Annotated in this window: 48 protein-coding genes, 1 tRNA gene and 2 CRISPR repeat arrays (1 of these 51 cut by a window edge); of the genes, 36 read left to right on the forward strand and 13 right to left on the reverse strand. The window is 71.2% G+C overall.

Features of this window, described 5'->3' with window-relative positions:
- From AB0J53_RS11165 to AB0J53_RS11175, 3 genes are all read left to right on the forward strand, one after another.
- Positions 1-1,027 (forward strand): tetratricopeptide repeat protein (locus AB0J53_RS11165; protein ID WP_364171060.1); only part of this gene is annotated, 1,027 nt, incomplete at its 5' end.
- A gap of 41 nt (positions 1,028-1,068) precedes the next feature.
- Entirely contained in the window at positions 1,069-1,629 is a 561-nt protein-coding gene (locus AB0J53_RS11170) for a PadR family transcriptional regulator (protein ID WP_357582995.1), read from the forward strand.
- Positions 1,626-2,420 carry an SGNH/GDSL hydrolase family protein gene (locus AB0J53_RS11175; protein ID WP_219504166.1) on the forward strand — a complete coding sequence of 265 codons (795 nt, stop codon included), beginning with the start codon at positions 1,626-1,628 and terminating at the stop codon, positions 2,418-2,420. The genes AB0J53_RS11170 and AB0J53_RS11175 overlap by 4 nt, the downstream gene beginning before the upstream one ends.
- Here AB0J53_RS11175 and AB0J53_RS11180 read toward each other — a convergent pair.
- On the reverse strand, positions 2,395-3,390 hold the full coding sequence (locus tag AB0J53_RS11180) for a hypothetical protein (RefSeq protein ID WP_364171063.1): 996 nt from the start codon (positions 3,388-3,390) through the stop codon (positions 2,395-2,397). The genes AB0J53_RS11175 and AB0J53_RS11180 overlap by 26 nt on opposite strands.
- Positions 3,391-3,511: 121 nt before the next feature.
- Between AB0J53_RS11180 and AB0J53_RS11185 the strand changes: the two genes are divergently transcribed.
- Positions 3,512-4,540, forward strand: a complete 1,029-nt coding sequence (locus AB0J53_RS11185; protein ID WP_364171065.1) for a histidine kinase — start codon at positions 3,512-3,514, stop codon at positions 4,538-4,540.
- Positions 4,541-4,616: 76 nt separating this feature from the next.
- Positions 4,617-5,102, forward strand: a complete 486-nt coding sequence (locus tag AB0J53_RS11190; RefSeq protein ID WP_364171067.1) for a MarR family transcriptional regulator — start codon at positions 4,617-4,619, stop codon at positions 5,100-5,102.
- Here the strand turns inward: AB0J53_RS11190 and AB0J53_RS11195 are convergent.
- Positions 5,078-5,524 carry an Lrp/AsnC family transcriptional regulator gene (locus AB0J53_RS11195; RefSeq protein ID WP_219504158.1) on the reverse strand — a complete coding sequence of 149 codons (447 nt, stop codon included), beginning with the start codon at positions 5,522-5,524 and terminating at the stop codon, positions 5,078-5,080. The genes AB0J53_RS11190 and AB0J53_RS11195 overlap by 25 nt on opposite strands.
- Positions 5,525-5,630: 106 nt before the next feature.
- Between AB0J53_RS11195 and AB0J53_RS11200 the strand changes: the two genes are divergently transcribed.
- From AB0J53_RS11200 to AB0J53_RS11210, 3 genes are read left to right on the forward strand one after another with little or no spacing between them, the layout of a single operon-like run.
- Positions 5,631-6,407, forward strand: coding sequence for an LLM class flavin-dependent oxidoreductase (locus AB0J53_RS11200; protein ID WP_364171070.1), 777 nt, complete (start codon positions 5,631-5,633; stop codon positions 6,405-6,407).
- Positions 6,404-6,835, forward strand: coding sequence for a nucleoside deaminase (locus AB0J53_RS11205; protein ID WP_364171072.1), 432 nt, complete (start codon positions 6,404-6,406; stop codon positions 6,833-6,835). The genes AB0J53_RS11200 and AB0J53_RS11205 overlap by 4 nt, the downstream gene beginning before the upstream one ends.
- Before the next feature lie 36 nt (positions 6,836-6,871).
- The gene (locus tag AB0J53_RS11210; protein WP_364171074.1) at positions 6,872-7,486 is read left to right on the forward strand and encodes an NAD(P)H-dependent oxidoreductase; all 615 of its coding nucleotides are present in this window, start codon (positions 6,872-6,874) and stop codon (positions 7,484-7,486) included.
- Position 7,487: 1 nt separating this feature from the next.
- Here the strand turns inward: AB0J53_RS11210 and AB0J53_RS11215 are convergent, their stop codons facing one another.
- Positions 7,488-8,195, reverse strand: a complete 708-nt coding sequence (locus AB0J53_RS11215) for a sulfotransferase family protein (protein ID WP_364171076.1) — start codon at positions 8,193-8,195, stop codon at positions 7,488-7,490.
- Positions 8,196-8,574: 379 nt separating this feature from the next.
- Here AB0J53_RS11215 and AB0J53_RS11220 point away from each other — a divergent pair, with 379 nt between their 5' ends.
- Positions 8,575-10,668 (forward strand): hypothetical protein, encoded by a 2,094-nt coding sequence (locus tag AB0J53_RS11220; RefSeq protein WP_364171078.1) that lies wholly within the window; start codon positions 8,575-8,577, stop codon positions 10,666-10,668.
- Between the two features lie 84 nt (positions 10,669-10,752).
- Here the strand turns inward: AB0J53_RS11220 and AB0J53_RS11225 are convergent, their stop codons facing one another.
- Positions 10,753-12,627, reverse strand: coding sequence for a heavy metal translocating P-type ATPase (locus AB0J53_RS11225; RefSeq protein ID WP_364171975.1), 1,875 nt, complete (start codon positions 12,625-12,627; stop codon positions 10,753-10,755).
- A gap of 144 nt (positions 12,628-12,771) precedes the next feature.
- Between AB0J53_RS11225 and AB0J53_RS11230 the strand changes: the two genes are divergently transcribed.
- Entirely contained in the window at positions 12,772-13,122 is a 351-nt protein-coding gene (locus AB0J53_RS11230; protein ID WP_219504152.1) for a metalloregulator ArsR/SmtB family transcription factor, read from the forward strand.
- A 22-nt stretch (positions 13,123-13,144) separates the two neighbouring features.
- On the opposite strand, the gene AB0J53_RS11235 is transcribed toward AB0J53_RS11230, so the two are convergent.
- Genes AB0J53_RS11235 through AB0J53_RS11250 form a run of 4 tightly spaced genes read right to left on the reverse strand, consistent with a single transcriptional unit; the run spans position 13,145 to position 16,864 of the window.
- Positions 13,145-13,918: an ABC transporter ATP-binding protein gene (locus AB0J53_RS11235; protein ID WP_364171080.1), complete on the reverse strand. Its 774-nt coding sequence runs from the start codon at positions 13,916-13,918 to the stop codon at positions 13,145-13,147.
- Entirely contained in the window at positions 13,915-14,883 is a 969-nt protein-coding gene (locus AB0J53_RS11240) for an iron chelate uptake ABC transporter family permease subunit (protein WP_364171082.1), read from the reverse strand. Before AB0J53_RS11240 ends, AB0J53_RS11235 begins: the two co-directional genes overlap by 4 nt.
- A complete protein-coding gene (locus AB0J53_RS11245) occupies positions 14,880-15,860 on the reverse strand; it encodes an iron ABC transporter permease (protein ID WP_219504144.1) in 981 nt (326 codons plus the stop codon). Before AB0J53_RS11245 ends, AB0J53_RS11240 begins: the two co-directional genes overlap by 4 nt.
- Positions 15,857-16,864, reverse strand: coding sequence for an ABC transporter substrate-binding protein (locus tag AB0J53_RS11250; RefSeq protein WP_364171084.1), 1,008 nt, complete (start codon positions 16,862-16,864; stop codon positions 15,857-15,859). Before AB0J53_RS11250 ends, AB0J53_RS11245 begins: the two co-directional genes overlap by 4 nt.
- A gap of 116 nt (positions 16,865-16,980) precedes the next feature.
- Between AB0J53_RS11250 and AB0J53_RS11255 the strand changes: the two genes are divergently transcribed.
- The 3 genes from AB0J53_RS11255 (at position 16,981) to AB0J53_RS11265 (ending at position 23,495) form a co-directional block, all read left to right on the forward strand.
- Positions 16,981-18,609, forward strand: coding sequence for an ABC transporter ATP-binding protein (locus AB0J53_RS11255; protein ID WP_364171086.1), 1,629 nt, complete (start codon positions 16,981-16,983; stop codon positions 18,607-18,609).
- Positions 18,606-20,258 carry an ABC transporter ATP-binding protein gene (locus tag AB0J53_RS11260; RefSeq protein WP_364171088.1) on the forward strand — a complete coding sequence of 551 codons (1,653 nt, stop codon included), beginning with the start codon at positions 18,606-18,608 and terminating at the stop codon, positions 20,256-20,258. The genes AB0J53_RS11255 and AB0J53_RS11260 overlap by 4 nt, the downstream gene beginning before the upstream one ends.
- A 93-nt stretch (positions 20,259-20,351) precedes the next feature.
- On the forward strand, positions 20,352-23,495 hold the full coding sequence (locus AB0J53_RS11265) for a S8 family serine peptidase (RefSeq protein ID WP_364171090.1): 3,144 nt from the start codon (positions 20,352-20,354) through the stop codon (positions 23,493-23,495).
- Between the two features lie 19 nt (positions 23,496-23,514).
- Here the strand turns inward: AB0J53_RS11265 and AB0J53_RS11270 are convergent, their stop codons facing one another.
- Together AB0J53_RS11270 and AB0J53_RS11275 are read right to left on the reverse strand one after the other, a co-directional pair.
- A complete protein-coding gene (locus AB0J53_RS11270) occupies positions 23,515-24,384 on the reverse strand; it encodes a CU044_5270 family protein (protein WP_364171092.1) in 870 nt (289 codons plus the stop codon).
- A complete protein-coding gene (locus tag AB0J53_RS11275) occupies positions 24,371-24,940 on the reverse strand; it encodes an RNA polymerase sigma factor (protein WP_219504127.1) in 570 nt (189 codons plus the stop codon). Before AB0J53_RS11275 ends, AB0J53_RS11270 begins: the two co-directional genes overlap by 14 nt.
- Before the next feature lie 243 nt (positions 24,941-25,183).
- Between AB0J53_RS11275 and AB0J53_RS11280 the strand changes: the two genes are divergently transcribed.
- From AB0J53_RS11280 to AB0J53_RS11350, 15 genes are all read left to right on the forward strand, one after another.
- Positions 25,184-25,672, forward strand: a complete 489-nt coding sequence (locus AB0J53_RS11280; RefSeq protein ID WP_364171094.1) for a VOC family protein — start codon at positions 25,184-25,186, stop codon at positions 25,670-25,672.
- A gap of 338 nt (positions 25,673-26,010) precedes the next feature.
- Entirely contained in the window at positions 26,011-26,517 is a 507-nt protein-coding gene (locus tag AB0J53_RS11285; protein WP_364172000.1) for a hypothetical protein, read from the forward strand.
- A gap of 234 nt (positions 26,518-26,751) precedes the next feature.
- A complete protein-coding gene (locus AB0J53_RS11290; RefSeq protein WP_364171096.1) occupies positions 26,752-27,072 on the forward strand; it encodes a hypothetical protein in 321 nt (106 codons plus the stop codon).
- Positions 27,073-27,202: 130 nt separating this feature from the next.
- A CRISPR array of direct repeats spans positions 27,203-28,633; the repeat unit is 28 nt; unit sequence GGACCATCCCCGCAGGCGCGGGGCCGAC.
- Between the two features lie 199 nt (positions 28,634-28,832).
- Positions 28,833-31,724 (forward strand): CRISPR-associated helicase Cas3', encoded by a 2,892-nt coding sequence (gene cas3 / locus AB0J53_RS11295; RefSeq protein WP_364171099.1) that lies wholly within the window; start codon positions 28,833-28,835, stop codon positions 31,722-31,724.
- Between the two features lie 79 nt (positions 31,725-31,803).
- The gene (gene casA / locus AB0J53_RS11300) at positions 31,804-33,483 is read left to right on the forward strand and encodes a type I-E CRISPR-associated protein Cse1/CasA (RefSeq protein ID WP_364171101.1); all 1,680 of its coding nucleotides are present in this window, start codon (positions 31,804-31,806) and stop codon (positions 33,481-33,483) included.
- An 18-nt stretch (positions 33,484-33,501) separates the two neighbouring features.
- Positions 33,502-34,086, forward strand: a complete 585-nt coding sequence (gene casB, locus AB0J53_RS11305) for a type I-E CRISPR-associated protein Cse2/CasB (RefSeq protein WP_364171103.1) — start codon at positions 33,502-33,504, stop codon at positions 34,084-34,086.
- A 47-nt stretch (positions 34,087-34,133) separates the two neighbouring features.
- Positions 34,134-35,282, forward strand: coding sequence for a type I-E CRISPR-associated protein Cas7/Cse4/CasC (gene cas7e, locus AB0J53_RS11310; RefSeq protein WP_364171105.1), 1,149 nt, complete (start codon positions 34,134-34,136; stop codon positions 35,280-35,282).
- Positions 35,279-36,070 carry a type I-E CRISPR-associated protein Cas5/CasD gene (gene cas5e / locus AB0J53_RS11315; protein WP_364171107.1) on the forward strand — a complete coding sequence of 264 codons (792 nt, stop codon included), beginning with the start codon at positions 35,279-35,281 and terminating at the stop codon, positions 36,068-36,070. The genes cas7e and cas5e overlap by 4 nt, the downstream gene beginning before the upstream one ends.
- Positions 36,071-36,076: 6 nt before the next feature.
- Complete coding sequence (gene cas6e, locus AB0J53_RS11320) at positions 36,077-36,850, forward strand: type I-E CRISPR-associated protein Cas6/Cse3/CasE (RefSeq protein WP_364171109.1); 774 nt, start codon at positions 36,077-36,079, stop codon at positions 36,848-36,850.
- Positions 36,847-37,914 carry a type I-E CRISPR-associated endonuclease Cas1e gene (gene cas1e / locus AB0J53_RS11325; RefSeq protein WP_364171111.1) on the forward strand — a complete coding sequence of 356 codons (1,068 nt, stop codon included), beginning with the start codon at positions 36,847-36,849 and terminating at the stop codon, positions 37,912-37,914. Before cas6e ends, cas1e begins: the two co-directional genes overlap by 4 nt.
- Complete coding sequence (gene cas2e, locus AB0J53_RS11330) at positions 37,911-38,189, forward strand: type I-E CRISPR-associated endoribonuclease Cas2e (RefSeq protein WP_364171113.1); 279 nt, start codon at positions 37,911-37,913, stop codon at positions 38,187-38,189. Before cas1e ends, cas2e begins: the two co-directional genes overlap by 4 nt.
- A 1,020-nt stretch (positions 38,190-39,209) precedes the next feature.
- Positions 39,210-39,620: a hypothetical protein gene (locus tag AB0J53_RS11335; RefSeq protein ID WP_364171115.1), complete on the forward strand. Its 411-nt coding sequence runs from the start codon at positions 39,210-39,212 to the stop codon at positions 39,618-39,620.
- A gap of 262 nt (positions 39,621-39,882) precedes the next feature.
- Positions 39,883-40,416, forward strand: a complete 534-nt coding sequence (locus tag AB0J53_RS11340; RefSeq protein WP_364171117.1) for a hypothetical protein — start codon at positions 39,883-39,885, stop codon at positions 40,414-40,416.
- 3 nt (positions 40,417-40,419) lie between these two features.
- Complete coding sequence (locus AB0J53_RS11345; protein WP_364171119.1) at positions 40,420-41,058, forward strand: SAF domain-containing protein; 639 nt, start codon at positions 40,420-40,422, stop codon at positions 41,056-41,058.
- Positions 41,059-41,483: 425 nt separating this feature from the next.
- Positions 41,484-43,524: a CRISPR direct-repeat array (repeat unit 28 nt; unit sequence GGACCATCCCCGCACGCGCGGGGCCGAC).
- A gap of 194 nt (positions 43,525-43,718) precedes the next feature.
- Positions 43,719-44,570: a recombinase family protein gene (locus tag AB0J53_RS11350; protein ID WP_364171977.1), complete on the forward strand. Its 852-nt coding sequence runs from the start codon at positions 43,719-43,721 to the stop codon at positions 44,568-44,570.
- Between the two features lie 28 nt (positions 44,571-44,598).
- Here the strand turns inward: AB0J53_RS11350 and AB0J53_RS11355 are convergent.
- Positions 44,599-44,684, reverse strand: a tRNA-Leu gene (locus tag AB0J53_RS11355).
- 322 nt (positions 44,685-45,006) lie between these two features.
- Between AB0J53_RS11355 and AB0J53_RS11360 the strand changes: the two genes are divergently transcribed.
- Positions 45,007-45,600 carry a hypothetical protein gene (locus AB0J53_RS11360; RefSeq protein WP_308126180.1) on the forward strand — a complete coding sequence of 198 codons (594 nt, stop codon included), beginning with the start codon at positions 45,007-45,009 and terminating at the stop codon, positions 45,598-45,600.
- Between the two features lie 234 nt (positions 45,601-45,834).
- Positions 45,835-47,859 carry a chaplin family protein gene (locus AB0J53_RS11365; protein WP_364171121.1) on the forward strand — a complete coding sequence of 675 codons (2,025 nt, stop codon included), beginning with the start codon at positions 45,835-45,837 and terminating at the stop codon, positions 47,857-47,859.
- Between the two features lie 92 nt (positions 47,860-47,951).
- Here the strand turns inward: AB0J53_RS11365 and AB0J53_RS11370 are convergent, their stop codons facing one another.
- Complete coding sequence (locus tag AB0J53_RS11370) at positions 47,952-48,137, reverse strand: DUF5703 family protein (RefSeq protein WP_219517556.1); 186 nt, start codon at positions 48,135-48,137, stop codon at positions 47,952-47,954.
- A gap of 192 nt (positions 48,138-48,329) precedes the next feature.
- Between AB0J53_RS11370 and topA the strand changes: the two genes are divergently transcribed.
- The 6 genes from topA to ricT all read left to right on the forward strand — a co-directional run bounded on the left by topA (position 48,330) and on the right by ricT (position 57,132).
- The gene (gene topA / locus AB0J53_RS11375; RefSeq protein WP_364171124.1) at positions 48,330-51,032 is read left to right on the forward strand and encodes a type I DNA topoisomerase; all 2,703 of its coding nucleotides are present in this window, start codon (positions 48,330-48,332) and stop codon (positions 51,030-51,032) included.
- A 54-nt stretch (positions 51,033-51,086) separates the two neighbouring features.
- The gene (locus AB0J53_RS11380; RefSeq protein ID WP_364171126.1) at positions 51,087-52,298 is read left to right on the forward strand and encodes a metallophosphoesterase; all 1,212 of its coding nucleotides are present in this window, start codon (positions 51,087-51,089) and stop codon (positions 52,296-52,298) included.
- A gap of 72 nt (positions 52,299-52,370) precedes the next feature.
- Positions 52,371-52,862, forward strand: coding sequence for a helix-turn-helix transcriptional regulator (locus AB0J53_RS11385; protein WP_364171128.1), 492 nt, complete (start codon positions 52,371-52,373; stop codon positions 52,860-52,862).
- A 126-nt stretch (positions 52,863-52,988) separates the two neighbouring features.
- The gene (gene tmk, locus AB0J53_RS11390) at positions 52,989-55,031 is read left to right on the forward strand and encodes a dTMP kinase (protein ID WP_219517550.1); all 2,043 of its coding nucleotides are present in this window, start codon (positions 52,989-52,991) and stop codon (positions 55,029-55,031) included.
- A gap of 9 nt (positions 55,032-55,040) precedes the next feature.
- Positions 55,041-56,213, forward strand: a complete 1,173-nt coding sequence (locus AB0J53_RS11395; RefSeq protein ID WP_357583038.1) for a DNA polymerase III subunit delta' — start codon at positions 55,041-55,043, stop codon at positions 56,211-56,213.
- A gap of 79 nt (positions 56,214-56,292) precedes the next feature.
- Entirely contained in the window at positions 56,293-57,132 is an 840-nt protein-coding gene (gene ricT, locus AB0J53_RS11400) for a regulatory iron-sulfur-containing complex subunit RicT (protein WP_364171979.1), read from the forward strand.
- A gap of 37 nt (positions 57,133-57,169) precedes the next feature.
- Here ricT and AB0J53_RS11405 read toward each other — a convergent pair whose 3' ends face one another.
- Positions 57,170-57,379, reverse strand: partial view of a glycoside hydrolase family 15 protein gene (locus AB0J53_RS11405; RefSeq protein WP_364171131.1) — the 3' portion only. It continues 1,656 nt past the right edge of the window; the window shows 210 of its 1,866 coding nt (coding positions 1,657-1,866); the start codon falls outside the window, past its right edge; it ends in the stop codon at positions 57,170-57,172.

Genomic DNA, 57,379 nt, shown 5'->3' on the forward strand with positions numbered 1-57,379 from the left:
CCGCGAGCTGCACGGCGAGCCCGCCGACGGCTCCCGCCGCACCCGCCACCAGCAGCTTGTCTCCCTGGCCGACCTCCAGCCAGTCCAGGGCCTGCTCGTCGCGCTGGTCGCCGCCGCGGCCCGCGCCGGGCTGGCGTCCGCCGCGGCCGGCCTCGCCCACGCCCTGGCACCCTTCCTCGTCGTACGCGGCTTCCACGAGGACGCCGTGACCATGCTGGACGCTGCCGTCGGGGCGGCCGGGGCGGCGGGCGACGACGCGGCCGAGACGCGCCTGCGGCTGGTGCGCGCCGACGCCGAGATGGACCGGGGCCGCGCCCATGCCGTGGGCGCGGAGTTCCGCGGGCTGCTGGCGCGCAGCGAGCGGGCGGGGGACCAGCACTCGGCCGCCTACGCGCTGCTGGGCGTCGCCGCCTCGCTGGTCGACGACCTGGAGGCAGCGCTGGACACCGCGGTCCGGGCGGCGGGCCGGTTCCGCGCGCTCGGCGACGCGAACGGGCTGCTGACCGCGTGGACCGAGGTCGCCGTGGTGCAGCTCTACCTGGGCCGCTACGACGAGGCCGCGGCTACCTCCCGGCGGGCGCTGGGCCTGGCCGCCGGGGAGAGCGCCGTCCACCGCGCCCGGTTCCTGCGCTCGCTGGGCGTCGCCTGCCACGAGACGGGCCGGACCGAGGAGGCCGTCGGCCACTACCGGGCGAGCCTCGACCTCAGCCGTGAGCTGCGCTGGAACAACGGCGAGCGGATCGCGCTGCGCCGGCTGGCCGAGGCCGAGGGCGCGCTGGGGCACTTCGGTTCCGCCGAGCGCATGCTCGCCGAGTGCGCCGAGATGTGCGCCCGCGCCGGTGACGAGCTGGGGGAGGCGCTGACCGCCTACACGCTGGGCGACGTGCGCCGCCGTCAGGGGGACGAGCGGGCCGCGCTGGCCCACTTCACCACCTGCCACACCGTGCTGAGCGCGCACCGCGAGCTGATCTGGTCGGCCCGCGCCCGCGAGCAGATCGCCCGCTCCCGGGCCGCGCTCGGGTTATAGTCATATCCATGACTAGTCGCCTTCATGAGTACGGCTGAGCCGTGGCGCTCCGACACGCGGTGCTGGCGGCGCTGCTCGACGGCGAATACAGCGGCTACCAGCTCACCAAGATCTTCGACATCGGCGTCTCCAACTTCTGGTACGCCGCCCCGCAGCAGCTCTACGCCGAGCTGGCCAAGCTGGAGGCCGACGGCCTGGTCACCGGCCGCGAGGTCGTCCAGACCGGCCGCCCCAACAAGCGCGTCTTCAAGGTCACCGAGGCCGGGCTCGCCGAGCTGGCCGCCTTCGCCGCCCGGCCGGCCAAGCCCCTGCTGCTCCGCGACGAGCTGGTCGTCAAGGTGCACGCCGCGGACCTGCTCGACCCGGCCCCGCTGATCGAGCAGCTCCGCGAGCGGGAGCGGGAGGCCGTGGCCAAGTTGGAGATCTTCGAGCAGCTCCTGGCCGGCCTGCGCGGCGACCTGGACGAGGAGACGTTCCTGCGCGAGGGCGAGCACATCGGCCCCTACCTGTCCGGCCTGGCCGGCTGCCGTTTCGAACGCGAGATGCGCGACTGGTGCCGCGACACCGCGCTGACCCTGGCCGCACGAGTGGAGACGCCATGACCACCTACACGCGCTACGTCGCGCTCGGCGACAGCCAGACCGAGGGGCTGGGCGACGGCGACGACGTCAACGGCCACCGGGGCTGGGCCGACCGCCTCGCCGAGCACCTGGCCGCCGCCGAACCCGGGCTCCACTACGCCAACCTCGCCGTCCGGGGCCGGCTGGCCGGGCAGATCCGCGCCGAGCAGCTTCCCGTCGCGCTGGCGCTCCGCCCCGACCTGGCCACGGTCATGGCGGGCATGAACGACCTCATCCGGCCCGGCTTCGAGGCCGGCCGGGTGGTGGCCGACCTGGAGGCGATGTTCGCCGCGCTCACCGGGGCGGGCGCGCACGTGGTCACCGTGACCTTCCCCGACATCGGCAAGATCGCGCCGATGGCCAGGCGGTTCCGGCCCCGCGTGCTCGACCTCAACGCCCGCATCCGCGAGGCCGCCGCCCGGCACGGGGTCGCGGTGGTCGACACGTTCCCGCTGGAGTTCGTCACGGACGCCCGCATGTGGTGCGTCGACCGCCTGCACGCCAGTCCGGCCGGCCACGCCCGCATCGCCGCCGCCATGGCCCACACGCTGGGGCTGCCCGGCAGCGACGACGCCTGGATGCGGCCCCTGCCCGCCCTGCCCGCGCCGGGCCCGTTGCGGGTCGCGGCGGCGGAGGCGCGCTGGCTGGCCACGTTCGCGGGCCCGTGGATCGGCCGCCGCCTGCGCGGCAGGTCCTCCGGCGACGGCCGCACCGCCAAACGCCCGGAACTCCTGCCCTGGGCGACGCCTACGCCGCCGGCTCGCCCGTCCTGACCCGCGTGCCGTCGCGCCGCCGCAGGTGGTAGGAGACGGTGGCGGTGGCCAGGGCGGCGCCCCAGACCGGCCAGAAGCACTCCGGCAGCCAGGCGCCCCACTCCTCCAGCGAGAACCGGCCCGCGACCGTCCACCGGACGTAGGACAGCCCCGCCACGGTCACGATGATCGAGACGAATCCGGCGGGGATGACCGCCAGCAGAGGCGGCACCCGCCTGCCGCGCAGCCCGGGGATCCACCTGGGGAAGACCTCCCCCCAGCGCTGGGTCAGCCCGAGCGTGAGCACGCCGCCGAGCGCGCCGAACGTCGCCAGGTAGGCTCCCGCCAGCCACAGCCCGTCCTCGCCCTCGGCCAGGAACTCCGGGCCCACGCCGAGCGGGATGCCCAGCGCCCACGCCCACCGGGTGACGCAGTACACGAGAGGCACGGCCGCGGCCACGTACACCGCCGTGCGCCCCCGCTCGGGAGTGAACCAGCGCGCCCGCCCTCGGTCACGGCCGTACGCGAGCGCCGCGGCGGCCAGCAGCAGCCCGCCGAGCACGCAGACGAGCTGGTTGAGCACCGGCCACGGCCAGGCGTCGGCGAAGGTGGCGCCGCCCAGGCTCCAGCCGAAGACGGGGGCGACCAGCAGCAGCGGCGTGTACGCGACGCCCATCATCAGCCGCGAGTCGGGGATCACCAGGACCAGGATCGCGGCGATCGGCCAGGCCAGGAGCAGCGGCGCCCGCCGATCGCCCCGGCGGGTCAGCGCCTCCGCCGTCACCGCGGTGAGCAGGGCGAACGCGGCGATCCACCACCCGAATCGCGGTGTCGTCCCGGCCAGGAGGGACAGCGCCCCGTCGGGGTCGGGGTCGGAGGCGCCCCACGGGTAGCCGGGCAGCCCGAGCGCCCACGCCGCGCCGAGCCCGCCGTAGGCGAGCGCCCACAGCGCCGTCGCATGGGCGCGCCAGGCAGGAGTGAAGGATTTCATGTGTTCAGCGTCGCGGCGCGGCGACGGCGCGGACCAGATGCCGTTCGGCACCCTCGGCCACCCGCGCCCGTGCCGAACGGCACCTGCGGCCGGGTCTCCCGGCGGCCGTATCGTCGGTGCGGTGACTCTCCTGTGGATCGCCGTGTCGGCGTCGCTGCTGCTCCCCGTGGCGCTGGTGGCGCTGTCGCGGACGCCGCTCGCCGCGCGGCTGCCGGAGCTGACGTGCGTGGCGGCGGTGGTCTCGCTGGCCGTCACGCTGGCCCAGCTGTACGGCGTCGTGCCGTCCGCGCAGCCCGCCGCCGCCCTGGGGATGGCCGAGAGCCTGGCGTTCATGGTGCTGGCCGGGCTGATCGTCCGGGACGCGCCCGCCCGCCGCGCCGCGGTGGCGGCGCCCGCGGCGGGCCTGGCCGCGGCCACCTGGCTGCTGCGCTTCCTCCAGCCGGCCTCGCCGCTGGAGGCGGTGGGCGCGTGCGCGTTCTGGGGGCTGGGCGCGCTCCTCGCCGCCGGCCTGGGCGGCTACCTGCGCCTTCTCGGCGTACGGCAGCGCCGCGCCATCGACGACACCCGCACCGCGCTCCGGCTGCGGCTGGCCGGGGACCTGCACGACTTCCTCGCCCACGACATCAGCGAGATGGTGGCCCACGCCCAGGCGGGCAGGGTGACGGGCGACCCGGCACGGGCGCTCGAACGCGTCGAGGCGGCGGGGCAGCGCGCCCTGTCGATGCTGGACCGCACGCTCGACATGCTGCACCACGACCGGCCCGCGACCTCAGCCGGCGGCCTGGAGGACATCCGCGAGGCGGCCGAGCGCTTCTCCGCCGCCGGTCCCGCCCGGGTCCGCCTGCGCATGGACCCGGCGCTCCCGGTCCCGGCCGCCAGCGCGGCGCTGGCGTACCGGATCGTGGTCGAAGGGCTCACCAACGTGCGGCGGCACGCCGCGCGGGCGGGGCGCGTCGACCTGGACGTGAGCGTGGCGGACGGGCGGCTGGAGATCACGATGACCAACGACGGCGTGACGCCGTCGCGGAGCGGGCGGACCGGCGGGGCGGGCCTGCCGGGGCTGGCCGCGCTGGTCGAGGCGCAGGGCGGCGAGCTGGTCTCGCGGGCCGTGCCGGACGGGTGGTCGCTGACCGCGTGGCTGCCGCTGTAGCCCGGACTGGCCAGAATTATGTATGTGCATGTATATTTCTGTCCAGCGGCCGAGAAACCAGCACAAGGAGGGGTCGATGACACCCGCAGCCCCCAACGCCCCAGCGGACCCGTCGGTGGCGGAGCTCGCCGCGACCTGGAACCATCTGCTGCTGCTGCACGCCCGGGTGGAGGCCAGGCTCGGCACCGCGTTGCAGCGGCGGCACGGCATCGGCCTGTCGGAGTATCGCGCGCTCGGCCACCTGGCCGCCGCGCCCGACAGCGAGCTGCGCATGCAGGAGCTCGCCGACAAGCTCGGGCTCAACCAGAGCTCCGTCACCCGGCTGGTCGCCCGGCTGAACGCGGCGGAGTTCACGTACCGGGACCTGTGCCCCGACGACAAGCGCGGCGTCTACACGGTCATCACCGAGAGCGGCCGGGTGCGTCACACCGAGGCGAGCCGTACCTACGAGGAGACGCTGAGCGCCGCGCTGGCGGAGGCCGGCGGGGCCGACCCCGGCCTGGCCTCCGCTCTCGCGTCCCTGGGCGACCTGCTCGGTCAGGGACGGTCGGGGCCGCGGTAGGGCAGGGGCCGGCTGTAGACGATGCTCGTGGTCGTGCTGCCGAGGCCGGCCAGCTCGTCCATGAGCGCCTCCAGATGGCTCATGGAGGTCGCGGCCACCTTGAGCGTGTAGCAGTCGTCGCCGGTCGTGCGCAGGCACTCCAGGATCTCGCGCCGGTCGGCGAGCAACTGGCGCAGGGGCTGGTGGCGGTTGCCCGGATACTTCAGCCGGACCAGGGCGAGCACCGGGTAGCCGACCTTGTCCAGGTCGACCGCGGCGTGATAGCCGGTGATGACGCCCTGCGCCTCAAGCTGGCGCACCCGTTCGGTGGTGGCCGACGGGCTGAGGTTGACGCGCCGGCCCAGCTCGCTCAGTGAGATGCGGGCTTCCTGCTGGAGCTGGGTGATGATCGCCCAGTCGACCTCGTCAAGCTTCGCGGCCATATGAAGAATCTATCGGTAAATTCCCGGGCTTAGGGGTGAATAGCCGGGAGAAGTCGGTTCCAATGGCGCTGGTGACCGCTATAGCCTCATTTTTATGGAACTTGGGGTGAACGTACCGAACTTCGGGCCCGGCACCGATCCGGGCGTGCTGCGCGAATGGGCGCGCATCGTGGAAGGGCTCGGCTTCGACCTCCTCATGATGTCCGACCACGTGACGATCACCCCGGACGTCGCCGTGCGCTACCCGGAGCCGTTCTACGAGCCGTTCACCACGCTGTCCTGGCTGGCCGGACTCACCACCACGGTCAAGCTGGGCACCACCGTGCTCATCCTGCCCTACCGGCATCCGCTCCTGGTGTCGCGGATGGCCACCAACCTGAACCAGCTCAGCGGGGGCAGGCTCGTGCTCGGCGTGGGCGTCGGCTGGGCGCGGCAGGAGTTCGAGGCGCTCGGCGTGCCGTTCGCCGAACGCGGCAGGCTGACCGACGACTACCTGGCCACGCTGCGCGACGCCGGGCACACCGTCTGGGTCGGCGGCAACAGCGAGGTGGGCATCCGGCGGGCCGTCAAGAACGGCTACCCCTGGCACCCGCTGCGCGGCACCCTGCCCTGGATGGCCTCGGTCGTGGCCGGGCACACCCTGCCGGGCTTCGTCCCCCGCATCGCCCTGCGGCTGACGACCACGCCCGTCGACGACCCGGAACGCCTCGCCGGCGTCGGCACGCTGGAGCAGATCCTCGACGACCTCGACCGGCTCCGGCAGCTCGGCGCCACCAGCGTCGTGCTCGACCCGTACCACGGCGACCCCGAGGAGACCCGCAGCCCGCAGCCGGCGTGGCGGGCGCTCACCGCCGTCGCCACCCACTGGAGGAACCGCACATGATCACCGCCGCCGACGAGAAGCTGCTGCGCCGCGCCATCGACCTCGCGGCCCACGCCGTCACCCTGGGCGACGCCCCGTACGGCTCCCTGCTCGCGGGGCCAGGCGGCGAGATCCTGGTCGAGGCGCACAACACCGTGCGGCGCGACAACGACATCAGCGCCCACCCGGAGCTCAAGCTCGCCCGCTGGGCGGCCCGCGAGCTCGACGCCGACACCGCCGCCCGCACCACCATGTACACGAGCTGCCAGCCCTGCGGCATGTGCACCGGCGGCATCGTCCGCTCCGGGCTGGGCCGCGTCGTCTACGCGCTGTCCACCGAACAGCTCGCCGAGCTCAACCCCGGCTCGGGCTGGCCGGAGGTCCAGCAGGACGGCCCGGCGCTGTTCGAAGCGGCCCGCGTCCCCATCGAGACGTACTACCGGCGCTAGCTGTGGGAGACTTTTCCCTCCAATAGCCACATCTGAATGGGTTCGCGCATGCGCATCGGCGTCTACCTCGCCCACCCGAGGCCCGCCAGCTTCAACGGCGCCCTCTTCGACGCCGTAGTGGACGAACTGCGCGGCCGGGGCGCCGACGTCCGCGCGCACGACCTGTACGCGGAGGGCTTCGCCCCGGCGCTGGCCGCCGCCGAGACCGAGACCGTGGCCGACGGCGCCCCGTCCGCCGACGACCTCGTCCAGGCCCACCGGACCGAGGTCGCCGAACTGGACGCCGTGGTGTTCGTACACCCCAACTGGTGGGGCATGCCGCCCGCGATACTGGCCGGATGGGTGCAGCGCGTCCTCGTCCCCGGGGTCGCCTACAAGCTCGGCACCGCCGACGGCGAACCCGCCGGGCTGCTCAAGGCCGGGCGGGCACTGGTGCTCAACACCTCCGACACCCCGGCCGACCGCGAACGCGACGAGTTCGGCGACCCGCTGGAGCGCATCTGGGCAGCCTGCGTGCTGCCCTACGTCGGCGTCGTGGACGTACGCCGCAAGGTCTTCCGCACGGTGACCGGCTCCGACGGACCGCAGCGGGACGCCTGGCTGCGCGAAGCCCGCGAGCTCGCCGCCGCCCTGCTCGACGCCCCCGCCTAGCTCACTCCACAGGGTGGAACGGCAGCCCGACCTTCTCGCCCTTCATCAGCCGCTCGATGGACTCCTCCATCATCTTGCTGTCGTTCAGGTGCGGGAACGGCTCCCCCTCGGGGACGTCCACGCCCAGGAACCGGCAGAGCGGCTCCCATCCCTCCCGCACGTCGAACACCAGCAGCCGCTCCGCCGGCAGGCTCTCCCGCACCGTGACGATGTGCCGCTCGAACGCCGCGATGGTCTCCTTCTCGTCCGGGACCACGCCGAAGGGGCTGTCACTGCCCAGCCCCTCCCGGATCATCCGCTCGAGCAGCGGGCGCGTGGTCATCATGTTCTCCACAAGACCGGCCATCTCGGGCGCCAGCTTCTCGCTCTGTAAACGCGCCGGCCCGTTGTCGATGAGCGTCCGCATGCTCGCGAACCAGGACTGCGGGTCGCGGACCGTGAGAACCACCTTGGCCTCCGGGTACGCCTCCGCCAGCTCCCTCCAGAAGAACGAGGCCGGCCAGTCCACCGACGACCGGAACCCCTCCAGCACGTACTCCCAGTCCGGGACCGTGTCGTGGCCGGCCAGAGGCGCCCACCGCTTGGCCCGGTCGGAGTTCGACCCCACGTCGAACATGTGATGGCACGGCCCGAACCCGAGCCGCTCCAGTGCCGCCTTCATCGAACTCGTACCGGTGCGCGGGAACCCCGCGCCGATCACGGTCAGCATGCTGCTTCCTCCATGAGGTGTCGGCTGGTCCCGATCATGGTGGTGCAATCCCGAACCTGGCAATCCCCCAAAAACCACCGGTTGGTCCGCTGGCCCCCGAAAGCCCTCCAATGGAGGTGCGCCTCTGTCTCGTCTCGCGCCGTTGGCGCTTTCGACTCCCTATTACCTTTCGTCCAAAAATCGTACGTATTGCTATTTAAGCATTTATGTCCGCTCGCTCACCCGGGGTCTCTGGTTGGGCATGCGGCACAGATTTATGGCACTACCAGCTCTCCATGATGTGCGGTAGCCGTACCCTGTCAGGGGACTCTTTGTCCTGGGGAAAGGGCGTAGCCCCACTGAGCCGAGGCTGACAACTGAACAAAGAGAGGTGTGCCGTATGTCCTTCGCCGAGGAAATTATGCCGATCTTCCGTGCTGCTCTGGAGGTGCTGCGCGAGGCTGAGAGCCCGATGCAACCCAGTGCTGTGCGCGAGGCGGTTTCCAGGCGCGTTGACATACCGCGCGATCAGCAGCGCCCGGATGCCCATGGCGAGATCCGCTGGTGGACTCAGGTGAGCTTTCGCACGGGCGAGGCCGCGTCCCTGGGATGGATGTCCAAGCGAAACGGCTGGTCGATCACCAGCAGCGGCATCAAGGCGCTGGAAGAGTTTCCAGGTGTCGCCGTCTACCAGGAGCTGCAACGCCAGTACCGTGAACGGCGACTCTTCAGGCCGGGAGATTTCCCGAGCGCCTTCGAGCAATACCAGCGCAATCTCGGTTACGCCCGACAACTCGTGCACGGCGGCCGCAACCTGGAAAGGCTGGGCGTCGGCGCCTTCGACGTCACCGATCTTTACCGGGCGGCCTGGACTCAGGCGGTCGCAGCCCTCGACCACTGGGTTACACAGGAGCTCATCGATCGTGCGGTGGCGCTGGCGCTACGGCCTGGTGCCCCGCGTCCGAACAATTTCAACAAGCTGTCCATGCCGGTCGAGCTGGTGGAGAAGGTGCACCGTAACGCCGAGCCGTTGGAAGACGCGTTCCGCGTTGCACTGGAGCAGTTCTTCGAGTTCAAGACGTTTCAGCACCCGGACAAGATCGCAGAGGGCTTCTCTCATGTCAGCAAGATCAAGCTGTGGAAGGTGGTCGCCGACAAGCTGACTGACCAGGACCCGAGCAAGCCCATTGCGGCCGACGAGATCCGAACGCAGCTCACGGAGATCGCCAGGCGCCGGAACAACATCGCGCACACTGCTGACCATGACCCGAACAGCCTCCACAGCAAAAAGAGAATCACCGCGTTGGAGGCCGAGCACACCATCGATGTACTCGAATCGGTGGCGATCGCGATACTCCAGGCGCTCGGTGACCTGCCTGCGACCACGGATCACAGTGTCCCCCCGGCCGAGGCCGGCTCGCTGGGAGCTGCTCCGGTCCAGGCTGATGCGAACCGCAGAGGTGTGGTCAGGGCCATGTCCAAATGGAACGAGGAGAGTCTTCTCCACGCGCTCGACGAGTACTGTCCGCCCGATGTGGCCGACACGCTTCTCGCTGTGTACCGGCACGCGGAAGGTCATCCGGCCTTCCGAGGCTACTATTTCGGGGAAGGCGTCCACCCGTCCGTCACCGCCTGGTTCAGCACCGGCCCGGACGAGGCGGCGATGTGGAGCATTTACACGGGCGTGAGCAAGTCCGTGCTGTCCATCAACTTCGAATGGATGCGCAACAGGGGCGTGTCGGTGGACCGCCTGGATCGACTCGCCCATGCCCTCTCCGTACTCCCCGGATGGGCGAGGCTGCCGGCGCAGCTCGCCGCTGCCAATTACGCGAAGAGGCCGTCCTCGATACCGGCTGCCCTGGCACGGCCGGACGCCACCGAGATCATCCTTCGAGGTCTGAACGATCTGCTGGCAGCAGACACTTCGCCCCGAGCGTGGATGGTGCGCGGAGGCCGCGACGGGGAACGTGAGGCAAGAGCGTTGGAGGAGGGTTGGATCGTCATCGGCTGGCAGGAGGTCGGCGACCTCAGCCGCTATTCAACCCGCGACGAGCTGGCCGATGCCCTGGGCAGGATCTTTCCGACGGCCACTGCTGATGGCATAGCCGCCCAGGTGGGACTGCTGTGGAGATTCGCCACGGAGATCCAACCCGGAGACCTGGTGGTCATGCCGCTCGAATCACGCCTTGGGCACATCGCCATCGGGGAAGTCACCGGGCCCTACGAGCACCTTCCGTACGAGTCCGACGACTTCCGGCAAGCACGCAAGGTCACCTGGCTTCAAAGGGATGTGCCCCTTGCGGCGGTCAAGGACGATCTGCGTGACAGCCTGAGCTCGAAGCTCACGATATGCAGGCTGGCCGACAATGAAGCCGCACGCCGGATCGCCAGGATGGCGGTCACCGCGACCGACCCTGGCATGACCGGGGAGGGCAGCATCGACGCCGATGAGTCGAGCCTGGTGCCGTACGGAGCAGCGCCCGAGCCGGCATGAGCAGCGTCGTCAGCAGGCGAGGTGCAGGCCAACTCGAGGACTGCTCCGTGGGTGTTGGCGCGGCCTCTACCAGCCACGTCAGGGTCAGCTGTTCCGTGCCTGGAGCCAGGCTTTTTCGCGCAGCAGGCGCAGGCCGTTCAGGCCGACGATGACCGTCGAGCCCTCGTGTCCGGCCACCCCGAGCGGCAGCGGCAGGTCGCCCGTGAGGTCCCAGATGACCAGGCCGGTGATGAAGGCGCCGGCGATGACCAGGTTCTGGACGATGAGGCGCCTGGCCTGGCGGGAGAGGGCCACCGCGGCGGGGATGGCGGCGAGCTCGTCCCGTACCACCACGGCGTCGGCGGTCTCCAGGGCGAGGTCCGAGCCGGCGCGGCCCATGGCGATGCCGCTGTGGGCGGCGGCCAGCGCGGGAGCGTCGTTGACGCCGTCGCCGACGACGAGCACCTTGCGGCCGGTGTCCTGCAGTTGACGTACGACGCCGACCTTGTCCTGGGGGAGCAGCCCGGCGCGTACGTCGGTGATGCCGACCTGGCCGGCCACGTGGGCGGCGGCGCGGGCGTTGTCGCCGGTGACCAGGACGGGGGCGCTGCCGGTGAGGGCGGTGAGCGAGGCGACGGTGGCGGCGGCGTCGGGCCGGAGGCGGTCGGTGATGCCGAGCAGCCCGATCGGCTCGCCGTCGCGGGTGACCAGGACGGTGGTACGGCCCTGGGCTCTCAGGTCGGCGGTGTCCGGCACGCCCGGCCCGTGCGGCAGGCGGTCGGGGCTGCCGACCGTGATCTGGGCGCCGCCGACCGTGGCGGTCACGCCGAGGCCGGGGGTGGAGGCGAAGTGCTCGGCTCTGGCCACGTCGAGGCCGCGTTCGCGGGCGGCGTCGGTGACGGCGCGGCCGAGGGGGTGTTCGCTGGGGTGTTCGGCCGCGGCGGCCAGGGCGAGCACCTCGTCGGCGGACAGGCCGGCGACCGGGCGGATGTCGGCGACCTGCGGGGCGCCTTCGGTGAGGGTGCCGGTCTTGTCCAGCGCGACGGCGTCGACCTGGCCCAGGCGTTCCATGACGACCGCGGACTTGATCAGTACGCCGTGCCGCCCGGCGTTGGCGATCGCCGACAGCAGCGGCGGCATGGTCGCCAGCACCACGGCGCACGGCGATGCGACGATCATGAACGTCATCGCGCGCAGCAGGGTCGGCTCCAGGTCGGCGCCGAACATGAGCGGCAGCGCGAACAGCGCCACCGTGGCGACGACCATGCCGATGGAGTAGCGCTGTTCGATCTTCTCGAGGAACAGCTGGGTCGGCGCCTTGGTCCTCGACGCCTCTTCCACCATGGCCACGATGCGGGCGATCACCGAGTCCGCCGGGTCCCGTTCGACCCGTACGCGCAGGGCGCCGCTGCCGTTGAGGGTGCCGGCGAACACCTCGTCCCCCGCCTGTTTGGTCACGGGCAGCGGTTCTCCGGTGATGGTGGCCTGGTCGACCTCGCCGGTCCCGCCGAGCACGCGCCCGTCGGCGCCGACGCGCTCGCCGGGCCGGACCAGGATCACGTCGCCGATCGCGAGCCGCTCGGTGGGGACGGTCTCCTCGCCGCCTTCCTCGGTGAGGCGGCTGGCCGTGGTGGGGGCCAGGTCGAGCAGGCTGCGTACGGAGTCCTCGGTGCGCTTGGTGGCGACCGCCTCCAGCGCGCCGGAGGTGGCGAAGATGACGATGAGGAGCGCGCCGTCGAAGATCTGCCCGATCGCGGCGGCGCCGATCGCCGCGGCGACCATGAGCAGGTCCACGTCCAGCCGGGGCTCGCGCAACGCCCGCAGCCCCGCCAGCCCGGGCTCCCAGCCGCCGGCGGCGTAGCAGGTCAGGTACAGGGTCCACCACAGCCACGGGGGCGCCCCGGCCAGCTGGCAGAGGCCGCCGGCGGCGAACAGCGCGACGGCGAGGGCGGCCCAGCGCACTTCCGGCAGCGTCCACATGCCGGCGCTCCACGGCGTGACGCGCCGATGCCCGGGGGCGGGGGCGGCGGCCTGGACGGCGCTCGAATCGGTAATCACCGCGCCATCGTATATGCGTATATACGCAGACAGGCAAGCAGGGCGGGCTGTGGCTAGGCTGAGACCATGCACACGTCGCTGTCCGGCTTCGACATGCCGTCCGAAGAGCAGGTGCACCTGGCGGCCGAGTCGTTCCGGCTGCTGTCGGACCCCACCCGCATCAAGATCCTGTGGGCGCTCCTCCAGGGCGAGTCGTCGGTCGCCTGCCTGGCCGAGCTCGCCGACGCCGCCCCCACCGCCGTCAGCCAGCACCTGGCCAAGCTCCGCCTGGCCGGCCTGGTCAAGGGACGCAGGGAAGGCACGTTCGTCTACTACACCGCCGCCGACGAGCACGTACGCCGCCTGCTCGCCCAGGGCCTCTATCACGCCGACCGGATCGACCGCGGCGAGGACCACGAGCTGGTACGCGAGGAGTAGCGGACCCCGGCCAGGGCGGCGGTCAGAGGGCGGCGTCGAGCAGGCAGCGGGGCGAGCCGTGCAGCTCGTCCGTGACCACTCGTCCGGCCACGCCGAACACGTCGGCCAGGAGCTCCGGCGTGATCACGTGTGCCGGCTCGCCGTCGGCGTGAACCCGGCCCTGGTGGAGCGCGACGACGCGTTCGGCGAAGCGGGCCGCATGGTCCAGCTCGTGCAGGACGGTCACGACGGTGAGCCCGCGGATCTCGCGCAGGGTGCGGACGAGTTCGAGGACCTCCAGCTGATGGCGGATGTCCAGATGGGCGGTCGGCTCGTCCAGGAGCAGGATGCCGGTGTCCTGGGCCACGGCGAGCGCCAGCCGGACGCGCTGGCGTTCGCCGCCGGACAGCGTGTCGAGGACGCGGTCGGCGAGATGGGCGACCCCGGCCAGCTCCAGCGCCTCGTCCATGGAGTCCGACTCCCGCAGCAGGCCGAGCGGCCCCTGGTGGGGGTAGCGGCCCTGGCGGACGAGCTGGCGGACGGTCAGCGCGGGCACGGGCGGCAGGCTCTGGTGCAGCACCGCGAGCCGCTGGGCCACCTGCCGGCGCGACAGCGACGTCAGCTCCGCGCCGCCGAGCAGGATGCGGCCGGACGACGGTTTGACCAGGCCCGCGATCAGGCGCAGCAGCGTGCTCTTGCCGCAGCCGTTGACGCCGACCAGGGCCACGAACTCGCCGGGCTCGACGGTGAGGTCGACGCCGGTCAGGACGGGGCGGGTGGCGTACGAGAAGTGCAGGTCCTCGACCTTGATGCTCATTGCGATCTTCCCAGTCTGATCAGGACGGCGGCGCCGGCCAGGGCGGTGATCACGCCGGTCGGGACGCCGAGCCGGTGCGTGCCGTCGAGGAGGTGCCCGGCGAGCTGGGCGAGGCTGTCGGCGCCCGCGAGGGCGACGGCGCCGACGACGGCGACGGTGGGGACGCGCCCGCCCAGCCTGCGCGCGACGTGCGGAGCGGCCAGGCCGACGAACGCGATCGCCCCCGAAAGGCTGGCCGCGCCAGCGGTCAGGGCGATGGCCACGGTGAGCGCGACGGCCCGGCCGAGGCCGGGACGCAGGCCGAGCGAGGCGGCGTGGTCGTCACCGGGTGACAGGACGGCCAGCAGGCCCGAGCAGGCCCACGCCACGGCGACGCCCCCGGCGATCCACCAGGAGGCGAAGGCCAGGTGCTCCCACACCCGTCCCTCCACCGAGCCGATCAGCCAGCGCAGCGCGTTGCCGAACCTGCTCGGCTGGTAGGCCAGCAGCATCGTGGTCAGCCCGGCCAGCAGCGCACTGCCGAGCAGGCCGTGCACCACCAGGTTGGCCGGGTCGCGGCCGGCCGACAGCAGCCAGGTGAGCCCGCCGCCCAGCGCGCCTCCGGCCAGGGCGGCGAGCAGCGCCCCCGCGGCGGAGTCGGCGGGGAACAGGCCGAGCGTGAGCCCGCCGAGGATGCCGAGCACCGCGCCGGGGTTCACGCCGGAGAACTCGGGCGCGGCCAGCGCGTTGCGCAGCGTCGCCTGGAGCACGTACCCGGCGACGCCCAGGGCGGCGCCGGTGAGCAGGGCGGTGAGCAGCCTGGGCACGCCGAGCTCCCACACGATCTTCTCGGCCTGGCTGTCGGCGGCCCCGTCGAGCAGGCCGGAGATCGCGCCGGGCGGCTGGCCGGAGACGAGCAGGTGCGTGGCCGCGACCACCAGCAGCAGGGCCGCCGCCACGGCGAACCGCGCGGGCCTCGTCGTCATGAGGCCGCCCGCCTGCGCAGCAGGGCGGCTCCGGCCAGCACGCCGGCCAGCGCCGTCCACGCCCCGAGCGGAGTCTCCACCGGGTCGAACGCCAGCCGCGCGGCCAGGTCGGCCGTCAAGGTGATCAGCGCCCCGAGCGCGGCCGACCACGGGAGCCAGCCCCGGGCTCCCGCGTGCGGGCGCAACCGCCTGGCCAGCACCGGTGCCAGGAACCCGACCCAGGCGATCGGGCCGCACGGCCCCGTCACCGCCCCGATCAGCAGGGTCGACACCGCGAGCACCCCGAGCCGGGCGAGGCCGACCCGGCTGCCGAGCGAGGCGGCCGCGTCGTCACCGAGACGCAGCAGGCCGAGCGCGGGCACGCACAGCACGACAAGGGGAAGCGCGACGGCGAACCACGGCAGCGTCTCCGAGGTCTGCTCCCACATCAGGCCGGACAGGCTGCCGACGAGATAGCGGAAGAGCATGTCGTACTGGAGCCGGTCGGCGGTGGCCATCACGGCCAGCAGCAGCGCCTGGATGCCGGTCGACACCGCCGCGCCGATCAGCAGGACGCCGCCCGCGCTGCGGCCCGACCTGGCCGCGGCCAGCGTGACGAGCCCGCCGAGCGCGGCGCCGAGCAGGCCCGCCAGCGGGTACAGCGACGGCGGCACGGGCAGCGCCCAGATCACGCACACGCTGACCGCCAGCGCGGCCCCGGTCGAGACGCCGAGCATCTCGGGCACGGCGAGCGGGTTCCGCAGCGACTCCTGGAGCAGGAGCCCGGCGGCGCCGATCGCCGCGCCGCCCACCAGGCCGATCAGCACGCGGGGCACACGCAGCTCCCAGACCACGAGGTGCGCGATCGACTCCGGGGACGTCGTGAGCAGGTCCTGCGGGGCCACGAACGGCGTGCCCAGGCAGAGGCCGGCCAGCGCCGCGACGGCGAGGCCGAGCCCGGTGACGATCGCCGGGCGTCCGCCGAGCGCAGCGCTCACCCGGCGGCCTTGGCGAGCGCCTCGTCGAGGATGATCCCGAACGCCCTGGTGCCCCGGCCGGACGCCCACAACTCGGTCGGCACCTCGAACACCCGGCCGGCCGACACGGCGGGAACGCGCTTCCACACCGGGTTGTCCTTGTAGTGGTCGCTGACCTTGGTGCCGAACGACTGGATGAAGATGACCTGAGGGGCCTTGGCCAGGATCTCCTCGATGCTGTAGGCCTGCGCGGTCTCGAAGCCGCCGCCCTTGCTGGGCCAGGGGTAGGCGAAGAACTGCGACAGGAAATGCCCCAGTACGTCCTCGGTGGTGTTGACGCCTACCGAGGTGCCCCCGTACATCGCCAGGACCGGCGTCAGGTCCAGCCCCGCCGCCTTGGCCCGGGCGGCTCCCTCGGTGAGCTTGGCGCGGAAGCGGCTCTCGGCCTCGGCCTGCTGCCGCCCGCGGTCGGTGAGCTGGGCGAGCGCGCGCAGGTAGCCGATGGAGTCGTCGTACGACTTCACCTGGACCACCCACAGCGGCGCGAACTTCTCCACGGCGGTCCTGAGCTGGTCGTGCACCCCGGCCAGGCCGATCACCAGGTCCGGCTTCGCCTCGGCGATCTTCGCGACGTCCTCGCCGCCGAAGCTGCCGGGGATGACGGGGACGCCGGCGCCCTTCGCGCCCAGGTAGTCAGAGCGGGAGAGCAGGGCGGGCGTGGTCGTGGCCACGGGGGTCAGGCCCAGCTCGACCAGGGCGTCGTCGCACAGCCCGGTCAGGCACACGACGCGCTCGGGCTTCTTCTTCAGCGTGAACGTCCCGCCGTGCGGGTCGGTGACGGTCAGGGCGGCGCTGACCGGGGCGACCGGGGCGGCGGCGGTGGCCTTGGGGGACGCCGTGGCGCCTGGACGGGGGTCGCTCTGACCGCAGGACGCCACCAGGACGAGCGGGATCAGGGCGAGGAGTGAGCGCCTCAGCGCGGGCCGGGCGCGATGCCGGCCGAGGGAGAAAGCGCCGCGGCGCATGGAACCTCCAGGAGTGAAAATCATTGTCGTCTCTAGACGATGAAAATAGTTATCATTTACGCTCGCTTCCCATCAAGTCGGCACAACGTGCCTCAAGGGACCCGGAAGGACAGCGCGTGATCGTTCATCGCCGGCTGCTGCAGCTGGCCGGCAGCGTGAGAGGGCCGATCGCGGCCTGCGTGGCCCTCGGTCTGGCGGTCAGCGCCGCGTACGTGACCCAGGCGGTCCTGCTCACCGCCGCTCTGGCAGCCCTCGTCCGCGGGGACGTCCCGGCCGCGGTGGGCCTGCTGGCCTGGACCTTCGCGGTGATCGCGGCGCGGGCGGCACTCCTGTGGGCCAGGGAGGCGGTGACCGTGTGGGCGGGCGGGCTGATCAAGGCCAGGCTGCGCGACCGGCTCATCGTCCACCTGGGCAGGCTGGGTCCCGCGCACCTGTCCGGCGCCCGCACCGGGAACGTGCAGACCACGCTGGTCGACGGCGTGGAAGGGCTCGACCCGTACTTCAGCCGCTACCTTCCGCAGGTCGTGGTCACCTTCTGCGTGCCGGTGGCGCTGGTCGGCTGGCTGTTCACGGTCGACGCGGCAGCCGCCGCGGTCCTGGCCGTCGCCGTGGCCGGGGTCCTGGTCGTGCCCAGGTTCTGGGACGCGACCCTGCTGCGCCGGGGGCGTGGCCGGTGGGCCGCGTTCGCCGCGCTGGCCTCGGACTACCTGGAGGCGATGCAGGGCATGGCGACGCTGCGGGCGTTCGGGGCGGTCGCCGCCCTGGGGGCGCGGCTGGCCGGGCGGGCCCACGACCTCTACCTGACCACCATGCGCCAGCTCAGGATCTCCCTCGTGGAGACCGGGATCAGCGCGTTCTTCGTGCAGGCGGGCACGGCTGCGGCCGTCCTCGCCGCGACGGCCTCGGGCAGCGCGTGGGAGGTGTTCGCGGTGCTGGTGATCGCCGTCGAGTGCTTTCGGCCGGTGAGGAACCTCTCCGACGCCTGGCACGCCGGATATCTCGGGATAACGGCGGTCGACGGCATCGAGGCGCTGCTGGCCGCCTCCCCGGCCGTCGAGGACCGGGGGACGCGGCGGGACTTCCCCGCGCCGCCCGCCGTCACGTTCGAGGACGTCAGCTTCACCTATCCGGGCGCCAGACGCCCCGCCCTCCGTGGCGTCGGCCTCACCGTCGAGCCCGGCCGCACCGTCGCCCTGGTCGGCCCGTCCGGCGCGGGCAAGAGCACGCTGGCCGCCCTGCTCCAGCGGCACCACGACCCCGACCAGGGGCGGATCAGCATCGGCGGGGTCGACATACGCGACCTCACCCTCGACGCGCTGCGCCGCGGCGTCGCCGTCGTGGCGCAGGAAACGTACCTCTTCCACGGCACCGTGGCCGAGAACCTGCGCCTGGCCAGGCCCGACGCCACCGACGAGGAACTGGTCGCCGCCGCCAGGACGGCCGCCGCCCACGACTTCATCACCGAACTGCCCGCCGGTTACGACACGCCGCTGGGGGAGCGCGGGGCGACGCTGTCGGGCGGGCAGCGGCAGCGCCTGGCCATCGCGCGGGCCCTGCTGGCCGACGCCCCGGTCCTGGTGCTCGACGAGGCCACCTCACACGTGGACGCGCGTACCGAGCAGGCCCTGGCGCAGGTGCGCGAGGGCCGCACCTGCCTGATGATCGCCCACCGTCCCGACACCATCCGGCAGGCCGACCACGTGGTCACCCTGGAGAACGGCACCATCCTGGAGAGCGTGGTATGACCCCGTCCATCCGCTGGCTCGCCGGCGCCGTCGGCGCGCACCGCCGGGCCTTCCTCTCCACCCTGGCCGCGAACCTGATCGGGCAGCTCGCCGTGCTCGGCGCGGCCGTGACCGGCGCCTGGCTGGCCGGCCGGGCGATCTCCGGTCAGAGCGCGCCCCTCGACCTGGCCGGCGCCGTGCTCGGCGGGCTCGTCGTGGTCGCCACGCTGGCCGCCTGGTGGGAGACCTACGTCGCGCACGACCTGGCGTACCTGGTGCTGGCCAGGCTCCGGGGTCAGGTGTACGACGCGGTCGCCAGGATCACCCCCGCCCGCCTGCTGGGCCGCCGCAGCGGCGACCTGTCCTCCGCCGCGCTGTCGGACATCGAGACCCTGGAATGGCTGTTCGCGCACACCCTGGCGCAGCTCATCACGGCGGGCACGGTGCTGACGGCCGGGACCGTGGCCGCGGCGATGATCGACCCCCTGCTCCTGGCCGTCTCGCTCCCGCTGGCCGCGTGCGTGCTCGCCGTGCCGCTGTGGCTGCGCAAGACCTCCCGCAGGCACGGCGACGAACTGCGGGCAGCCACCGCCGAGCTGACGTCCGACGTGGTCGACACCGTCCAGGGCATGCGCGAGCTCACCGCCTTCCGCGCGCTCGACCGCCGCAGGGACCTGCTGGCCCGCAGGACCCGCCGGCTGGCCCGCGCCCAGGCGGCGAACGCGGCCCGCGGCGGGCTGGAGGCGGCGCTCACCGACCTGCTCCTCGCCGTCGCGGCGGCGGGGACGCTGCTCCTGGTCGTCACCGTCATCCGGACCCCCGCCGACGCCCCGCTCGCCATGATCCTCGCCGCCAGCTCGCTGGGCCCGGCCGCCCAGGTGGCGCTGCTGCTCAAGGAGTACGGCACGCTGCGCGCGGCCGCCGACCGGGTGCACACGCTGGTCACCGCACCCGCCAACGTGCCCCCGCCGCAGGAGCCGCGCGAGGTCGCCGCCCGGCCGGACGTGGTCTTCGAGAACGTACGGTTCCGCTACACGCCCGACGGGCCCGACGTGCTGCGCGGAGTGTCGTTCCGCATCCCGTACGGCACGACCGTCGCCCTGGTCGGCGCGTCGGGGGCGGGCAAGTCCACCTGCGTGTCACTGCTGCTGCGCCACTGGGACCCGGACGACGGGCGCATCCTGGTCGGCGGCGTGCCCCTGCCGAACATCGCCGAGCCGCACCGGCACGTCACGGTGGTGCCCCAGGACGTGCACCTGTTCGCCGGCACGGTCGGGCAGAACGTGCGACTCGGCGCGCCCGACGCCGACGTGGCCGGGGCGCTGCGCACCGCCCAGCTTGCCGTCGACCCGGAGCTTCCCGTCGGGGAACGGGGCGTCACGCTCTCCGGCGGCCAGCGCGCCCGGGTGGCGGTCGCCCGGGCGCTGGCCACGCGGGCCCCGGTGCTCGTCCTGGACGAGGCGGTGGCCAACCTCGACCCGGAGAACGAGGCCCGCCTCACCGAGGCGCTCCGGCGAGCCGCCGCGGGCCGGGCCACGCTCGTCATCGCCCACCGGCTCTCCACCATCCGGGAAGCCGACCACATCGTGCTGCTGGAGGAGGGACGCGTCGCCGCCGAAGGCCCCTACGACCAGCTCAGCGAGAGGCTGTCCCAGCTGTTCGCCCGATAGCCGTGGAAGAAGAAACGACCTTCGAAGGAACAGGGGAGGAAAGCGAATCGATTTCTCATCTTGCGAGGGTCAATGACGTCAGGCAAGAAACTCGTGGCAGCGGTCCTGGCAGGCACGCTGAGCGCGGGCGCGACACCGGCGGCCGCCGCGGCCGGGCATGCGAGCTTGGACGCGGCGGGCAGCGTGACGCTGCTGACCGGCGACCGGGTCGTGGTCACGGGCAAGAGGTTCCGGGTGGAGCCGGGCGCGGAGCGGGAGGTGCACTTCACGTCCGGGTACCGCGACGGGCACCTGTACGTGATCCCGTCCGACGCCGCGCCCCTGATCGACCAGGGGGTGCTGGACGAGCGGCTGTTCGACGTGACCCAGCTGCTCGCCTGGCGCTACGGCGACGCGGACACGGCCGACATCCCGCTGATCACCCGGTCGCCGGAGGGAACGGCGCCCGCGTTGAAGGGCGCCGCGGCGACCCGGCGGCTGAACAGCCTGGGCATGACGGCGCAGCGGGTGGCCAAGAAGAGCGCCGCCGAGGCGTGGCGGGGCCTGCTCGCCGGGGCGTCCACCCTGGCCGAGGGCAAGAGCAGGATCTGGGTCGACGGCCGGCGCTCGTACACCCTGGACCGCAGCACCGAGCAGATCGGCGCGACCGAGGCGTGGCGGCAGGGCCTGACCGGGCAGGGCGTCACGGTCGCCGTGCTCGACAGCGGGTACGACCCCACGCATCCGGACCTGAAGGACGCGGTCACCCAGTCACGGAACTTCTCCGACGAGCCCGGCATCGAGGACCGTCTCGGACACGGCACCCACGTCGCCTCGATCATCGCCGGAGCAGGGGAGAAGTACCGAGGCGTGGCGCCGGGCGCCCGCATCGCCCTCGGCAAGGTGGGCGGAGCCGCCGGGCTCGCCGACTCCGCGATCCTGGCCGGGATGGAGTGGGCCGCCACGGAGGTCAAGGCCAAGGTCGTCAACATGAGCTTCGGCAGCCCCGACGAACCCGGCCTCGACCCGGTCGAGGAGGCGGTGAACACGCTGTCGCGCGACACGGGCACCCTGTTCGTGGTGGCCTCGGGCAACGAGGGTGGCCAGGGCGTCGGCGCTCTCTACTCCCCCGGCAGCGCGGACGCCGCGCTGACCGTCGGCGCGGTCGACCACGCCGACCAGGTGGCCGACTTCTCCAGCACGGGCCCGCGCGTCGGCGACCACGCGGTCAAGCCGGACGTCACCGCCCCCGGCGTGGACATCGTGGCCGCCGCCACGGGCACCGCCGACGGGACCCATGTGGCCAAGAGCGGCACGTCGATGGCCACCCCGCACGTGGTGGGCGCGGCGGCCGTCCTCGCCCAGCGCCACCCCGGCTGGAGCGGGCAGCGGCTCAAGGCGGCGCTCGTCGGCAGCGCCAGGCCGACCGGCGGCGCCACGCCGTACCAGCAGGGCACCGGGCGGGTGGACGTGCCCCGCTCGCTGGCCCAGGAGGTGCTCGCCACGCCCACCGGCGTGTGGGCCGTGTTCCCCTGGCAGCACCCGGGCGAGCGGCAGGCCACCGGGAAGATCACGTACGCCAACACCGGGAGCACGCCCGTCACCCTGGACCTCGCGGCCGACTCGGACGTGCTCACGCTGTCGCCGCAGCGCCTGGAGGTGCCCGCGGGCGGGGAGGCGTCGGTCACGGTGACGATCGACGCCGGGGGCAGGAGCCCCGGCGACCATCCGGGCATCGTCACCGCCACGGCCGGTGACACGGTGATCCGCACCCCGGCCGGCGCCTACGTGGAGCCGGAGTCCTACGACGCCACGGTGACCGTCCTGGGCAGGGACGGGGCCGCCGCCGACGGGAGCCGGGGAGTCGTCTACGACCAGAAGACCGGCGCGCAGCGCAGCCTCGTCTTCCACGGGAACGTGGCCAGGATCAGGCTGCCGAAGGGACGCTGGAACGTCTCCATCACCGTCTTCGGCAGGGCGGAACGCAGCCTGACGTTCGCGCACCAGCCGTTCGAGATCGACGACGCCGACGTGTCGCTGACGATCGACGGCCGCCAGGCGAAGCGGTTCGCGTTCACGGTCGACGACCCCACCGCCGTCCCCGACCCCACGTTCGGCCTCTCCCTGGTCAACGGCCCGTGGAAGGCCGCGATGTCCGCCTACAACTACGCCGGCGGCTACTACGTCGTCCCGGTGCGGCAGCCGGGCCTCGCCTACCTGGCGCATGTCGCCTGGGTCAAGAAGGACACGGCGTTCAGCCCGTACCGCTATGACCTCGTGGACCACCGTACGGACGGCTTCCCTGACGACCCCGGGTACGCCGCGCGGACCCGGGACATGGTCAAGGCGACCGAGACGTTCCGCTCGGCCGCGCCGGGCGCCACGGGCGCGCTGCACTCGGGGCCGGTGCTGCCCGGCAGCGACGTCGGGGGAGGGGCGAGCACGTGGGACATCCCGCAACCGGGCAGCCGGACGCGGTACCTGACCCCGGGGTTCGCGTGGAACGAGGAGTTCAGCACGGGCACTCTGACGGAGGTCGGCACCGGCCCGGTGCGTGACAAGGACTTCACCCAGGTCTGGAACGCCGCGGTGACCGGCCCGTCGTTCGCCTCGCCGGGCAGCAGCCGTACCGGCGACACGCTGGACTTCCCCGCCGTCGGCCTGTACAGCAGCGGAGCCGCCGGCCGTACCGGCATGGACGCGGCCGCGACCGGCGCCCTCACCCTGACCGCGAACGGGAAGCGGATCGCCACGACCGGCATCACCGGCTGCCTCCCCTACCGGAGCGAGGAATGCACGCTTACGGCCACGGTGCCTGAGGCGGACACCGCCTACACGCTGACCGCCTCCTCCCGGCGGCCGGAAGCGGCGCTGTCCACGGGCGTCGAGGCCGTCTGGACCTTCCGCTCCGCCCGGACGACCGAGCCCGAGCCCCTGCCGCTGATGGCCGTGCGCTACGCGCCGCAGGGCCTCGACGACGCCAACCGCGCCGAGCCGGGGTCACGGACCACCCTGCCGATCCGGGTCGAGCGGGCCCCCGGCGCCCGAGGGGCGGCCGTCTCGTCCGTCAGGCTGGAGGCGTCCGCCGACGACGGGAAGACGTGGCGACCGGCGCCCGTCCGGGCGACCCGGTCGGGCTGGACGGCCCGGCTGTCCAACCCCGCGACCCCCGGGCATGTCTCACTGCGCGCGACGGTCAAGGATCGGGCGGGCAACGCCGTCACCCAGACCGTGATCCGCGCCTACGCCGTCGGCTGACGACCCCCTTTCAGCCCTGTCAGCCCTTCCGCACCGGAGGCAGCTCGTCCGTCCACCCGGTGGACACCGAGATGAACCCGGAGCTGAACGAGAGGTCGCCGTCGTCGACGATGACCAGGTTGGCACGGACCACCCGGGCCTTCCCGGGATCGATGACCAGCTCGATGTCCGTGCCGCCGTCGGGGCTGGGGAAACGCACCCGCTGCCCGTCCTCGGCCGGGCCCGCGTTCTCCACCCCCGGCGTCGCGGCGAGCGCGCGGAACGCCGCCGAGCGGACCTCCGCGGGCGCCGGGAGGCCCGTGATCAGCGCGAGCAGGGTGAAGGTGGGATCGCCCCGGACCTCGGAGCCGAACATGTCCTTCTCGTCGCCCGTGCGCGCGGCGATCCACGCCTTCAGCGGCTCCGGGTCCGTCGGCAGCCTTTCGAGCTCCTCGAAGCCGATCTCGGCGCCCTTGAGCCGGAGCGTCTTCCAGGCCGGCGCCGGGACGACGGCGTCGGGCGGATCCCCCGGAACCCCCCTGGTCCAGCGCTTGCCGTCACGCCTGGTCCAGGTCTCCATCGGCGGGATGTCCGACCGGAGCCGCTGATGCCTGACGTGCCAGTACGTCCCCGAACCCTGGGGCGTGCGTTCCGCCGTGGCGGCGGCCATGAGCAGCACCTCCCTGCCCGTGACCGGCGCGCCGTCGTTCGCGGGCGCTCCCGCCGCGAACACCACCGCCGCCGTGGCGCCGGCGGCGACCAGCGCGATCCCCGGGACGAACCACCCGGCCCGCCGGCGCATCCGGCTCGTCCGCGCCCTGCGCCGCAGGCGCTCCCGCCCGCGCGCGACCGCCGCCGCGGACGGCTCCGGCCCGCTCAGCAGGGCGGCGATCTCGTCAAGGTCGTTCATGGGTGGTCTCCTTGTCGGTGAGGGCCTGGATCTTGGCGCGGGCCCGGCTGAGCCGTGAGCCCACCGTGCCGAGGGAAATGCCGAGCGCCTGGGCGATCTCGGTGTAGCTGAGCTGGCCGAGAGCGAGGAGCAGCAGCACGTCACGCTCGCCGCCGTTCAGCGAGGCGAGCGCCACGGCCAGGTACGGCTGCGCGGTCACGGCGGCGACGACCCGGTTCTCGTGCCCCTCCACGACCGGCGCGGGATCCAGCCGGGCCAGCGCCTTGTAGCGCCGGGCCTCCTTGTGGCGATGCCGGGCCACCAGGTTCGTGGCGAAGCCGAACAGCCAGGGCCGCAGGCCGCCTCGCTCCAGGTTGAACCGGTCACGCCGGTCGAACGCCAGCAGAAACGTCTCCGCCGTGATGTCCTCGGCCGCCTGGCTGCCCAGGCGGCCCGTTACGTAGCGGTAGATGTCGTGGAAATACCGGTCATATACGGCGGTGAACAGCTCAGGGTTCCGCCGGTAGCCGGCGACGAGATCGGCATCGGTCACCTGCTCGCCCACATCGGCGGTCATGTGGCCGTCTCTGTCATGAGTGTGCCTTCCGGATGGAGAACGCTACTTTCATCCACCCTTCACGGCACCCGCGCCTTTTCTTCCCGCGACGGCTTCTTCCCTCGGCCGCTTCTTCCCTCGGCCGCTTCTTCCCTCGGCCGCTTCTTCCCTCGGCCGCGCCGCGGGCGGCCGGCGGTGGGCCGTTCGTTTGAACCGGGGCGGCCGGTGCAGAAGACACGTCACATCACGAGGAGGCGCGTTCGATTGACCGGACAGGACGTCAGGCCCACGCTGTGCCAGGTGGTGCTCGACTGCACCGACGCCAGAGCCCTGGCCGAGTTCTACCGACACCTGCTCGGTCTGGTCTACCGGCCGGGCGACGAGCCGCCCGAGGCGGGCGGCGACGACGAACGGGGCCGCGACTGGCTAGTGCTGCGAACCCCCGAGGGCGCTCCGCAACTCGCCTTCCAGCAGGTCGAGCGACTCCCCGAGCCGACCTGGCCCCAGGACGGGATCCCCCAGCAGCTGCACCTGGACCTGACCGTGACCTCGGTGGAGGACCTGCTGGCCCAGCACGAACGCGTCCTGCGCCTCGGCGGCCGGCTGCTGCTGGACCGCGCCGACGACCCCGAGGAGCCACTCCACGTGTACGCCGACCCGGCCGGCCACCCGTTCTGCGTCTTCGTCTCACACCACGCCGCTCGCACGAGCCCGGAGGAACGAGACCGAGCCCGGCCTGCGCCCGAGCTGTGAACCGGCCCGTAAACGCAGTGATCGCCCAAGCTGAGCTCGGGCGATCATGTACGAAGGTGTGTGTCCGAGGGGGGACACGGCCGATACGTACATGCCCTTCAGCGCCTCCACCACTCTCGTTCTCCCTGATCGGACGGGGTGAACAGCGATGGCGGCAAGCACTCTCGCGGTTCGTCGCATTCAGCGGACGACCATCGCCGGCGTTGCCTTCCTCGCGCTGGTCGCGGCGGTTGTCTCCTTCAGGCATATGCATGAGCTTCGCCTGGGCCACGGTGAGGACCGTTTCGCGGCGGTACTCATTCCGCTAGCGGTCGACGGGACTGATCGTCGTCGCTTCGATGTCCATTCTGCTGGCCAACCGATGTGGTTCCCGCGGTGGTGCCCTGGCCTGGACCCTGCTCGTGGTCGGCAGCCTGGCCAGCCTCGGCGCCAACGTCGCCGTCGCGGAGCCGAGTGTGATCGGCAGAGTCATCGCAGCCTGGCCGAGCGCCGCCCTCATCGGTAGCTACGAGTTGCTGATGTCCCAGATCCGCTGGGCAGCTGGCGAGCTGGTGCACGCCCAAGAGGCACTCGCTCGCGGTGCTGCCCCTGCCACTGGTGCAGATGCTGATCCCGTAGAGCAGCAGGAAGACCAAGGAGAAGGCGCCAGGGTCCCGGTTGAGTACCCCGGAACCGGCCGGGCTCTCCAGCGGATGGCTTGGCGGTGGGCACTGCAGAACCGTCGGACGGATGGGAATCTGCCCAGCGGTGCGGCCATTGCTCGCGCCTTCGCTCGAAGCCCCCATTGGGGGCGGCTGGTCAAGAACGCCGGGTTCACCGGGGAGTTGGTTGACGCCGAGAGGTGACAGCCGCAGGACCGGCCTCTCAACGTCAGCGATCCGCGTCCCCGTACAGCGATCACCTCCGCAAGGCACAGACGCCAACGCCCTGCGGCACCCCGCTCGGATGTGCCGCAGGGATTCATTCCCGCAGCCAGTTGGCCGCAGTCATCGACGACAACTGAACCGCAAACTGATCCGACCGCAACAGGGCCACTCCAGCAACGCCGGGGTGGCCCTGTTCGTTTATGGAGAACCTGAATGATGACGAAGACACCGGCACGCGTGCTTTTCGGGGCTTTGTGCCTGATCGGCGCGCTCGCCTGCACAGCCGCGTGCATGTCCACGCCGCAGGGACCAGTCACCGCCAGGCGGATGCAGCCCAAGATCTTCACCAAAGGGTGGGACTGTGACCGCGAACCAATCGCCGGCCAGCGTCCGGACGAATGCGTGTGGAAAACGCATTATGTGCCCCGACGGTATTGGCTGACAGCCAACAAGATCCACGAGGTGGAGGTCAGACACCGGCAGTACCGGCACTGCCAGGTTAACGACCAGTATCCAGACTGCGCCCGGAACTGATTCGGTCAGAAAGATCCGTATCCGCAGGCACGAGGCCGACTCCGCCACAGTGCTCCAGACGGCGCGGATGCCGAGCCCCTGCAGGGTGCGGGGCGGACTTCAAATATACGAGCCGATGAAATACGCAGCGGGACCACCCTCATGCAGGGGCGGGCCAACGAGGTGAAGCCGGGCACACTGCCGCCGGAGTGGGGGACCACCCCCGCACGCGCGGGGCCGACCGACCCGATGCTTCACCCACCGGCGGCATCAGGGACCATCCCCGCAGGCGCGGGGCCGACGCTCTGGTCGGCACCGTGGCCAAGCGGTTCGGGGGACCATCCCCGCAAGCGCGGGGCCGACGGCTTCGACAGAGCGAAGACCAGCGCGGGCCGGGGACCATCCCCGCAGGCGCGGGGCCGACGAGCCGGTCAGGGGCCGGGCCGGTTCTGGGGCGGACCATCCCCGCAGGCGCGGGGCCGACCGCTACAACCAGGCCCAGCGCCCGCCGGACGACGGACCATCCCCGCAGGCGCAGGGCCGACGCCCTGGTGGCGCTGAAGTCCACGTACGCGGCCGGACCATTCCCGCAGGCGCGGGGCCGACTGCGCCGCCTGGATACGAACCGGGCGGCCCTCGGGACCATCCCCGCAGGCGCGGGGCCGACCGGTCATTGAGCACCAGGTGCCCCGCCAGCGTCGGACCATCCCCGGAGGCGCGGGGCCGACGACGGGTCATGGATGCAGACCGGCGTCCTGACCGGACCATCCCCGCAGGCGCGGGGCCGACGTCCAGTACTGCGTGGTCTGCATGGCCGGCGGAGGACCATCCCCGCAGGCGCGGGGCCGACCGTGTCCTCGTCCCAACAGGTCGCTCTTCGCAGGGACCATCCCCGCAGGCGCGGGGCCGACGCCATCCGCGACGCCGCCGTCTGCACCATCGGCGGACCATCCCCGCAGGCGCGGGGCCGACGTCACCCAGGACGTGAACGGCCGCCGCTACCTGGGACCATCCCCGCAGGCGCGGGGCCGACCTGTCCGGGACGCCGGGGTCGTACCAGGGGGCGGGGCCATCCCCGCAGGCGCGGGGCCGACCAGCCGGGAAACGACGCGACAGACATGATCGTGGGACCACCCCCGCAGGCGCGGGGCCGACGCGCTCGAGGGCGGGGCCGCCGGCTCCCCGGCGGGACCACCCCCGCAGGCGCGGGGCCGACTACCACGTGGGGGACTGCTACGACCCCGACCCGGGACCACCCCCGCAGGCGCGGGGCCGACGCCGTCTATAGAGTCAATCAGTACGGGCGTACCGGACCACCCCCGCAGGCGCGGGGCCGACGTCTGGCTTGCGCACGCGCTCCACGAGCGTGGCGGACCACCCCCGCAGGCGCGGGGCCGACGCTTTTCTGCACCAATGCGCCTTATGCCCGTAAGGACCACCCCCGCAGGCGCGGGGCCGACCGAGCGAGCTGAACCGCGAAGAGCTGGCCGTTAGGACCACCCCCGCAGGCGCGGGGCCGACGAGCTGGCCGCCAGCGAGCAATGGCCCCTGCGGGGACCACCCCCGCAGGCGCGGGGCCGACACTTGTTCACCTGCGGGTTTGCCGGCAGGGTGTGCCGTTTTCCTTCAGTTGAGTCGTGGGGTGCTTCATGTCGAATGCCGTTCGGAAAGTCGCTTCGCTAACGCCGTGAGGCTAACGCACGATACCCCAGGTACGCGCGACGCCCCAGTTTTGTCGCTGGCGGTGTTTAGAGTGCGGTGGAAGCGGAGGGGAGGGTGCGATGCCGTGGCATGACGACTTTGGCTACGACGCCGTTGTAGTGCGGCAACTCGGAGCGCTTTGGGGTAAATCCCGACAAAAGGCAGGCGGGCGGATTAACCTCCTCCTTTCGCACTTATTGGACACGGCGGCTGTTGCCGAGCTGATTTGGGATGACTATTTGGCAGCCTCCACCAAGCGGACATTGAACGACATTTCGAAAGAACGAGGAAGGCTGTTTTTCGCCTGGCTGTGTGGAGTGCATGATTGCGGCAAGGCGACACCGGCTTTTCAACGCGTGGATGCAGAAGGCGCGGAGGCGGTCCGGCGGGCTGGGCTGGGGTGGAACGAGTTCGAGGTCCAGCGGACTCCGTGGCGGCACGACAAGGCCGGTGGAACGCTCCTTCTTCGCGTTCTGCGTGAGGCAGGTTGGGCGCCCGAGCAGATCGCGTGGCTATGGCCACTGGTTGCCGGCCACCACGGAACGGTGCCTGCGATGGGGACACTGGCGGGGCTGAAAACGGCACGGGGCGAGCCGCAGGGCAAGGGCTTGGCCTGGAGCAGGGTGCAGTCGGTGCTGGTGGAGGCGTTCACCCGGCTGGTCGGCTTCGATGACCTCGCGGACGTGCAACCCGGAACGGCGCCGAGCCGCGCCGTACAACTGCAGCTCAGTGGCTTGATCGTGATGGCTGACTGGATCGCCAGCGATGAACGCCACTTCCCCGGGGTCGACGATCTGGCTGATGTGACCATGCAAGGAGCTCGGGCTCGTGCGGTGAAGGCGTGGAGCCAACTCGGCTTGCGTGGCGGTTGGGGAGCGCTTCCAAGCCCGGCGCCGGACGCGTTCGAGCAGCGTTTCGATCAGGGCCCGCGCCCATCGCAGGAGCTGGTGATGCGAGTGGCGCGCCGGATGCCGGGGCCCGGACTGGTGATTGTCGAAGCGCCGATGGGAGAGGGGAAGACCAAGGCCGCGCTGCTGGCGGCCGAGGTGCTGGCCGCCAGGTTCGGCGTCGATGGCGTGTTCATGGGCATGCCGACGCAGGCGACCAGCGATCCGATGTTCAGCCAGGTACGCGGTTGGCTGGACCGGATCGATGGGGAGCTGGCCGGGCAGGTGGCGCTGCTGCACGGCAAGCGGATGTTCAACAAGGAGTGGCGGAGCCTGCTGGAGGGGGCGGACACCGACCCCGACAGCTTCTACGGCAGCGTCGAGGAAGACGATGTCTACGGGTTGGCGGACTCGCCGTTCGGTCACGGTGGGCATGTGATCGCGGAGCGGCAGGCTCCGGCGGAGTGGTTCCTGGGCCGCAAGCGGGGGTTGTTGAGCCCGTTCGTGGTCGGCACCATCGATCAGCTGTTGTTCGCCGCGACGCGGACCAAGCACGTGATGCTGCGCGCTGCCGGGCTCATGGGCAAGGTCGTAGTCCTGGATGAGGTGCACGCGGCCGATGTCTACATGTCGCAGTTCCTGAACGAGGGGTTGCGCTGGCTGGGACAGGCCGGCGTGCCGGTGGTGTTGCTGTCGGCCACCTTGCCGCCTGAGCAGCGGCGCGAACTGGTGACGGCGTACCTGTCCGGCGCCGGCTCCGTGGAGACGTTCGATACGTCGGGACTCCCCCAGCCTGCGGGGTACCCCAATGTCACCGCTGCCTGCGTGAACGACGGCCGAGCCGTCTACGACGTGGATGACTCGCAGCAGTGGCGGGCTGACCTGCCCGTTGCGATCACGGTTCTCCCTGAAGCAATCGGCTCCGGCACGGCAGGGGAAGACCAGAGCAGCGACGAGGCCGTCGCCGAGATGCTGCAAGAGCGGCTGGCCGACGGCGGGTGCGCCCTGGTGATCCGCAACACCGTCCCCCGCGCGCAGCGCACCTATCAGGCGTTGCGCGCTCGATTCGGAGGCGGCGAGGTCCGGCTGTTGCACGGACGCATGACCGCGCACGACCGTGCAGAGCGTACACAAGAGTGCCTGGAACTGCTCGGCCCTTCACGCAAGAAGGGCGCACGGCGATCTGAGCGGTTGATCCTCGTCGCCACCCAGCTTGCCGAACAGTCCTTCGACGTGGACGCCGACCTGCTGGTCAGCGACCTGACCACGATCGACCTGCTGCTGCAACGCCTGGGACGGCTCCACCGCCACGACGGGGTGCCGCGGGCGCCGAAGGTGAGCCGGCCGGAGGTGATCATCACGGGCTTCGCGCCGCGAGGTGAGGCCGCGCCTCTGATCCTTCCGGCAAGCGAGAAAATCTACGGCCGGTACTTGCTGCTGCGCACGGCGGCCCTGGTCTGCGCCGCCGACGGCGGTCACTGGTCGGTGCCCGGTGACGTGCCGCGTCTCGTCGGTCAGGTGTACGGCGATGCCAGTGATGTCGTCCCGCCGAGTTGGGCCGATGACGAGCTGCAGGCGCGAACAGAGTGGGTGGCCCAGCAGGGCGAGCGTGCCCGCAGCGCGGAACACTTCCTGCTCACCCAGGCCAACCAGCACACCAAACCAACGCTGGACGGGTTGCACCGTGGGGCGGCCCCCGGAAGCCTCGCCGAGGACAAGCTCCAGGCAGTGGTACGTGACGGGGACCGCAGCGTAGAAGTGATCCTGGTGCGCAAAGACGAACGCGGATACCGAACGCTGGGCGGCCGGTGGCTAGGAGTCAATGGCGAGGCGCTGTCGGACGAGCTCCTGGAGGAGGTGCTGGGGGCGACCGTACGCCTGCCCGCCAAGCTCACCGACCTGGCCGAGCGCGATCTGAGCCCCCTGGATGGTTGGCGGAGTCACCCGTGGCTGAAACGCAGCCTGGCGCTGATTCTGGACGCCAATACCGCCGCCACCCTGGGTGAATACCAGATCCGGTACCACGACGAACTGGGTCTGGTCGTGGAGGGCGGCCCAAGTCGTCCCACTCGGAGACGCACATGAGGCCTGAGCGGCCAGGCGGCCATGGCGACACGGCGTCGCCCACGACCACCCGGCTCGCACACTACTCAGAGGACTTGCCATGCCGACCTATGACCTGATCGATTCGCCCTGGTTGCTGCCACGGCCACGCGGTGAGGCTGCCCGCGAACTCCGCTCCCTGCGGCACACCCTGCTGAACGCCCACGAGTACGACTCGGTCGAGGTCGAGGTCTCCACACAGACTCCGGCGCTACTGCGCCACCTCCTCGTCCCCATTGTCATGGACGCCCTGGGGCGCCCGGCCGATCGCGCGGAGTGGGCCCGACGGTTCGCCAACGGCCGCTTCACCGAGCAGCAGCAGCAGGCGATTGGCGACTACCTCGACGAGCACCGCTCCCGCTTCGACCTGTTCAGCGAAGAAGCGCCCTTCGCTCAGGTGGCCGGGCTTCACACGGCCAAGCAGGAGACGAAGGGCGCGGCGCTGCTGGTCGCCACCGCCGCCTCGGGGAACAACGTGCCGCTCTTCGCGACCCGTACCGAAGGCGATCCCCTGCCGTTGACGCCCCCTGAGGCGGCGCGGTGGCTGCTGCACGCCCACTGCTGGGACACCGCCGGCATCAAGTCCGGAGCGGCCGACGACCCGCTGGCGAAGGCGGGCAAGACCACGGGCAACGTCACGGGGCCGCTGGGATACCTGGGCGTGATCGTCCCGGTGGGGCGGACTCTGTTCGAGACGTTGATGCTCAACATCCCGATCGGTCATCAGCCGGCCGATGACCTGCCGCAGTGGCGGCGTCCGCCGGCGACTGCACAGTGGCGTTCGCGCGCCGCGACCGGCCTGCTGGACCTGTGGACCTGGCAGTCTCGGCGGATTCGCCTGGTCCCGGAGGAGACCGACAAGGGTTTGCGAGTCTGCCGGGTCGTGGTGTGCGCGGGTGACAGGCTGGAATCCATCCCAGAATGGGAGCCGCATACGGCCTGGATTTTTGCCAAAGCGCCCAAGGGCGCAACGGGAATGCTGCGCCGGCCCCGGCGCCATATGGCGGGCAAGGCCGCCTGGCGCGGCATGGCGGCGTTGCTGGCCGCGGAACGGCAGGACGGCGACGGCGGCGTCGAAACTTCGGTGCTGTTGAGCCAGCTCGCCGACATTCAGGCCGAAGGATTTCTCGCGTTCGACTACCCGCTGCAGGTCCAGACGATCGGGATCGTCTACGGCACGCAGTCCGCGGTCGTGGAGGACATCCTGTTCGACTCGATCCCGCTGCCGATCGCCGGCCTGCGTACCAAGACCGACACTTACACCACCTTGGTGCAGGTGACCGAGCAGGCCGAAGACCTGGCGCGGGCGGTGAACGACCTGTCCGCCGACCTGCGCCGGGCGAGGGGAGCCGACCCGATCCCCTGGGACAAGGGGCAGCGCCCCGGCGAGTTCGTCCTGCATGCTCTGGACCCGCTGGTCCGGCGCTTCCTGGTCGGCGTACGGGCCACGGCCGACGATCCTGAACTGCTGGAGAAGGGCCGCGCTGCCTGGGAGGAACTGGCCGGTCAGCGGACCTGGGAGGTCGCGGAAAAGCTGCTTGCCACGGCCACCGGCAGCGAGTTCGCCGGGCGAGTGGTGAAGAAGGACAACCGCGAGTACGTCTACCGGCTCGCTTCCGCCGAGCAGAACTTCCGCCAGCGCGTGCGCGACGCACTGCCTCGCTGGGCTCAGGCCGTCCGTGACCGGCGTGGGGCTCACTCCGATCAGGTCGCCGCCTCCACGAACGCCCAGCCAGTCTGAAGACGAGGGGATACCCGCATGACCTCCACCACGGATCGCACCGTGCGGTATTGGACCAGATACGTGGCCGCAGACGGGACGTGGCGCGACAAGCGGAAGCTACCGCCGGGCGAGGACCTGGCCGCCTTTCGAGCCGGACTCGGACGCCCTGCCGGCACGGTGCCCGCCCTGTGGCCCTACTACACCTCGCCCATCGACGATCGCCTCGCACGCCAGGACAAGGTTTCGCAGGAGCTGACGGCTGAGCACGCCGCACTTGCCCTGTACGGCCTTCACCAGCAGTCTCGCCCCGACCCGATGCATCGCCCCGACATCCGGCTCGGCCAGGCGCTGCGGCGGTTGCATGAGGACGACCACAACAAAGGGTTCACCCGGGAGGCGGTGGATCGGCGCGTCGACGCCGCCGCCTCCGCCACTCAGGTCTCGGCCTTCCTCACTCACCTGCGCGGATTGGTCTCCCAGTTGCGGACGGTCGGCGCGCCGCTGGACTACGACCTGCTGCTGAAGGACATCCGCGACTGGCAGCGCCCGGACACCCGGCAACTGGCCCGCCGCAGGCTGGGGCTCGCCTACTACGGCTGGCAGCCGGCGCCCAAGCGATAGCCGACCTCACCCCCGCTACTCAGCCACCCGACTCTTTCGGAGCTTCCATGGAAAAGCGCCTGTACATCGACGTGCACATCATCCAGACCGTTCCCCCGGCGAACCTGAACCGCGACGATCAGGGCAACCCGAAGGAGGCCTACTACGGCGGGCACCGAAGGGCGCGAGTGTCGTCCCAGGCGTGGAAGCGCGCCACCCGCAGCAGCTTCGCCGAGCACGCCCCCCAGCAGGACCACGCGACCCGGACCAAGCGGATCGCCGCCGAGCTCGCCAACCGCCTGGCCGGCCGCAGCGGGCTGGAGACCGAACAGGCCACCCGCCTGGCCACCGCACTGCTGCAACCGCTGGGCATCAAGCCGGGCAAGAAGGCCGGAGACACCGCCTACCTACTGTTCTTCGGCTACCGGCAGCTTGAGGACATCATCGACCTGGTCGTGGACCAGGCCACCGACCTCACCGCCCTGGATGATGAGGAACTGGCCAAGGCCGTCAAGGACCTGCCGGTGGCCGAGAAGCTTCAACAGGGTCACCCGATGGACGTCGCGCTGTTCGGACGAATGGTCGCCGACATCCCCGCCCTCAATGTCGACGCCGCTGTCCAGGTCGCCCACGCGCTGTCCACTCACGCCGTCGACCTGGAGTTCGACTACTACACCGCGGTCGACGACGAGAATCCCAAGGAAGAGACCGGCGCCGGGATGATCGGCCAGATCGGCTTCAACTCCGCCACCCTCTACCGCTACGCCACCATCGGCCTGCGCCAACTGATCGACAACCTCGGAGACAGCAGCGCCGCTCTGACCGCTGTCGACGCCTTCATCGAGCATTTCGCCCGTTCCATCCCGTCGGGGCATCAGAACTCCTTTGCCCACCGCACCCTGCCCAGCCTCCTGGCCGTCGTGGTCCGCGAAGATCAGCCCGTCAACCTCGTCTCCGCCTTCGAAAAGCCGCTCTTGCCCGAAGCGGAGGGCGAAGGCTTGGCCGCCGACTCCGCCGTCCGACTGGCGGTGGAGTACGACCGCGCCACCCGGCAATGGGGCGACACGCCCGCCCATGTCGCGGTCTGCCACACCTTCGACCCCGACACGCACACCGGAGAACGGCTCACCACCATCCTCGGCCCGAACACCACCTTCCCCACCCTGATCGCCGACCTGCACGCCGCCCTGGCCGGGCAGATCAAGCAGGACCGATGAACACCTCCCAAGCCACACTTCTCCTGCGCCTGGGCGGCCCCTTGCAGTCCTGGGGCGACCGCAGCGTCTTCAACCGGCGCGACACCCGGCCCGAACCCACCAAATCGGGGATCATCGGCTTGCTCGCCGCAGCCTCCGGCCGACCCCGCGACGAGCCCCTGGACGACCTGCTCGGCCTCCGCCTCGGCGTACGCGTTGACCAGCCCGGCAGCCTGCTGCGGGACTACCACACCGTCAGCGACTACCGCGGACGCCCTCTACCGCAGGCGGGCGTATCGGCGAAGGGGGTGCAGAAGCCCACCTCACCGGCCAAGCACACACACATCACCCAGCGCTTCTACCTTCAGGACGCGGTCTTCGTCGTCGCCCTGTACGGCACCGCCCCCCTGGTGGAGGCGCTGGCCGAAGCCGTACAACGTCCGGCATTCCCTCTCGCGCTGGGGCGCCGCTCATGCGTCCCCACTCAACCGATCTTCCTCTCCATTCAGGATGCCGAGCTGGAGGACGTACTGCGCACCGAGCCCTGGCACGCCACCGAAACGGCCAAGCAGCTCTACGCCCGCGACCGCGGCAAGCCGGCCACCATTGACGTGGCAGCCACCGTAGACCACCCCGACGGCGACGATTCCCTCACCGACGTCCCGCACTCCTTCGCTCCCCGTGAGCGCCGTTTCACCAGCCGCCGCGTCCGGCACTCGTGGATCACCCTGCCGACCGGATTCGCCAAGGACGGCAGCGGCACGCCGAGTACGCCCAGCCATGACCCGTTCGCTCTCCTGGGTTGGTGACCCGACATGACCTATCTGTCCCGCATCAGGATCAATCCGTTGCGCGAGAAGAGTCGGCTGCTCCTGGCCAGCCCACACGCCATGCACGGCGCAGTCATGTACGGCATCCCCGACGCGCCCACCGACCAGCGCATTCTGTGGCGCCTGGACGCCGACGACCCCCGCCGGCCCATGCTGTTCGTCCTGACCGCCACTCGCCCGGACTGGAGTCACCTCGTCGAGCAGGCAGGCTGGCCAGATGCCGATGGAGAGCACGCTGCCATCCGCGACTACGCGCCGCTCCTGGCCCAGATCGCCGTCGGCCGCGAGTTCGCCTTCCGGCTCACCGCCAACCCCGTGCAGAACACGCCCACCCCCGTGAAGCCCACCCCCACCCAGATCGAACGAGCGGAGGAAGCCAAACGCCGTTCCTTCCGTATCGGCCACCGGACCGCTGACCAGCAGCTCGCCTGGTTCCTGTCGCGCACCGAGAAGTGGGGGTTCGACGTCCCGCTCGCCCGGACCGATCCGGCCGCTCCCGGCCTGCAATCCTCCGCAGCGGAACAGACACCTCCGCCGCGCGAGGTACGCATCACAGCCCGCGAGCGCCGCTCGTTCCGTAAGAAGAACGCCGGCAACAACCCGGTCGTCCTGCACATCGCCACCTTCGAGGGCCGACTCCGCATCACCGATGCGTCCGCGTTCACCGAACGGCTGCTGGGCGGCATCGGCCCCGCCAAGTCCTACGGCTGCGGCCTGCTGACCCTCGCTCCCTTGCCGGGCGTGCGGCAGGGGAGATGATGGCCGATATCTGGTGGAAGGCGCACCCGCACGACCTGCACCGCATTGCCGACCGCGTCTCCAGCGTCTACGTCGAACGCAGCCATATCGACCGCGACGAGAACGCCGTCGTGGTCATCAACAAGCGCGACACCGTACGCATCCCCGCCGCGATGGTCGCCGTCATGCTGATCGGTCCCGGCACGCGCATCACCCACGGGGCCGTCCAGCTCCTCGGCGACTCCGGCACCGCCGTGTGCTGGGTTGGCGAACAAGGCGTCCGCCTGTACGCATCCGGCCTGGGACCCAGCCGGGGCGCCGGCCTGCTCTATCGCCAAGCCTGGCTCGTGACCCGCCCGAAGGAGCGCCTCGCCGTCGCCCGCGCCATGTACGGCATGCGCTTCCCCGGCGAAGACGTCTCCGCGATGACCATGCAGCAACTCCGAGGCCGAGAAGGCGCCCGGGTCCGCAAGCAATACCAGACTCACGCACGCCGAACCGGCGTGACCTGGACCGGCCGTGACTACCGCCCCGGCGACCCCTTCGCTACCGGCGACGACCTCAACCGCCTGCTGTCAGCCGCCAACACCGCCCTGTACGGCATCTGCCACGCCGTCATCGTCGGCCTCGGAGCCAGCCCCGGCCTCGGCTTCGTGCACACCGGCTCGGCCACCTCGTTCGTCATGGACATCGCCGACCTGTACAAGGCGGACTACACCATCCCCCTGGCCTTCGACCTCGCCGCCAAGGGTCTGACCGAAGAACGCGACGCCCGCCTCGGCCTGCGCGACCGCATCGCCGAAGACAAACTCCTCGGCCGCATCGTCCGGGACATCAAGACCCTGCTGTCTCCTGACGGCAGCGACATCCCCGAGATCGACGTCAACGAACTCTGGGACGACAAGGTCGGTACGGTCTCCGGCGGAGTCAACTGGGCCGGCAGCGAAGGGGACCCTGACGATCCCCTCTTCATCGAATTCACCCAGGCATCCATGGGCGAGGAACACATCGCCGTCATCGGCCCGGAATTCGGCGACCAACCCCGTGACCGTCGTCGGCCTTCCGGGGAGGCGGACGACACATGACCGTCATCGTCCTCGTCGCCGCGCCTGAAGGCTTGCGCGGGCACCTCACCCGCTGGATGGTCGAAGTCAGCGCCGGTATCTTCGTCGGCAATCCCAGCAAACGCATCCGCGACCGCATCTGGACGCTCCTGGCCAATCGCATCGGCGACGGCCAAGCAGTTCTCGTCGAACCAGCGGCCAACGAACAAGGCTGGGCCGTTCGTACGGCGGGCAAGGATCGCTGGTACCCCGTCGACTTCGACGGACTGATTCTTTCCGCCCGTAACCGCCGCTAAAGCCCCAGGTCAACAGTGTCGGCCCCGCACGCGCGGGGATGTTCCCCCATCCCGGGCGAGGACTACAGCAGAGTGCCCGTCGGCCCCGCACGCGCGGGGATGGTCCGCCGTTTAGGATGATGGGCGTGTATGGCGGGAGGTCGGCCTCGCACGCGCGGGGATGGTCCACAGGACTCCACGATCGTGACGGCGGTGTGGGTGTCGGCCCCGCACACGCGGGGATGGTCCCCGCGTCCCGCAGGATCTCAGCGGGCGTCTGAGGTCGGCCCCGCACTCGCGGGGATGGTCCCACCCTCCACGGAGCCGCCCCTGGCCTCATCACGTCGGCCCCGCACGCGCGGGGATGGTCCGGTCGGGTTCGGGGCGTTCATCGAGGTCCGCTGGCTGGCCCCGCACGCGGGGAGATAGTCCCTCCCGTACCGCCTTGCGCCGCTCCCAGCCTAGGTCGGCCCCGCATGCGCGGGGATGGTCCCATGCCGGGCAGCTCGCCGAACCAGGCGACGATTTCCGCCCCGCACGCTTGGGGATGGTCATGGACTACGGGAGCCAAGCGTGGCGGTCGACCGCCATCACAAATGTGCGGGCTACGAGCCTACATCACGCTCGGTAGAGAATCCGTACGACGGGCTCCTCGTGTGGGATGAGGCTTCCCAGCTTCGTTCGAGCCTTGTAGCTCGGTCCCGCCGATCTGCTGACTGTCATCAAAATGCATGTTCGCGGAGAAGGCCGCCATAGATTCACCTGCCAGCTCAAGAATTGGAAAGCGCTGGTCTATCTGTTCCTGAAACCCCGGTGATCGCCTTCTGCGGTCCAGCTAGCCTGATGACCTTGCGTAGCTGTCTTCCGCCTCTCCGTAAAGGTCGCTGGCCAGTGAGTATTTCGTCGGGCTCGGAATGGGTGCCTCGAATAGGCATTCTTGTTTCCGCTGTCGTGGCGGTTAGCGCATGCCAGGCAGGAGACACCTACGCGCCGGACAGAAAGGCCGTACCCATCGCAACGTCAGCACGGCCCCAGGCCGACATGACGGCGGAAGAAGCGGTCCTAGGCGCGTACCGGGAGCTCTACCCGGCCGGACAACGCGCTGAAAAGGCCCTACCCGCTGAGCGCAGGATGATCCTCGCCGGCGTCGCTGCTCAGCCGTTGCTGGACCGGATGCTCCGCGGTATCGCCGCACTTCGCGCGACCAGCAGGGTCACCTGGGGCAGCCCCGTCATCCACGCCTCGCAGGTCGAGATCAAGGATGACCGAGCGACTCTGCACGACTGCCAGGACGGTAGTAACTCAGGCCAAGCAGACGACAAGATGGGCGAGCGCCTCACCCACGGCAAGAGCGGTACTCACCTGCGGGCGACTCTTCACAAGGGCAAGGACGGGGCCTGGCGGGTGTCGAAGGTCGATCAGTTGGAAGAGCCTTGCTCGTCCACACCCTGACCGCAGTGCTCGTCATCACACTGACCACCCTCCCCGCAGGAGACGAAGACGGCGTAGAGGTGGCAACGCAGACCGCGGGCTACATCGTCACGGGCAAGCAGGCGCCTCGCCCAGGGGCACAGAATGCTGCCAAGAGCAGCTCAAAGGTGACCTGCTCCTATACGCGGTGGGCGGTCGACGGGCAGCAGAACGGCGGTCTCGAATTCGTCGACCCCGCCAGCAATCCAACGCCGAGCCATCCGGAAAAGGCGCCTACTACCTGGTGGAATGCTCCGACGGCTACCGGGACGTCATCTGGATCACCAAGAAGCACGCTCCCGGAACCAGCCCCAGGCAACTGGCTCGCCGAGCCTACGCGCGCATCCCCATCAAGACACCCAAGGTGCTTACCGCCCCGCCCCGAGGCAAGGACGGGCTCGTCGGGCTCCCGCACTGGTTCTACCTGGCCAAGGGCGAATGGGCAGCCAAATCGAAGAGGCTGCGCGCAGGACGCGTTTGGGCCGAAGCCACCGCCACACCGCAGCGGATGACCGTCAACCCCGGTGAGGGCAGAACGATCACCTGTGACGGCCCCGGCACTAGATACGACCCGGCCAGACCCGCCGCCCAGCAGCGTTCCACCTGCTCGTACCGCTACGCCCGCCCGAGCGACTCCAACCGGGTCACCGTGTCCGTGACCTGGGGAGGCACCTGGCGCGGCTCCGGCGGATCAGGCGGCACTCTGCCACCCATCACCCGGTCGGTGACGTTCCCGGTCCGGATCGTCGAGACCCAGGCGCTCGTCACAAAGGGATAGCCCATGCTCTACCGGCTTGCGCCGAACAGGGAACAGGGCAAGGTGTCCCACGTCCGTCCCCTGCCAGGAAGACGCCGCCCCCTGATGCTCGTGGCGAGCGTCGCACTGACGGCCCTCGGCGCACTCGTCGCGTGGGAGGTCTACGGAGTCGCCGGTCAGCAGACACCTGTGCTCGTCATGGCCCGCGACGTGCCCATCGGCCAGCAGCTTCAGGCGCAGGACGTACGAACCGTCGCCATGGGGACGGACCCCGCAGTGCACTCGATGCGCGCTGCGGAGAAGAGCGCGGTGATCGGCAAGCGGGCTGCCGTCGACCTGAAGGCCGGCGGCCTTCTCGCCCCCAGCCAGGTGACCGACAGCTTCACTCCCGCGCCCGGCCAGGTCGTCGTCCCCGTAGCGGTCAAGGCGAGCCAGCTCCCCGCCAGGGGCATCCATCCTGGCGACCGCGTGGTGGCCACCGCTGTACTGCCCGGTACGCAACAAGCGCACGACCACCTCGCACGGGTCGATCGCGTCGGCTCACCGGACGCCGACGGGCTCATCGTGGTGGACCTCGTCGTCCCGGCAGCCGAAGGAACGGCACTCGCTCGTCAGGCAGCCTTGGGGAAGATCGCGATCGTCCTCCAGTCCAGGGCGGAGTGACGTACATGCTGATCGTGCTCTGCTCGGGTGGCCACAGCCCCGGGGTGACCACGGCAGGGCTCGCACTCACCCTCGCCTGGCCGCGCGACGTCCTGTTCGCCGAGTGCGACCCGGCTGGCGGCACCCTGCTGTCGGGCTATCTCGTCGGCCAGTCCCGTGAATGTGGCCTGGGCGAGTGGGCGGTCCAGCTCCGGCGCGGCGTCACGCCGACAACCACCTTGGACGAGCAGGTCTACCACTTGAGCGGCCCGGGAATCCGGCGGGTCCTGCCCGGTCTCGCCGAGCCGGCGCAGGTGGCCTCGGTCCATCCGCTCTGGGGCGGCATCGCCGACGCCTTCGCCGCCATGCCCGGTGACGTCATCGCCGACATCGGGCGGATGGGCGGCTCCGACCCGCAGGCCATGGCGGCCGGGCTTGAGACACAGGGACCATCCCCGCACGCGCGGGGCCGACACGCGCTGCGGCCGGACGGCAAGGCGCCCGAGAAGACCATCCCCGCATGCGCGGGGCCGACATGCTCCCGGCCCGCACCAGCCGGCCGCCCATGGGACCATCCCCGCACGCGCGGGGCCGACCTGCTCGCCGAGTTCACGCTGTCCAACCCCGCGGGACCATCCCCGCACGCGCGGGGCCGACGGCACGTTGAACGGAATGACGAGTTCGGTTGGTGGACCATCCCCGCACGCGCGAGGCCGACATCTGCGGCATGCCCGTGGAGGACGAGCCCTGCGGACCATCCCCGCACGCGCGGGGCCGACGCGCTCGGTAACGGCGCGCTCGGCGACCGCATCGGACCATCCCCGCACGCGCGGGGCCGACGCCCACAACCACGCCAACGTCCAGGAGCGCTAGGGACCATCCCCGCACGCGCGGGGCCGACGGCACGCCGTTCGACCCGTCGCCCGGCGCGGCGGGACCATCCCCGCACGCGCGGGGCCGACAGCTTCGACATCGCCGCAGAGATGGCCTCCGGGGGACCATCCCCGCACGCGCGGGGCCGACCGGGCCTCCCGTACGCGCTTCTCAACCCACGACGGACCATCCCCGCACGCGCGGGGCCGACCTCCCCGAAGCCCATTGGCACTCCATTCGCGCCGGACCATCCCCGCACGCGCGGGGCCGACGCCCACTCGGTACCCCAGTCATCTCTCCACCGCGGACCATCCCCGCACGCGCGGGGCCGACTACCCGCCCGGCGCCGGCCCCAATGCCGGGCGGGGACCATCCCCGCACGCGCGGGGCCGACAACTGCAACCTGGGCCACATCAACATGGCCGCCGGACCATCCCCGCACGCGCGGGGCCGACCGATGACTGACCAGACCCTGTTCGATGCGCTGGGGACCATCCCCGCACGCGCGGGGCCGACAAGCGTCCGCTCATCGCTGCCTCCCTCGCCTCGGGACCATCCCCGCACGCGCGGGGCCGACCCGAGCCGTACCACGTCTACCGCCAGCACTGGAGGACCATCCCCGCACGCGCGGGGCCGACAGTGATCAGTTCTGACTGTTGGTCTAAGACGTCGGACCATCCCCGCACGCGCGGGGCCGACCCGGCACGTCGTACGTCTGGATGTGTCGGTCGAGGACCATCCCCGCACGCGCGGGGCCGACCGGGACGCCTGACGGATAACCACCGGAACCGTCGGACCATCCCCGCACGCGCGGGGCCGACCAGGCCGAACGCCCTGCTGAAGAACCACGGGTAGGACCATCCCCGCACGCGCGGGGCCGACACAGTCCGATCGCGATGCGCGCCCCGGTCCGGCGGACCATCCCCGCACGCGCGGGGCCGACACCGCGCGGAGCGACGGGCAGGGCCAGACGACGGGACCATCCCCGCACGCGCGGGGCCGACGCCAGCCACACACCGAGCGGAAGCGGGCCGATCGGACCATCCCCGCACGCGCGGGGCCGACGGGTGGCCGCGCGGGTTCCGGCTCTGGCTCCGGGGACCATCCCCGCACGCGCGGGGCCGACCACGCCTTGCCGTTCCGGGCCGCCTTGGGCGCCGGACCATCCCCGCACGCGCGGGGCCGACTCCAAGCTGCAGAACGGCTCCGCCCTCCGCGACGGACCATCCCCGCACGCGCGGGGCCGACTGCCACGAGATCCCCGAGAGCCTGCCGGGCGTCGGACCATCCCCGCACGCGCGGGGCCGACCCGAAGTGAAGGAGATCGCCCCTGCGGCCGGCCGGACCATCCCCGCACGCGCGGGGCCGACGGGCCAAGCGTCACAGACCTACACGAGGGGGGAGGACCATCCCCGCACGCGCGGGGCCGACTTCACGTTCTCCGCAATCTCAGTCAGCACCGTGGGACCATCCCCGCACGCGCGGGGCCGACACCAGGGCGGCCCGGCGCGGCGCGGCCTGCTCGGGACCATCCCCGCACGCGCGGGGCCGACCTCATCGAGCCCGGCGCCGCCCTGGGCGACTACGGACCATCCCCGCACGCGCGGGGCCGACACTTGTTCACCTGGGGCTTCAGGAGCTCAGGGGGTGGTTTTCCTTCGGTAGCTGAGCTGAATGTCGCATTGCTGCGTTCCTTGATCTCCGGAGAGAGGTATCTCTGTTGACGCCCGTAGCAGAAGGACGATACCGAAGATACCTGGCCGCATGGCTTTGCCGGCGACGGCACCTGGAGGACCACGTAATCAGCCATCCAGGCCATCCTGCTGAACCCTCGCTACACCGGTCGCCAGGTCTGGAACAAGCAGCGCAAGCAGGAAGAGCTCCTGGACGTCCAGGACGTCACCCAGGGCCACATCACCAAGCTCAAGTGGAATCCCGAGAGCCAGGGGGTCTGGTCGGAGAAGGCCGCGCACGAGCCGATCGTGGGCACGGAGACGTTCGAGCGTGTGCAGAAGCTGCTGTCGGCGAAAGGGCGCCCCGCCGTCGAGCGCAAGCCCTGTCGCAGTCCGAGAGCGTACGTCCTGCGCGGCCTGCTGCACTGCGGTGTCTGTGCGCGCCGGATGGAAGCCTCATGGAACAACGGCCGCACGCACTACCGGTGCAAGTTTCCCACCAAGTACGCCCTGGCCAACAAGATCGAGCACCCGCGTACGGTCTACGTTCGCGAGGACCACATCCTCGGCGAGCTGGACACCTGGCTGTGCCAGGTCTTCGCGCCCGTCAACCTCCGGCGAACGGTCGAGATCCTGTTGGAGGCGCGGGACAGGGAGGCCGACCGGATCGCGATCGAGACGGCCAAGCGGACCGTCGACGACTGCGACCGTCGGATGGCCCGCTATCGGTCGACGCTGGACGCGGGCGGAGATCCTGAGGAGATCGGCAGGTGGATGGCCGAGACCCGGGCCGAACGGCTCAAAGCGGAAGGAAGCCTGCGGGCCGTCAACCGAAAGAAGGACACCACTGAGAAGGAGGTCATGGAGCTGATCCCAGGACTGGCCGAGATGACGCAGGTCCTCAAGGCCGCGGATCCCGCAGACCGGAACGAGCTGTACACGCAAATGGGCCTGCACTTCATCTACGAAGAGAGTCGTCGTAGTTGAAGCCAGGCCCAGCATGTACCGGAGTACGTGTCCGAGGGGGGACTTGAACCCCCATGCCCCGCAAAGGGCACTAGCACCTCAAGCTAGCGCGTCTGCCTATTCCGCCACCCGGACTTGGTGCCTGCACGCGGGACCGTCATCTCGCGTCGGCTCCGTAAGGTTAGCAAACTCTGAGGGGTGCGTCATACCGGTTAACCACCCAGGCGTGGCGGCCCCCGTTTCTTGCCCTCCGCAAGCGCGTGTCGTGGGGCGGCGCGGCAGCTCCGGCCCGCTTCGCCCCGATACGGGAGCCGCGAGCTTGACCACTTACTGGGTCTCTTGTGAAAAGCGCTTGCGGCAACGTTGGGTGCTGCTACGGTTACGGACCGTTGAGGGGTGAGTCCGTGGACCGGCTCCGCCTGATGGTGGAGCCGGTCCTGGAAACCGAGGAGGACACGTGGCACGCACGGCGCGGCAGACGAGGGCGATGTCCCTCGATGCGTGGCGCGTGCCCGTGACTGTCTCAGCAGAGGATCCGATCACCCGCAGGGCTGACCGGATGGCGCGGTTCGCGGCCGGCGCCCGTCGGGTCGTCGTGCGAGCGGTCGCGGTCGGCAGTGTGCTGGCCGCGGGTTGGCTGCTCGCGCTTCTGTTCGGGATGCTCTTCTCCGCTCCGGCTGCCGCGGATTCCACCGCGGCGACAGGAGCCGGCACACCCCCGCACGCCACCGGGTCCATCACGGACGGTTTCCCCCCGGTAGGCACGGCTCCGGTGTTCGACAACGCCGGGGCGATGGCCGGGCTGAAGGTCGACGGGCTCACCAGCCAGTCGGATCCCGGCCTCCCGCCATCCTCCACCGCCGACAACATCCTGGACACCGATGGCTTGGTGCCCAACGGCAGTGGCAACGGCCCGTTCGGGTCCAACATGGGGGACGTCGCGAGGTCTGTCTTCGACCCGCGGCTCGAGGTCATGCACGTCGCTCTTCCGTACGTGCTGCCCCCCGTCGTCCGCACAGCGGCGGACGACCCTTCTTTCTCTCCTGACTGAGTCCCCGCGACAGAGTTCCGGCTTTCCGATGCCGGTGGCGGAGCGCGGCTTCGATCCCTCCGCTCATGGCGGTTCACGACTTTCCGCCAACGGGTGACACGTCAGTCCCTGGTTCGCGATTTCCCCGAGGTCTCCGCTGCGCGCGGCGCCCTGCGATTCCGCAGGCCCCGCACGGGCCACGGCTGGGTGCGAACTGTCAGGTAATCCCCCAAGAAATCAGTAGGAGTATCCATTATGCGTACGTGGGCGAAGGCTTCGGCCCCAGCGGCTCTGCTCGCGGTGGCGGTCATGTCGTTCGGCGGCGGCACCGCGCTCGCCGACACCGACGGTGACTCCTCCGTCGGCGGCGGCAACCAGGTCAACCTGCCCATCTCGCTGCCCATCGACATCAGCGGCAACGCGGTCGGGGTGGCCGGCGAGTCCAGCGCCAGCTCCAAGGGGGGCGCGTCGGTGGTCGACACCGGCCGGGGCGGCATCCCCAACGAGACGTCCGGCAGGTCCAGCGTCCTGGGCGGCAACCAGGTCAACGCGCCGATCAGCGCCCCGGTCAACGCCTGCGGCAACGCGGTCTCGCTGTTCGGCAACTCCGACGCCGGGTGCACCGGCGGCTCGACGGTCAAGACCTCGGGCAAGGGCGGCGCGGGCGGCAACCGCACCTCGGGCGACCACAGCCTGATCGGCGGCAACCAGATCACCGCGCCGATCACGGCCCCGATCAACGCCTGCGGCAACGCGCTGGCGATCTTCGGTGACGCCACGGCGGGCTGCAAGGGCGGCGCCTCGGTGCACAACACCGGCACCGGCGCCGGGGGCAACACCACGTCGGGCCGTTCGTCGGCGCTCGGCGGCAACCAGGTGATCGCGCCGATCAGCGGCCCGATCAACATCTGCGGCAACTCGGTGGCCGTGTTCGGCGAGGCGTTCGCGGGCTGCAAGGGCGGCTCGTCCGTCACCAACGGCGGCGGCCACGGGCGCCACTACCACAGCTCCCGCCACGTGGGCTCGACCGGCAACGACACCGACGGGCGCTACGGCGCCGGCAGCGGCAACCAGGTCATCGCCCCGGTCAGCCTGCCCATCACCGCCTGCGGCAACGCGGTCGGCAACGCGCCCGCCGGGTGCGAGGGCGGCTCGTCGGTGCACAACTCGGCGGCCGGCTCCGGGGCCGGTGGCAACCACACGTCGGGCCGGTCGGGCGTGCTCAGCGGCAACCAGGTGGTCGCACCCGTCACGGCTCCGGTCAACGTCTGCGGCAACGCGGTGGCGCTGTTCGGTGAGGCGTTCGCCGGGTGCAAGGGCGGCGTCTCGGTGAAGAACGGCGGCAAGGGCGCAGGCGGCAACGTCACGTCCGGGCGTTCCGGGGTCGGCTCGGGCAACCAGGTCGTGGCTCCCATCACCGCCCCGGTCAACGCGTGCGGCAACGCGGTCGCGGCGCTCGGCCTGTCGGAGGCCCACTGCAAGGGCGGCGCGTTCGTCTCGCCCCACAACGGCGTGGGCGCCGGTGGCAACACCACGTCCGGCAGGTCCGGCGTGCTGGCCGGCAACCAGGTGATCGCGCCGATCACCGCCCCGGTCAACGTCTGCGGCAACGCCGTGGCCGTCCTGGGCGACGCGGCGGCCGGGTGCCTGGGCGGGGCGCACGTCGGCACCCCGCCGCACCACGGCCACTACAAGAACCACAACAGCAAGGCCCAGGCGGCCAAGGGCGGCGGCGTGCTGCCCGCGCTCCCGGCGGTGCCCGCGCTGAGCGGCCTCCAGGACGCCAGCGGTGTCGCCCAGCAGATGAGCGGCGGCTCCGGCCTGCCGCCGCTGCCGGTCGTCGGCGACGTCGCCGGCACGCTCGGCCTGCCCGCGGTCCCTGGGCTGCCCGGCGTGCCCGCCCAGCCCGCCACCCCGGCGGTCCAGGGCAAGAAGCCCGGCGTCCAGGGCAAGAAGCCGTCCGTCCAGGGCAAGAAGCCGTCCGTCCAGGGCAAGCGGCCGGGCGTCCAGGGCAAGCAGCGGACCTCCGCCGCGACCGGCCCGGTGTCGGCGCTGGAGCCGGCCACCGCCCTCGTCTCCTCGACCCCGGTCGGCGGCGCCGTGAGCTCCGCGACCGGCAGCCTGCCCACGGGTGACCTGGGCCTGATGAGCGCCGCCCAGCCGACCGGCGTCACCGGGATGTCCACCGGCTCGCTGTTCGCGCTGGTGCTGGGCGCCATGTGCGCCGCCTCGGCCACCCTGTTCGCCACCACCCGCCGCTTCCGCCTCGGCCGGAAGTAGCAGCACCTGGCCACTGCCCGCAGCCGGCGGGCAGTGGCCCATAGACGCTTTGCCCGTTCCGGGGGCGCGGCCCGGGGCGGGCAAAGCCTTTGTCATAGAGTGCTGCGCACGCGCACGATCTTTCGGCGCAGCCGTACACGGCGGCTCCCGTCGGGATGGAGCCGCACCCGGGCGAGCTCCCACTGGCCGTACTCAGCGTGCTCGGTCAGCAGCTGACGTGCGGCTTCGCGGGACAGATCGCGCGGAATGAAGATATCCATGTAGGAGTAGTCGAGCACAACGATTAGTCTCCAGGGTGAGTCAGGGCGCCATGCGTCTCGATGGGCCCTTATTCTGCGTGCTTGTGGGTGGACCCGGAAGCTAGTGGGTAGCCCCGGGGGAAGGAAAAATCCGCGAGTCGGGTTACCTTTCAGATCTGTGCCGGCTCCCGGCAGGGGGAATTGCAAGCGAACAGCGAGGTAGGAAGCAGCGTGCCAGCCAACAACGGCAGCGCCGGCGGAACACGCCTGGTGATCGTGGAGTCGCCCGCCAAGGCCAAGACGATCGAGCGGTACCTCGGCGCCGGCTACGTCGTCGAGTCCAGCATCGGCCATATCCGCGACCTGCCTGAGCGGGCCGACGACATCCCCGAGAAGTTCAAGGGGGAGACGTGGGCACGCCTTGGCGTCAACGTGGAGCACGACTTCGAGCCGCTGTACGTCGTCAACCCCGACAAGCGCTCGCAGGTGAGCAAGCTCAAGCAGCTGCTCAAGGACGCCGACGAGCTCTACCTGGCCACTGACGAGGACCGCGAGGGCGAGGCGATCGCCTGGCACCTGCGTGAGGTGCTCAAGCCGCGGGTGCCGGTGCACCGCATGGTGTTCCACGAGATCACCCCGCAGGCGATCCGCAACGCCGTGGCCAACCCGCGCGACCTCAACCTGCGCCTGGTCGACGCCCAGGAGACCCGCCGCATCCTCGACCGCCTCTACGGCTACGAGGTCAGCCCGGTCCTGTGGAAGAAGGTCAAGCCGAGGCTGTCGGCGGGGCGTGTCCAGTCGGTGGCGACGCGGCTGGTGGTCGAGCGCGAGCGCGAGCGCATGGCGTTCACGGCCGCCCATTACTGGGACCTCCAGGCGCTGTTCGACACCGGCAAGGCCGAGGAGCGGCCGCGCGACTTCACCGCCACGCTGACCGGCGTCGACGGCAAGCGGGTCGCCCAGGGCCGCGACTTCGCCAGCACCGGCCTGCTCAAGAACAACGACGTGCTCCACCTGACCGAGGCCGCCGCGGGCGAGCTGGCCGGCCGGCTCCAGGGCTCGTCCTACGCGGTCAAGTCCGTCGAGCGCAAGCCGTACACCCGCAAGCCGTACGCGCCGTTCCGGACGACCACGTTGCAGCAGGAGGCCAGCCGCAAGCTGGGCTTCTCCGCCAAGTACACGATGCAGGTGGCGCAGCGCCTCTACGAAGAGGGCTACATCACGTACATGCGTACCGACAGCATCACGCTGTCGGAGACGGCCGTCGCCGCCGCGCGCTCGCAGGCCATCAAGCTGTACGGCGAGGCGTACGTGCCGGACAAGCCGCGCGTTTACAGCGGCAAGGTGAAGAACGCGCAGGAGGCGCACGAGGCGATCAGGCCGTCGGGCGAGCAGTTCCGCACGCCCGGCGAGACGGGGCTGACGGGCGACAAGTTCCGGCTGTACGAGCTGATCTGGCAGCGCACGGTGTCGTCGCAGATGAAGGACGCCGTCGGCGAGTCGGTCACGGTCAAGGTGGGCGGCAGGTCGTCGGCGGGCGAGGACGTCGAGTTCACCGCCTCCGGCCGGACGATCACGTTCTACGGCTTCCTCAAGGCGTACGTGGAGGGTCACGACGACCCGTCGACCGACCGTGACGACTCCGAGAAGCGGCTGCCCAACCTGGCCGAGGGCGACGCGCTGAGCGCGACCCGGCTGGACGTGGCGGGTCACTCGACCAAGCCGCCGGCCCGCTACACCGAGGCGTCGCTGGTCAAGGAGCTGGAGGACCGCGAGATCGGCCGCCCGTCGACCTACGCGTCGATCATCGGCACGATCCTCGACCGCGGCTACGTGTTCAAGAAGGGCACCGCGCTGGTGCCCTCCTTCCTGGCGTTCGCCGTGGTCAACCTGCTGGAGCAGCATTTCGGCAACCTGGTCGACTACGACTTCACGGCCGACATGGAGAAGGTGCTCGACGACATCGCCAACGACCGGGCGGAGCGGGTGCCGGAGCTGCAGCGCTTCTACTTCGGCGGCGACGGTGACGAGGGCCTGAAGGAGATGGTCACCGACCTGGGCGACATCGACGCCAAGGAGATCAGCTCGTTCCCGATCAGGGGCACCGACATCGTCATCCGCGTCGGCCGCTACGGTCCGTACCTGGACCGCGACGGCGCCCGGGTCAACGTGCCCGAGGACATGACGCCCGACGAGCTGACCGCCGAGAAGGCCGAGGAGCTGTTCTCGCGCCCGACCGGCGACCGTGAGCTGGGCCGCGACCCGGTGAGCGGGCACATGATCGTGGCCAAGGACGGGCGGTTCGGCCCGTACGTGACCGAGATCCTGCCGGAGGAGGCGCCGCCTGCCGAGGGCGCCCCGAAGAAGCGGACGAAGAAGGCGGACGCCCCCAAGCCGCGCACCAGCTCGCTGTTCAAGACGATGTCGCTCGACACGATCACGCTGGATGACGCGCTGCGGCTGCTGACGATCCCGCGCGAGGTGGGCGAGCTCGACGGCGAGCCGGTGGTGGCGCACAACGGGAAGTTCGGCCCGTACCTGAAGAAGGGCACCGATTCGCGCTCGCTCGGGTCGGAGGAGGACCTGCTGACGGTCACGATCGAGCAGGCGAAGGAGCTGTTCGCGCAGCCGAAGCAGCGTGGCAGGGGCCGGGCCGCGGCCGCGGCGCCGCTGCGCGAGCTGGGCGAGGACCCCAACTCCAAGAAGCCGGTCGTGGTCAAGGAGGGTCGTTTCGGGCCGTACGTGACCGACGGCGAGACCAACGCCTCGCTGCGCAAGGGCGACACGGTCGAGGAGATCACGATCGAGCGGGCGGCGGAGCTGCTGGCCGAGCGGCGTGAGCGGGCGCCCGCGCCGAAGAAGACGACGAAGAAGGCGCCGGCCAAGAAGGCCCCCGCCAAGACGGCCGCGAAGAAGCCCGCCGCCAAGTCCTGAGAGCCCTCTCAGCGGCCGTACGCGGGCTTGATTGCGCGCTCGTAGCATGACGGCGTGCTCTTCGTCTTCTTCATGGTGGCTCTGGTCGCGGCCGTCCACTATTACTTGTGGCACCGGCTCGTCCGCTCCACCACCGGGCCGGGGAGGCTGCGCAGGGGCCTGAGCTTCGTGGTGGCGGGGCTGTTCGTGCTCGTGGTGGCGACCTTCGTGGCCTCGCGCATGGAGGCGTTCCACTGGCTGGCGTGGCCGGGCTATCTGTGGATCGCGGTGATGTTCTACCTGGTCGTGTTCCTCGTGGTGCTGGAGGTGCCGCGGGCGGTGGCGGCGCTGGTGATGCGCCGTCGCGGGAGGCGTCCGGCGCCGGTGGCGGAGCTGGTGCCCGCCGGGGCGGGGCCGTCGGGGCTCTCCGAGGAGCCCGGGCCCGCCGCCGACGGCATGAGCAGGCGGCTCTTCCTGGGACGGGCCACCGCCGCGGTCGCGGGCGTCGGGGCGCTGGGCACGGTCGGCTACGGCGCGTCGGCGGCGCTGGGCGACCCGGTGATCGAGCCGGTCAGGGTGACGCTGCCGGGGCTCGACCAGCGGCTGCGCGGGCTGCGGTTCGCCGTGGTGAGCGACATCCACCTGGGGCCGCTGACCGGGATCGGGCACACCGAGCGGATCGTGCGCATGATCAACGGCCTGGAGCCCGACGTGGTGGCGATCGTCGGCGACCTGGTCGACGGCTCGGTGTCCGCGCTCGGGCGGCTGGCGAAGCCGTTCAAGAACCTCGAGTCCCGCTACGGGGCCTATTTCGTGACCGGCAACCACGAATACTTCACCGAGCAGGGGCCGGGCGAGTGGATCGAGGAGCTGGCCGACCTCGGCGTGCGGTCGCTGCGCAACGAACGGGTGGAGATCCGCCACCAGGGCGCGGTGCTGGACCTGGCCGGGGTGAACGACGTCAACGGCGTCACCATGAACGACGGGCCCGACTTCGCCAGGGCGCTCGGCGGGCGCGACCCGAACCGGGCCGCCGTCCTGCTCGCCCACCAGCCGGTGCAGGCGGACAAGGCCGCCGAGCACGGCGTCGACCTGCAGCTCTCCGGCCACACGCACGGCGGGCAGATGGTGCCGTTCAACCTGATCGTCCCGCTCCAGCAGCCCGTGGTGTCGGGGCTGGGCACGGTCAAGGGCATGCCGGTGTACGTGACGCGCGGGGCCGGATATTGGGGTCCTCCGGTGCGTGTCGGAGCGCCGCCTGAGATCACTATGCTGGAGCTGCGCTGACTTTACGCAAACCAGTGGTCACGCTGGGCTAATCTAGAGTAGTATCCGAACGGATACTACGGGAGGTGACGGATGAAGCCCGACGTCAAGTTCTGGGCGGAGCACGGCGCGATGCTGCTCAAGCACGCCCGCCACACGGCGCGGCTGCACCAGCAGCAGCTCGCCGAGGGCAGCGGCACCTCGCGCACGACGCTCTCGGCCTATGAGCACGGGCGCAAGTCACCCACCCTGGAGACGGCCGGGCGCATTCTCGACGCCGCCGGGTTCCGGCTGGCGCTGGAGCCGAAGGTGGAGTTCGCCGGTTCTGTGCCGAGTTGCCTGCCACGGCTGCCGGTGTCCGCGGCCCTGGGCATTGTGGCCCACGGCGACCGGGTCTACGATCTGGCCGACCGCGAGCAACGCCGCGCGGCCTATGCGGCGCTGCTGAGCGAAGGCCGGCCGCAGGACGTGCTCGATCACGTGGATGGGGTGTTGCTCGTCGAGCTCTGGGAAGATCTCGATCTGCCCGCGCCCGTCCGCACGGCCTGGGCGCCGCTGATCGAGCGGGCCAAGCGCGGTGACTGACGGAGCTGGGAGCGGAGACGGTGTCCATGAGCGGTGCACTCCCCGACACACTGACCGATGCGCTTACCAGCGCACAGCCGGTCATATCCGACTCGCCGCTCCCCCTGACCTGGATACGCTGACATCATGACCGTCCTTGGCCGCCGCCGACAGGCACACGTGCTGGCAAACGCGCCGTTCCGCCGGCTGTGGACTGCCATGTCGGTGTGCAGCCTGGGTGACTGGCTCAACATCCTCGCGCTGACCGCGATGGCCGGAAACCTCACCCAGGGCGACTACCGCACCCAGTCTTTGGCCATCGGCGGCGTGTTCGTCGCCAAGATGCTGCCCGCCGTCCTGCTCGGGCCGCTCGCCGGGGCGTTCGCCGACCGGTTCGACCGGCGGCTGACGATGTTCGCCGCCGACCTGGCCCGCTTCGCCGTCGTGCTGTCGATCCCGATCGTCGGCAGCTACCAATGGGTCATCGTCGCCACGGTCCTCGTCGAGTGCGTCAACCTGTTCTGGGTCCCGGCCAAGGACGCCACCGTCCCCAACCTGGTGCCCAAGGAGCAGCTGGAGTCGGCCAACCAGCTCAACCTGATGGTGACCTACGGCAGCGCGCCGGTCGCCGCCGCGCTGTTCGCCGCCCTGTCGGTGGCCGGCGACGTGGGGCGCAACCTCGTGCCGGCGCTGGCCGGGGTCGACGCCACCGCGCTGGCGCTCGTCGTCAACGCCTGCGCCTACCTGGTGTCGGCGTTCCTCATCTTCACGCTGCGCGACATCCCCAAGCGCGACGGCGCGATCTCAACGCCCTCGGTGCTCAAGCAGATCGTCGAGGGCTGGCGGTTCGTCGGCGGCAACCGGCTGGTGCGCGGCCTGATCATCGGCATGCTGGGCGCGTTCGCGGCCGGCGGCGCGGTGGTGGGCGTCGCCAAGATCTACGTGGTGGCGCTGGGCGGCGGCGATGCCGCCTACGGCGTGGTGTTCGGCGCCGTCTTCGTCGGCATGGCGCTGGGCATGTTCTTCGGGCTGCGGCTGCTGCGCGAGCTGTCGCGGCGGCGCCTGTTCGGGCTGTCGCTCATCGTGGCCGGGCTCGTGCTCATGGCCATCGCGCTCATCCACAACCTGGTGATCGTGGTCATGCTGACCGTGGCGCTGGGGGCGTGCGCGGGCATCGCCTGGATCATCGGCTACACGCTCATCGGCCTGGAGGTCGAAGACGGGCTGCGCGGGCGCACGTTCTCGTTCCTGCAGTCGACGGCCCGGGTGACGCTGCTGCTGGTCGTCGCCGTGGCCGCGCCGCTGGCCGCGCTGTTCGGCGAGCACCTGCTGACCTTCGGCGACCTGACCTACGAGTTCAGCGGCACCAACCTGGTGCTGCTCGTCGGCGGCGTGGTGGCCGCGCTCGTCGGTGTGCTCGGGCTGCGCCACATGGACGACCGCAAGGGCGTCCCCATCACCGAGGACCTGATCGCGGCGCTGCGCGGCGAGCGGTTCAAGGCCGGGCCCGCCGAGCACGTGCCGGGGCTGTTCGTGGCCTTCGAGGGCGGCGAGGGGTCCGGCAAGACCACCCAGTCCAGGATGCTCGCCATCTGGCTGCGCGACCAGGGCTACGACGTGGTGCAGACCCGCGAGCCCGGCGCCACCAAGGTCGGCATGCGGCTGCGCGCCATCCTGCTCGACGCCGCCGAGCGCGGCCTGTCGGCGCGGGCCGAGGCGCTGCTCTACGCCGCCGACCGGGCCGAGCACGTCGAGAAGGTCATCCGGCCCGCCCTCTACCGGGGGGCGCTGGTGGTGTGCGACCGCTACGTCGACTCCTCGCTCGCCTACCAGGGCGCCGGGCGCGCGCTCGACCCCGGTGACGTGTCCAAGGTCAACGCCTGGGCGACGGGCGGGCTGGTGCCGCACCTGACCGTGCTCATCGACACCCCGCCCGAGGTGGGGCTGACCCGGCTCGGCGGGGCCGCCGACCGGATCGAGTCGGAGCCGCTGGAGTTCCACGAGCGGGTGCGCAAGGAGTTCCGCGCGCTGGCCGCCGCCGCGCCCGAGCGCTACCTGGTCGTCGACGGCACCCTGGAGCCCGACGAGATCACCCGCGCCATCCAGGACCGGGTCCGCGAGATCCTGCCCGACCCGGTGCCGCGCACGTCCGAGGACATCACGGGCACGATGCCCGCCATCCGCGACTAGCCTTGACCCGTGGGTGTCTTCGATGACCTGGTAGGCCAGACCCAGGCGACGGCCGTGCTGTCGCGGGCCGCCGCGGCCGCCGCCGAGGCGGTGAGCGGCGGGCGCGGCGCCGGCATGACGCACGCCTGGCTGTTCACCGGTCCGCCCGGCGCGGGCCGCGAGGACGCCGCTCGCGCCTTCGCCGCCGCGCTGCTCTGCCCCGACGGCGGCTGCGGCCACTGCGACCAGTGCCACCAGGTGCTCATCGGCTCCCACCCCGACCTGGAGTGCGTACGCCCCGCCGGGCTGTCCTACAGCGTCAAGCAGACGCGCGAGCTCATTCTGCGCGCGGCGGGCGCGCCGACCCAGGGCCGGTGGCGGGTCATCCTGTTCGAGGACGCCGACCGGGCCACGGAGTCCGCCGCCAACGCCCTGCTCAAGGCCATCGAGGAGCCGCCGCCGCGCACCGTGTGGCTGCTCTGCGCGCCCGCCCCCGACGACCTGATGATCACCATCCGGTCCCGGTGCCGGCTCGTCACGCTCACCACGCCCGGCACCGAGGCCGTCGCGCACCTGCTGGCCACCCGCGACAGCGTCCCGTGGGAGACCGCCCAGTTCGCCGCCCGCGCCGCCCAGGGCCACATCAGCCGCGCCCGCGCGCTGGCGCTGGACGAGGGGGCCCGCCGCCGCCGTGAGGCCGTGCTGTCCATCCCCCGGTCGCTGTCGGGCGTCGGCGAGTGCGTCAGCGCCGCCGAGCGGCTGGTCAAGACCGCCGAGGAGGAGGCCGCCGCCGCCACCGCCGCGCTCAACGAGAACGAGACCACCGAGCTGCGCAAGATCTACGGCGAGGGCTCCACGGGCAAGGGACTCAACCGGGGCCTGGTCCGGGGCGGCGCGGGGGCGCTGAAGGACCTGGAAGACCGGCAGAAGTCCCGCGCCACCCGCATCAAGCGCGACTCGCTCGACGCGGCGCTGCTGGAGCTGGTGTCGTTCTACCGCGACGTGCTGGCCATGCAGTTCGGCGCCGGGGTCGAGCTGGCCAACGACGACCTCCGCTTCGACCTCGACCAGGTGGCCAAGGCGACCACCCCGGAAGAGACGCTGGGGCGCATCGACGCGATCATGCGCTGCCGCGAGCGCCTCGACCTCAACGTCAACCCGCAGATCGCGGTCGAGTCCATGATGCTGTCGCTCAGGGCGTGAAGCTCCGTCCCGGCGCGGCGCGTACTGTGGCAGGTACGTGTCCCCGACGCCGGTAGGAGGCGAGCACGAGCCCATGGGAATGATCATGGCCGTGAGCTTCACCCGCTACGGACGGCTCTACTACCTCGACCCCGGCCCGCACAGCCCCGCGGTGGGCGACAAGGTGCTGGTCCCGACCGACGCCGGGCCCGAGGTGGCGGAATGCGTGTGGGCGCCGCAGTACACCAGCGAGGACATCGACGGCCTGCCCGTCTGCGCCGGCCTCGCGGGCGAGGAGCACCTGACCCGCGACGAGACCAACAAACGCCGCAGGGCCGAGGCTCGCAGCGTCTCCAAACGCCTGATCAAACGCCACACGCTGCCCATGAAGGTGGTCGGCGTCGACTACCTCGACCAGGACAACGTCTACACCGTCTACTTCTCGGCCCCGCACCGCGTCGACTTCCGCGCCCTCGTCCGTGACCTCGCCCGCAACCTGCGCGCCCGCGTCGAGCTGCGGCAGATCGGCCCGCGCGACGAAGCCCGCCTCCAGGGCGGCATCGGCCCCTGCGGGCGCGACCTGTGCTGCGCGACGTTCCTCAAGGACTTCGAGCCGGTCTCCGTCCGCATGGCCAAGGACCAGGACCTGCCGGTCAACCCGCTGCGCATCGCCGGCGCGTGCGGGCGGCTGATGTGCTGCCTCAAGTACGAGCACCCGCTGTACGTCGAGACCCGCTACCGGATGCCGAAGAACGGCAGCCGCGTGAGCACCCCGCAGGGCGACGGCACGGTGGTGGGCCACAACGTACCCTCCGACACGGTGACCGTGCGGCTGGACGACGGCGGCAGGCGCTGCGCGTGCCCGTCGGCGTCGGTGTGCTCGCCGCGCATCCAGCACGACACGATGTACGGCAAGCCGTCAGGCGAGGAGGAGAGCTAGCCCGTCACGCCTCGGCCGCGCGGTAGGCGCGTACGGTCTAGCCCGGGGACGACTCGGCGCGTTCGAGCTGCTCGTCCAGGGCGATGGCGGCGGCGATGAGCGCGAGGTGGGTGAACGCCTGCGGGAAGTTGCCGAGCTGCTCGCCCGACGGGCCGATCTCCTCGGCGAACAGGCCGACATGGTTCGCGTACGTGAGCATCTTGTCGAAGGCGTAACGCGCCTGCTGCAGCCGCCCGGCGCGGGCCAG

The organism is Nonomuraea sp. NPDC049725 (assembly GCF_040674795.1).
GTDB classification, from domain to species: domain Bacteria; phylum Actinomycetota; class Actinomycetes; order Streptosporangiales; family Streptosporangiaceae; genus Nonomuraea; species Nonomuraea ceibae.

Bases quoted from the DNA above. Each gene is read 5' to 3' on its own strand.
- AB0J53_RS11285 (WP_364172000.1), top strand. From the start codon at position 26,011: ATGTCCATTCTGCTGGCCAACCGATGTGGTTCCCGCGGTGGTGCCCTG.
- AB0J53_RS11240 (WP_364171082.1), bottom strand. From the start codon at position 14,883: ATGACGACGAGGCCCGCGCGGTTCGCCGTGGCGGCGGCCCTGCTGCTG.
- cas1e (WP_364171111.1), top strand. From the start codon at position 36,847: ATGATGGCCGATATCTGGTGGAAGGCGCACCCGCACGACCTGCACCGC.
- AB0J53_RS11210 (WP_364171074.1), top strand. From the start codon at position 6,872: ATGGGTTCGCGCATGCGCATCGGCGTCTACCTCGCCCACCCGAGGCCC.
- AB0J53_RS11195 (WP_219504158.1), bottom strand. From the start codon at position 5,524: ATGGCCGCGAAGCTTGACGAGGTCGACTGGGCGATCATCACCCAGCTC.
- AB0J53_RS11290 (WP_364171096.1), top strand. From the start codon at position 26,752: ATGATGACGAAGACACCGGCACGCGTGCTTTTCGGGGCTTTGTGCCTG.
- cas2e (WP_364171113.1), top strand. From the start codon at position 37,911: ATGACCGTCATCGTCCTCGTCGCCGCGCCTGAAGGCTTGCGCGGGCAC.
- AB0J53_RS11175 (WP_219504166.1), top strand. From the start codon at position 1,626: ATGACCACCTACACGCGCTACGTCGCGCTCGGCGACAGCCAGACCGAG.
- AB0J53_RS11215 (WP_364171076.1), bottom strand. From the start codon at position 8,195: ATGCTGACCGTGATCGGCGCGGGGTTCCCGCGCACCGGTACGAGTTCG.
- AB0J53_RS11230 (WP_219504152.1), top strand. From the start codon at position 12,772: ATGCACACGTCGCTGTCCGGCTTCGACATGCCGTCCGAAGAGCAGGTG.
- ricT (WP_364171979.1), top strand. From the start codon at position 56,293: ATGATCATGGCCGTGAGCTTCACCCGCTACGGACGGCTCTACTACCTC.
- AB0J53_RS11190 (WP_364171067.1), top strand. From the start codon at position 4,617: ATGACACCCGCAGCCCCCAACGCCCCAGCGGACCCGTCGGTGGCGGAG.
- AB0J53_RS11365 (WP_364171121.1), top strand. From the start codon at position 45,835: ATGCGTACGTGGGCGAAGGCTTCGGCCCCAGCGGCTCTGCTCGCGGTG.
- AB0J53_RS11235 (WP_364171080.1), bottom strand. From the start codon at position 13,918: ATGAGCATCAAGGTCGAGGACCTGCACTTCTCGTACGCCACCCGCCCC.
- AB0J53_RS11275 (WP_219504127.1), bottom strand. From the start codon at position 24,940: ATGACCGCCGATGTGGGCGAGCAGGTGACCGATGCCGATCTCGTCGCC.
- AB0J53_RS11335 (WP_364171115.1), top strand. From the start codon at position 39,210: ATGACGGCGGAAGAAGCGGTCCTAGGCGCGTACCGGGAGCTCTACCCG.
- AB0J53_RS11345 (WP_364171119.1), top strand. From the start codon at position 40,420: ATGCTCTACCGGCTTGCGCCGAACAGGGAACAGGGCAAGGTGTCCCAC.
- AB0J53_RS11250 (WP_364171084.1), bottom strand. From the start codon at position 16,864: ATGCGCCGCGGCGCTTTCTCCCTCGGCCGGCATCGCGCCCGGCCCGCG.
- AB0J53_RS11225 (WP_364171975.1), bottom strand. From the start codon at position 12,627: ATGTGGACGCTGCCGGAAGTGCGCTGGGCCGCCCTCGCCGTCGCGCTG.
- AB0J53_RS11180 (WP_364171063.1), bottom strand. From the start codon at position 3,390: ATGAAATCCTTCACTCCTGCCTGGCGCGCCCATGCGACGGCGCTGTGG.
- cas6e (WP_364171109.1), top strand. From the start codon at position 36,077: ATGACCTATCTGTCCCGCATCAGGATCAATCCGTTGCGCGAGAAGAGT.
- AB0J53_RS11260 (WP_364171088.1), top strand. From the start codon at position 18,606: ATGACCCCGTCCATCCGCTGGCTCGCCGGCGCCGTCGGCGCGCACCGC.
- cas3 (WP_364171099.1), top strand. From the start codon at position 28,833: ATGCCGTGGCATGACGACTTTGGCTACGACGCCGTTGTAGTGCGGCAA.
- tmk (WP_219517550.1), top strand. From the start codon at position 52,989: ATGACCGTCCTTGGCCGCCGCCGACAGGCACACGTGCTGGCAAACGCG.
- casA (WP_364171101.1), top strand. From the start codon at position 31,804: ATGCCGACCTATGACCTGATCGATTCGCCCTGGTTGCTGCCACGGCCA.
- AB0J53_RS11205 (WP_364171072.1), top strand. From the start codon at position 6,404: ATGATCACCGCCGCCGACGAGAAGCTGCTGCGCCGCGCCATCGACCTC.
- casB (WP_364171103.1), top strand. From the start codon at position 33,502: ATGACCTCCACCACGGATCGCACCGTGCGGTATTGGACCAGATACGTG.
- AB0J53_RS11220 (WP_364171078.1), top strand. From the start codon at position 8,575: ATGTCCTTCGCCGAGGAAATTATGCCGATCTTCCGTGCTGCTCTGGAG.
- cas5e (WP_364171107.1), top strand. From the start codon at position 35,279: ATGAACACCTCCCAAGCCACACTTCTCCTGCGCCTGGGCGGCCCCTTG.
- cas7e (WP_364171105.1), top strand. From the start codon at position 34,134: ATGGAAAAGCGCCTGTACATCGACGTGCACATCATCCAGACCGTTCCC.
- AB0J53_RS11385 (WP_364171128.1), top strand. From the start codon at position 52,371: ATGAAGCCCGACGTCAAGTTCTGGGCGGAGCACGGCGCGATGCTGCTC.
- AB0J53_RS11270 (WP_364171092.1), bottom strand. From the start codon at position 24,384: ATGAACGACCTTGACGAGATCGCCGCCCTGCTGAGCGGGCCGGAGCCG.